Source organism: Bradyrhizobium sp. WBOS07 (assembly GCF_024585165.1).
Lineage (GTDB): Bacteria > Pseudomonadota > Alphaproteobacteria > Rhizobiales > Xanthobacteraceae > Bradyrhizobium > Bradyrhizobium japonicum_B.
This window is the reverse complement of sequence record NZ_CP029008.1, coordinates 5,456,206-5,510,646: the sequence shown is the minus strand read 5'-3', so window position 1 is coordinate 5,510,646 and position 54,441 is coordinate 5,456,206. Positions and strand designations below refer to the sequence as shown.

Genomic DNA, 54,441 nt, shown 5'->3' with positions numbered 1-54,441 from the left:
CCCGACGTCGTTGGCCTGGTCGAAGCCGCCGGCATCCTGATCAAGGACGGCTTTGAAGTGTTCCCCTATTGCACCGAGGATCTCTCGGTCGCCAATCGCCTGGTCGATGCCGGCTGCAAGGTGGTGATGCCGTGGGCCGCACCGATCGGCAGCGCCAAGGGCATCACCAATCGCGATGCGCTGAAGCTCTTGCGCGAGCGGCTGCCCGACATCACGCTGGTGGTCGATGCCGGCCTCGGCGCGCCGAGCCATGCGGCGCAGGCGCTCGAGCTCGGCTATGATGCCGTGCTGCTCAACACCGCCATCGCCAAGGCCGCCGACCCCGTCGCCATGGCGAACGCCTTCCGCCTCGGTATCGAGGCCGGCCGCACCGCCTTCGAGGCCGGGCTGATGAACGCCCGCGACTTCGCTTCCCCCTCCACTCCTGTCGTTGGGACCCCGTTCTGGCATGCCGTATCCTGATCGCCACGCGTATCCTGATCGCTTCTATCCCGTCGTCGACAGCCTGGCGTGGGTCGAGCGCCTGACCAAGCTCGGCGTCGGCACCATCCAGCTGCGCGCCAAGGAGCTCGACGACGGCCAGGCCTTGCAGATGGTCACCGACGCGCTGGCGATCACGAAAGGCACGCAGGCCAGGCTGGTCGTGAACGATTATTGGCGCGCCGCGATCGTCGCCGACGCAAAATATCTGCATCTCGGCCAGGAAGATCTCGCCGAGGCCGACCTCAAGGCGATCCGCGAGGCGGGCCTGTCACTCGGTATCTCCACCCATGACGATGCCGAGCTCGAAACCGCGCTCGAGGCAAAGCCCGACTATGTCGCGCTCGGCCCGATCTTCTTCACCACGCTGAAATCGATGCGCTTCGAGCCGCAGGGCATTCCGAAAATCACCGAGTGGAAGAAGCGCATCGGCGATATCCCGCTGGTCGCGATCGGCGGCATCAAGTTCGAGCACGCCGCGGAGATTTTTGCGGCAGGCGCGGATTCCATCGCTGTCGTCAGCGACGTCACGCAGAACCCCGACCCCGACGCGCGGGTACGGCAATGGCTTGGCTTATCCAAGGAGCCGGCGTGATGCGCACGCTCTCACCCTACACTCCACTGTCATCGCCCGGCTTGACCGGGCGATCCAGTACGCCGCGGCTTCTCGGTTTTAGGCGCACTGCCGCGGAGTACTGGATCCCCGCCTTCGCGGGGATGACACCGAAATTTGCCTCTCGCGCCGCGACCTCAACGAATTAAACCGGAGGATCCCATGAACATCCGCTCCAATCCCGAGAAAACCGTGCCCGCCGTCACCACCGGTCCCCTTCCCTCCTCGCGCAAGATCTTCGCGAGCCCCGACGCCGCGCCCGATCTGCGCGTGCCGCTGCGCGAGATCATCCTGTCCGAAGGCGCCGGCGAGCCGAACCTGCCGGTGTACGACACCTCGGGCCCCTACACCGATCCCTCCGTCACCATCGACGTCAACGCTGGCCTCGCGCGCAACCGCAAGCAATGGGTGCTGGAGCGCGGCGGCGTCGAGGAATATGAGGGCCGCCAGGTCAAGCCGGAGGACAACGGCAGCGTCTCCACCGACAAGGCCGCGCGCGCCTTCTCGGCCTATCACAAGCCGCTGCGCGGCCTCGACGGCCACAAGATCACCCAGCTCGAATTCGCCCGCGCCGGCATCGTCACCAAGGAGATGATCTACGTCGCCGCGCGCGAGAACCTCGGCCGCAAGCAGCAGCTCGAGCGCGCGGAAGCCGCCCTCGCCGACGGCGAAAGCTTCGGCGCCTCGGTGCCCGCCTTCATCACGCCGGAGTTCGTGCGCGACGAGATCGCGCGCGGCCGCGCGATCATCCCCTGCAACATCAACCACTCCGAGCTCGAGCCGATGATCATCGGCCGCAACTTCCTGACCAAGATCAACGCCAATATCGGCAACTCCGCCGTGACCTCGTCGGTCGAGGAGGAGGTCGAGAAGATGGTGTGGGCGATCCGCTGGGGCGCCGACACCGTGATGGACCTCTCGACGGGCCGCAACATCCACACCACGCGCGAATGGATTTTGCGCAACTCGCCGGTGCCGATCGGCACCGTGCCGATCTATCAGGCCCTGGAGAAGTGCAACGGCGATCCGGTCAAGCTGACCTGGGAGCTTTACAAGGACACGCTGATCGAGCAGTGCGAGCAGGGCGTCGACTATTTCACCATCCACGCCGGCGTGCGCCTGCAATACATCCACCTCACCGCCAGCCGCGTCACGGGCATCGTCAGCCGCGGCGGCTCGATCATGGCGAAGTGGTGCCTGGCGCACCACAAGGAGAGCTTCCTCTACACGCATTTCGACGAGATCTGCGACCTCATGCGCAAGTACGACGTCTCGTTCTCGCTCGGCGACGGCCTGCGCCCGGGCTCGATCGCCGACGCCAACGACCGCGCGCAGTTCGCCGAGCTGGAGACGCTCGGCGAGCTCACCAAGATCGCGTGGGACCGGGGTTGCCAGGTCATGATCGAAGGCCCCGGCCACGTGCCGATGCACAAGATCAAGATCAACATGGACAAGCAGCTCAAGGAATGCGGCGAGGCGCCGTTCTACACGCTGGGGCCGCTGACCACCGACATCGCGCCGGGCTATGACCACATCACCTCGGGCATCGGCGCGGCCATGATCGGCTGGTTCGGCTGCGCCATGCTCTGCTACGTCACGCCGAAGGAGCATCTCGGCCTACCCGACCGCAACGACGTCAAGACCGGCGTCATCACCTACAAGATCGCCGCCCACGCCGCCGACCTCGCCAAGGGCCACCCCGCCGCGCAGCTGCGCGACGACGCCCTCTCCCGCGCCCGGTTCGAATTCCGCTGGACCGACCAGTTCAACCTCGGCCTCGACCCCGAGACCGCCAAAAACTTCCACGACGAGACCCTGCCGAAGGAAGCTCACAAGGTCGCCCATTTCTGCTCGATGTGCGGCCCGAAATTCTGCTCGATGAAGATCACGCAGGACGTGCGGGATTACGCGGCGACGCTGAACGATCCGAACAGCGTGGGGATGTCGATGGCCGGCACCGCCGAGGACGGCATGAAGCAGATGAGCGCGAAGTTCAAGGAGATGGGCGAGAGCTTGTATCTGGATGCGGAGAAGGTGAAGGAGAGCAATCGGGTGTTGTGAGAGGGCGCAATGCTCCGCAAAGAGATGAAGCATGGATTCTCAGGAAAGGACTGGGAATCAGCGAAGCAGGAAGCTCGCTCGATCATGGTCGAGCGAGCAAAGCTACGGGGAATGATCGCATACTCGGATCTCGTGAGGCAGATTCAAAGCATCCGCCTCGAACCGCACGATCCCCGTCTTTTTCATCTCTTGGGTGAGGTATCATCCGAAGAGGACGCAGCGGGACGAGGGATGCTTACTGTGGTTGTCGTCCACAAGCTCGGTGACATGCAACCCGGACCAGGCTTTTTCGAACTTGCAAAACTGCTCGGGAGAGACACCAAGAACATCGAAAAGTGCTGGGTAGCTGAACTCCATCGCGTCCATGCAGTATGGTCGCTTCCGAAGAAATGATACCCAAACATAGCCCAGGTTACGATATTGGAAGCAGCGAGAAGTGGAGCACTCGGGTGTTGAAATAGAGTTCACACTTCCAAATTTGCGGCGTAACCGCTTGCACCTTTGACTGCAGTAGAGGGTGACGGATCATAGTCCCCCGTCCGCTCTAACTCCTTTCTGCAAGGAGGTATCCAAATCAGCCTAGGTGCGCCCATGACGTCTTCCCTTCGCCAGACGAACCAGGCGTAGCCCGTTGCGGTGGACGCCTTCTGGTCTAACCGGCCCTTGACCATTGGGACACGCTCGACGAATTGCGCAAAAGCACTAGGCGGCCTGTCTCGGAATACCGAGCGGTATCTCCCAACACTTTCAAGAAATACGCTACGAGCCAAAATCGCCACGCCACTCTTGGCGACTTCTAGGGCGTTCAACACAAACGCTTGGGCATGCTTAAATGGTGGGTTGGTTATGACCCAGTCACAAGTGTGGTCCTGAGGTCGCATTTTCACAAAATCAAAGGTGCTTCCGTATCCGTACTGGTACGCATCTGAGGAACGAACCACTCCGAAATAATCTACTAGGACCTTAGACATGTGACCTGCTCCACAGGCGGGCTCCCAGCATGTCAGGCGTTTCAACGCGGTCTTCTCCCGCAAGACGTGCTCGATCAACGCCCGGGTTGCCCAAGGCGGAGTAGGAAAATCGTCGGCACTAGTTTTGGACTCCGTCCGCTGAGACATGACGGCGTGCGACGTGTTTTGCATGAATCACCAAGAATCGAGAATGATGCTTTCATCATTCTCGACTTTGAGAACAACGACCACAAGCCAAAGGCTTTGTTTTATTGGGTTTTATTGGCCGTTTTGACCGAGCAGCGTTAGGCTCGTTTACCTCGAATGGCCTCGCTGACGCGACCATGATTGACGTTGAATGCCTCTGCAATTGCTTGCTGTGACAGCCCGGGGTTAGCCTTCGCGTAGTCCCGAATATCCTGCGCGAGTTCGGGCGTCATCGGCGTACTGGTTGCCGCCGCTCGAGTACCGATTGACGACCTACGCCGCAATTCATCGGCTAACTCAACTAGTTCGTTGGCTTCACTTGGGCGCGAGAGCTTCAATTTAGTGGCGATAGCACGCAGTCGACTAGCTACTTCAGGCACTTTCACGTGTTCCTCCAATGGTTTACATTATTCATGCCCTAAACTTTGACTAGATATGGGATACTTCGTCCAATTGCCAGAGCTCGTTAGGAAAAAACTCAGTCGGCGCCGAACCTTGGACTCTAAAACGTTCGATCCGCGTCCCGTATCCGAAGGTTGAGCTCGTTCGGAATTGCCTTATTCCAGTATTGAGCGAACCATCGAACCTTCTCAAAATGCCGGGGAGAGTCCATCGACTCCTCATAGCGCTGCTGAATTCGTTCACGGATACCAAGATACTTGCGATGCCTCACCTTCTCTTCCGGAGTAAGCTTCTGGAATGGATGCTCGTTCTTCTTCAGCAGGGAGACAACTGGTCCCAAGATATCGAGGTACATTGGACCATCTAAAGACTGCAGCAAGCACTTCGCGTCAGGAGAATTCACGCGAAGCTTGGAATCGGCTGAGAAACGAATGATATCGTCGCGGACATTTCGCGCGACCATGATGCGAGGAAATTTAACGACTTCTGATTCGAGGCTGTAGGCTTGTACAAGCGCCCTGCCGAATACCATCTTGTCGTCGTGATAAAGCGGCGCCCGTACAACTGCACCACGAATAAAATATCCTTCTACTAGCAGATCAACGGCCAACAATTCCAGAGCATTGAAGATATCAGCTAGGCCGCTAGGCGTAGGCAAAGTCGAGATCGCAACAGCATCGGAGATGCTCTGCGCGCGAAAGTCGGACTGTTGCTCGCTTGCACCGCCGGACTTAGCTCCATGCACTCTTGCGAGCAGCGTTCGCAGCGCTTCGAACTGACTTGACTCAGTGCTTAGGCGGTCGATCAGTTGCCGGAAGCCAAGGATATCGACGAACGCGCAATACCGATCCCCATATACCCCAACCTCTTCTTCAGGTGCCTGATCCAGCATCGAACGGTGCACTCCTCAAAGCGCAATGAGATCGAGAGAACGACAGAGGTAGAAGATCGATCGGAGAACGTAACAGGAACAATTGTGATTGGAAAGCTCTCAACGGAAGCTATCCACATGCTCGGTCAACTCTTAGGATCAACCACGAAATGACGACGAGCATACTGCGCTCTAATGATCCCACGGACCGCTATTTGCCTAAGGCTGCCTTCCCCCACCTCCCCGACCTCCTCCGCCCCAACCTCCGCCTCGTTTTCGTCGGCACCGCCGCCTCGACGCGCTCGGCCGAGCTCGGGCACTACTACGCCCATCCCGGCAACCGTTTCTGGCGCGCGATCCATGAGGCCGGGATCACGCCGCGGCGCTATCAGCCGAGCGAATTCGCATCGCTGATCGTGCTCGGGATCGGCTTCACCGATCTCTGCAAGACGGGCGCCGGGATGGATCACCAGATCGCGGCGGAGGCGATCGACGTGGCGGGCTTTCGGGCGAAGATGGACAAGTATCGGCCGCGGACGATTGCGTTCACGAGCAAGAAGGCGGCGAGCTTGTTTTACGGACGGCCGTCGCGCGGGATCGCGCTGGGGCGGCAGGTGCGCGAGGCGAGCCTGCCGGAGATTTTTGTGCTGCCGTCGCCGTCGGGCGCGGCGTCGGGGAGTTGGACCATCAGGCCCTGGCGCGAGCTTTCGGCGTGGATTTCTTCGTAGGGTGGGTTAGCTGCGCGGCGGCGCGAAGCGCGGTCGCGCGGCGTAACCCACCGCTTCGGTCGCCGCAAGTGGTGGGTTACGCCTTGCGCCGTTCCGTGTTGACGGACCGCGCTCGTGAGCGGCTAACCCACCCTACGCAACGCATCATTCCTCGAACAATTCCTTGAACAGCGTCTTCGCGCGTTCGAGGCCTTCGTCCGTGAACACCACCGACTTCACCTTGCCGACGGGATCGTCGATATGCCCTTGTCATGCAGGCGGCCGAGCACGCCCCAATCAAAACCCTTCCACGCCCGATAGCCGTCGTGCAGGGTCAGATAGAGCAGAGCGAGCGCCGCGTCGTCGATCTTGTCCGTGTTGATGGCCATATCGACCTCCTCGCGAACCGTGTTGCGGCCATCCTATTCGGCAATCGACAATCTGCAACGGCGCTAGCCAAGCGGCTTGTCCGCCGGAGCTCGAAGAGCGAAGGCGTGCCCACCACTTGTCGCGATCGTGAAGAGATCGTGGGCACGGCGCTTTGCGCCTTTGCCCACCCTACGCGACCTGCGCCCTACCGCATCGTGATCGCGAGGCCGCTGAGATCGGCGTTCGCCATCAGGCCGACCTGGTGACCGGTCAGCTCCAGCACCGCGCCCTTCTGGTTGGTCAGCACGATGGCGCGGGCGCCGCGGCCGACGGCAAGGCCGGCACCGGCGGCGCCGTAGACGCCGGCGACGTCGGAGGGACGGTTGATGTTGCTGACGCGGCCGCGCAGCACTGTCTTGGAGCCGCCGAAGACGAGGCCGTAGTCGAGGCCGCCGGTGGAGAGCCCATAGGTGCGGCCGCGGAAGTTGAGCACGCCGCTCCCGCCGGAGCCGCCGATGATCCAGCCCGCCTTGTAGATCGTCAGCGTCACGAAACCGCTGTCGGCCTGCGCCGCGGTCGAGAGGCCGGCAAATGCGGCGATGGCGACCAGCGCGGCGCGGACGGTGGATGCGAGCTTCATGGGGGTCTCCGGGGCTGTTTCTGAGGGGGATTCGAATCAGACGCGCGAATGTATCTGATCGATCGGGGCGGCAACATGATGGGGGACGGCGTCAATCGGGACATGACAGCGGAGCTTGGGGCCGAGCCCAGTCCACCATGCCATCCTGCTCCTGTTTTGCCCGACGGAGCAATGCTAATTTCGACATTTCAGCATTCCAAAAAAGCCGATGATTTCCGCTGGACTCCTACTGTGCATGGGGTTGTTTTTTGCATTTTTTGGTTTGAGGCCCCCTCGCCTGCCGCTACGCTTGTGGCATCAGCGACTATCCTTCGAGGTGATCCCATGCCGATCCAGCATTTCGCTGCCCCGCCGCACGTCAAGGCGCCGCCGCTGTCCTTTGCGACGCGGGTCGGCGATCTCCTTTTCGTCTCGGGCATTCCGGGCTTCGATGCCAACGGCGCGCTGCCTGATGGCTTCGAGGCGCAGTTCGCCAATGTCGTCGTCAACATCAAGCGCGTGCTGGACGAGGCCGGCGCCGGCATCCGCGACCTCGCCAAGGTCAACGTGCTCCTGACCCGCGCCTCCGACGTCGCCGCCATGAATGCGCTCTATGCCGGCGCCTTCGGCCCGCCGCCCTACCCGGCGCGGACGACCTGCGTGGTGCAGGCGCTGCCGAGACCGGAGATGCTGATCGAGATCGAGGCGGTGGCCTCGCTGGCGAAGTGAGCTTCAAATAAGGGCCATGTCAGGCTCACGTCAGCTGGCTGTGGCCCGCAGGGCACGCGGCCGAACCGAATGCGCAAGGCAGGGCTGACATGTCCGTGAGTGGCGGCTCACTCGCTTGCAAAGGACCTGCTTTTACCGCACGAGTTTTTCCGGTCCATATCCCACAGGAGTTATTTCATGCGTCGCCTTCTCGCGCTCAGTGCCGTTGCCGGCATCGCCAGTTCCGTGTTCGCCGTGCCCGCCTCCGCGAAGGTCGGCTATTACGTGATCCGCTGGGACAACACCGGCATCTGCCAGGTCTGGAACGAGGACCTGCAGATGAAGCCGCTCCAGATCGGGACCTCGACCTACAAGGTCGTCAGCAAGCCGTTCCCGACCTTCCAGCAGGCCTCCGATCTCCAGATCAAGATGCGCGGCGAGCGCCGCTGCACGCTTTAGAAGCACCGCAACAGACGCGGATTTCAGGGGCGGATCGCGCAGGCGGTCCGCCCCTTATCTTTGGCAGGACCGCGTATTTTTCCGTCCCCGATCGGCCATCTCCCGCGCGCGTTCGTTGAACCTGACCGGCAGGCGGAACTACTCACATCTTGTCCGGGGCGCATCGACCAAGAGCGTCCGGCACCCGCCCTCCCCGTCATTGCCGGGAGGCGCATCACATCATTCATTTGAGGAGCAGATCATGCGTCGTATTTCCCTGCTGTGCGCCGCCACCGGCCTTGCCGTCACCGCCTTCGTCGCGGCGAGCCCCGCCGAGGCCGGCTACCACCTGATCCGCTGGCAGGACAGCGGCTTCTGCCAGATCTGGGACGAGAGCATCCCGACCACGCCGTGGCCGGCCGGCTATCACCGCGCCAGCCCGAGCGTCGCGACCTTCATCGACGCACTCGCGGTGAAGGACGCCGCGCTCAAGAGCGGCAGCTGCAAGTGGTAAGGTAATCGATCGGCGGACGAAGAACCGGGCAAGGACGCGGGCGTCCTTGCCCGGTTTGCTTTTCGAAGACCCGAGACGCTCACGCGTCCTTGTGCGCGCCGGGATGGATCAGGACGTCGCGTGCGGCGGCGAGGTCGATGAAGGCTTGCGCGCTGCCGCCATGGTCGGGATGCATGCCCTTGGCCGCGCGGCGATAGGCCTGGTTGATGTCCTCGCAGGTCAGCTGCACCGCGAGCGGCAGGCCGAGCATCTGGCGGGCGTGATCCTCGCGGGAGAGCTTCTTCGGCATGGCGTTGCGGCGGCCGAAGCGCGGCGCGGTCAGATCATGGACGACCTCGAGCACCACGCCGAGGCGGCGCTGCGCCGCCAGCGTCACGCCGTGATCGTCGTTGCCTGCTGCCTGGCGCAGCACCGGAAGCGCCTGCTCCGCCGCCTGGCGCAGCGTGACATCGACGCTCGACCGCGCGATCTCGGCCACGAGCCGGCCCGCCTCGGCGAAGTCGGCGGATGGCGCCGACCGCAGCCGTTCGAGGGCGAGTTTCCAAGAGTCCAGCCGTTCCATCATGCGCGCAACGTTTAGCAATCACGATCAGTATGCCAAGGCTGCCGTTTCCGGCCCCTTAATTTCGAGTTAGCGTTTCGTGAAACTTCGAAACGAAATCGGGAGGAAAATGTCATGGCCTTGCTCGCAAACCACATCGCCGTCGTCACGGGCGCCGGTTCCGGCATCGGTCGCGCCATCGCCGCCGGCTATGCGCGCGAGGGCGCGCAGGTGGTGCTGCTCGACGTCAATTCCGACACCGTCGCGGAGGCCGCGCAGGAGATCCGAAATTCGGGCGGCAAGGCCGAGAGCTTTGCGCTTGATGTCACCCGGCGCGAGGATTGCTTCGCGCTGGCTAGCCAGGTCGCCGACAAGGTCGGGCAGGTCTCGATCCTCGTCAACAATGCCGGCATCACCCGCCGCAACGCCTTCACCGCCGAGACCGAGACGGTGGCGAAGGACTGGAACGACATCATCTCGCTCAACCTCAACGGCGTCTTCAACATGACGCAGGCCTTCCTCGCTCCCTTGCGCGCCAGCAAGGGCCGCATCGTCAACATCGGCTCGATCCAGTCCTTCGTGCATCTGCGCACGCCGAGCTCGGCGGCCTACACCACCTCGAAGCACGGCGTGCTCGGCTTCACCAAGGCGCTCGCGGTCGAGCTCGGCAAGGAGGGGGTGCGCGTCAACGCGATCGGGCCGGGCTTCATCGAGACCAACATCAACGCCAACGTGCGCGCGACCAATCCGGCGCTGGTGCAGGCCTTCGTCGACCACACCCCGCTGGCGCGCACCGGCAAGCCCGAGGATATCGTCGGGCCCGCGCTCTTCCTCGCCTCGGACCTGTCAGCCTATGTCACCGGAACGATCGTGATGGTGGACGGCGGCTATCGGACGGTATGACCGGATTCATCACGAAGCCGCCGCCAATCGCGGCGGCTTCGCGGCATTCCTGAGGTCATCTGGTGCGGCGCCCCGCAATTAACCTTTCATTAACCAAACCGGATCACCGTAGATCTACGGCTTGGGGGTCGTTTGTTCTCGATCCGCTTCCAACGATGGAAGCGGGCGTTGATCGGGGAGTGTATCGATGACCACTGTTCACGTCGCTGCGTCCGAGCCGGGCGCCCAATTTCTTGCCCCTAACCAGATCGTTCCACTTCTGATCGGCGCCACCGTCGACGAGGTCGAACGCGAGCTCGTGCTGCAGACGCTGGCGCGCTGCGACGGCAACCGCACCCGCGCCTCGCGCGTGCTCGGCCTGTCGGTGCGCACGCTGCGCAACAAGATCAAGCTCTATGCCGCATCCGGCATCGAGGTGCCTGCGTATCAGGACTAGCGCGCGGGCCGCGCGCATCGACGTTGACCCGCGTCGCGCGAGGCGCGGGCGCGGAATTGCTGCTGTCGTCAAACGCCGCTAAGTAGCTTGCTTCGGGTTAAGGGAGCAGTGGCGTGGCAGACGATCAAGGACGACGGCCGGGACCTCAGGGCCCGCGCGGACGGCAGGGCGAGCCGGGACGGCCTGGGCCGCAGGGTCATCCGGGACGGCGTGGGCCCGACGGTGCGCGCGGCAAGCCGGGGCCGCAGGGCAAGCCGGGGCCGATCGGAAGGGCCGGCCCGCCTGGCAAGCCCGGTCCGCAAGGCAAGCAGGGCGAAGCCGGCCCGCGCGGGCCAGTCGGCGCGCAGGGACCTGCCGGACCGCAGGGGCCGACGGGGCCGCAAGGCCCGCGCGGCGAACCTGGTCCGCCCGGCCAATTGCCCTCGATCGAGCAGGTGCTGCCGTGGCTCGATCAGCTGTTCGATGCCTGGGACGAACGCCGCCGCCAGCGCGAGCGCGAGGCCGCCGAGCGCGAAGCGCTGGCGGCCGCCGTTCAGGAGCCCGATGAAGCCATTGTTGACGAGAGCGACGACGGCGGCGGGCACAAGAAAAAGAAGAAAAAGAAAAAGCACGTCGACGAGGACTAGCAGCATGGCGGTGCCCCGGACGTAGCGCGGCATGCAATGCTGCGCTGCTGAGCCGGGGCCCATATCACCGAGATCTGCGCCGACGATGAATGGGTCCCGGCTCTGCAGAGCGGCACTTCGCGCCGCACCGCGTCCGGGACACGAGAAAGATCAGGACGCGCCGGACGCATCGTCCTTGTGCGGCAGCAAGCCCATGCGCTCGAACTGCCAGCGCATGGCGCGATACCAGAGATAGCCGACCGCCGCGCCGCACAGGGCAAGGATGATCACCTGGGCGCTCGAGAACGAGCCGCTCCACCACATCATCCACGCCGTCCATAGCAGCGTGAGAACGATGGCACCTGCTTTCAGAGGAAGAAGGGGGCGGCTCATGATCGTGCTCCCGGGCTGTCAAAAACCCCGGCGGACATCATGGCAAGGCCGGGCCGCCCATACCGTGAGCCAGATCACGGAAGGAGTGGTCGGCGCTGCTAAAGCGCGATGAGACTTGGACGAATTGTCATCGCTTGAGAGTGTCGTTTGCGCATGATCTTCCTTTAGCCGAACCGCAGCCGCGAGCGCTCCCTGGCCCGCTCCGCCTCGACCTCGCGGTCGCGCGCCGGCGCATGGGTGTGCAGCGAGCTCAGCAATCTTCGCGCGGCCTCCGAGACTTCCGCCACCGCACGGTCGAACGCCGCCTCATTGGCCTGCGACGGCTTGTTGAAGCCGGACAATTTTCGCACGAATTGCAGCGCGCTGGCATGGATCTCGTCCTCCGTCGCCGGCGGCTCGAAGTTGAACAGCGTCTTGATGTTGCGGCACATGCAGGCCTCTCTCCGGATGTTTCCATGAAGACGATCGGCGCAGCCGAAATCCTACATCCTTCCCCGCATTTCTGCTAAGTTCCATCGCAACGCGGCCGCTGACGACGAGCCGCAACGGGGAGAGAGACATGAGAGACATGAAGGCGCTTTGCGCCGCGCTATCGACCGTCCTGTTGTCCTTTTCGATGTCGGCGACGGCCGCCGACTATCCCGCCCCCAGGCAGGGCGACTGGATCGCCAAGGATTTCAAGTTCCACACCGGCGAGGTCATGCCTGAGCTGAAGCTGCATTACACCACGGTCGGCGAGCCCTCGGGCCAGCCGGTGCTGGTGCTGCATGGCACGGGCGGCTCGGGCACCGGCATGCTGGGACCCTCCTTCGGCGGCGAGCTGTTCGGCCCTGGGCAACCGCTCGACGCCGCCAAGTACTACATCATCCTTCCCGACAACATCGGCCACGGCAAATCGTCGAAGCCGTCCGACGGCATGAAGACGAGCTTTCCGAAATACAATTACGACGACATGGTCGAGGCGCAGTACCGGCTGGTGACGGAGGGCCTCGGCGTCAAGCATTTGCGGCTCGTCATCGGCAATTCGATGGGCGGCATGCACACCTGGCTGTGGGGCGAGAAATATCCGAAGGCGATGGACGCGCTGATTCCGATGGCCTCGCAGCCGACCGAGATGGCCTCGCGCAACTGGATGATGCGGCGGATCATGCTCGACACCATCCGCAATGATCCGGACTACAATGGCGGCAACTACACCAGCCAGCCGCGCATGATGAAGTACGCCGTCACGGCCTACGGCATCGCCAGCATCGGCGGCACGCTCGCCTATCAAGCGCAGGCGCCGACCGCGGCCAAGGCCGACAAGATGGTCGATGACCGGCTCGCGACGCCGATCACGGCGGACGCCAACGACTTCGTCTACCAGTGGGAGTCCTCACACGACTACAATGCGGGCGAGAAGCTGGAGGCCATCGAAGCGTCGCTGCTCCTGATCAATTCCGCCGACGACGAGCGCAATCCGCCCGAGACCGGCATCACCGACGCGGCGATGAAGCGGGTCAAGAACGGCAAGCTGTACCTGATCCCCGCCAGCGCCGAGACTCGCGGCCACGGCACCACCGGCAATGCGAAGTTCTACAGCGAGCAGATCAGGCAATGGCTGGAGAGCACGCCCCAGCAAACCATGGAATCGGCGCGCCGCTGATTTTGCAACGCATCATGTGCGAGGCGTCGGCGCCGCATATTATTTGAGCATGCAATGCGCTGAGAGCTCGGGCTTAATCGCGCCAACGATGCGAATCGACGCGCGAGACCATTGCGCGCCGATCGCACGACACGCGACGAGGAGGACCGCATGCGCAGCCTCGCATTGTGCGTTTGGCTGGCCGCGATGACGGCGCTGACGAGCGCCGCGTTCGCGCGCGACAATGGTCAATACGACCATGTTCCGCCCGACATCCGCGCCTGGTTCAAGAGCGTCATCGCGCCGAACGGCGTGCCCTGCTGCGACATCTCCGACGGCCATCGTACCGAGTACGACGTGCGCGGCGGCGCCTATTGGGTGCCGATCGAAGGACAATGGATGGAGGTGCCCGGGCGCGCGGTGATCCGCGACCAGGGCAATCCGGTCGGCCAAGCCGTCGTGTGGTACGTCCACCACCGCGGCGCCATCATCATCAGCTGCTTCGTGCCGGCGGATGCGGTTTAGCGCGCCTTGATGGATTCCATTGGCTGGCAACGGCCCGATCGGGTAAGTTGCCGCCAATCCGATGCGGAGGCACGCGGTTGACCGATCTTTGCGCCAAAGACCTCGCCACCATCTATGCCAAGCCGAGCCCGCGCGTGATTGCGAAAGCGCGTCCCGCGATCGACGCGCATGCGAAGAAGTTCATCGAGATGTCGCCGTTCTGCGTGCTCGCGACATCGGGAGCGGACGGCAGCGTCGATGCCTCGCCGCGCGGCGGCGGGATCGGCTTCGTCCACGTCGCCGGTCCCAACCAGCTGTTGATGCCCGACCGCTCCGGCAACAACCGGATCGACAGTTTTCGCAACGTCGTCGAGGGCTCGGGCTTCGTGCAGCTGTTGTTCTTCGTTCCCGGCATCGACGAGACGCTGCGCGTCGGTGGACGCGGCACGCTCTCGGCCGATCCGGACCTGCTCGCATCCATGATCGAGTTCGGCAAGCCGCCGCGCGCGGTGCTGAACGTCGCCGTCAGCGAAGTCTATTTCCACTGCGGCAAGGCGCTGATGCGCTCGAAGCTATGGTCGTCGGACAAGGTGCAGCGCTCGGTGATGCCGAGCATCGTCACGGTCATTCACGACCAGACCGGCCTCGGCGAACCGGCCAGCCAGGAGAGCGTGGAAGAGCTCTACAAGACGCAGTTGTAGTTGGGCGTGGTTCCACAAACGAACCGTCATGCCCGGGCTTGTCCCGGGCATCCACGTCTGCGTCGCGCGGCAACACGTGGATGGCCGGGTCAAGCCCGGCCATGACGAATGGATGGGCCGGAGCCAGGGCCTAATGCCCCTCGCCCTCGAGCCCGCCGACGTGCTTCTGGGTGTAGAGTTCGAGGCCGATGCGGCCGATCAGGTCGAGCTGGGTTTCGAGGAAGTCGATGTGGTGTTCCTCGTCGCTCATCAACTTCTCGAACAGGTCGCGCGTGACGTAGTCCTTGGCGCCGTGGCAGTAGGTCGCCGCTTCCTGGTAGAGTGCCCGCGCGCTCATTTCGGCGGCGAGGTCGCACTCGATGATCTCCTTGACGTTCTGGCCGATGCGCAGCGGATCGAGCACCTGCATGTTCGGGAAACCGTCGAGGAACAGAATGCGCGCGGTGAGCTTGTCGGCATGCTCCATCTCCTCGATGGACTCCTTGCGCCAGACCTTGGCCATGTCGAGCAGGCCCCAATTGTCGAGGAAGCGGTAGTGCAGCCAGTACTGGTTGATCGCAGTCAGTTCGTGACGCAGCGCCTTGTTGAGATAGTCGATGACTTTTGCGTCGCCCTGCATGGTTCACTCCAGCTCTTGCATTCCAAATCGGCCCTAAACCGAATTTAGAACGTTTCTAAGTCAATTTGCGGATGAGGGCAACTGGCTACCGAGACGCAGCCGGGGAAAAGCTCTGCGGATCCGGCGGGAGACGTCAGCAAGCCGCGAGGGCGAACTGGGCGGGCGCGGCCGTCTCGTCGTTGGCGGCCACCGTGTGGCTGTGCGGGCAGCCGGCACAGCAGGACTGGGCGCAGGGGCCAAGGGCTTCGTCGATGATGGTCTTGATGGTCCGCGCGCAGCGGCCGCATTCGGCGCTGCAGCCGAGGCACCCATAGACCTGCTTGGCATGGCGCACGGCGTCGTCGGACTCGGCGACGGCGGCGCGGATATCGTCATCGCTCAGCACGTTACAGGAACAAACGATCATGGAAGCGGCAGGCCCTTCGGTGATGCGTCATCATCGATATTTAACGGGCCGGCCGGATGCAAAAGGAAAAACCGGTATTTTAAGCTATTCCAAACTGGCCCACGGACAGCCTAGATGGGCTTCGAAACCCGGCGTTGCGGTGGATCAAGATTAGAGCGGATCTAGTCGCCGCCGCCCCCACCGCCGTCGCCGCCACCTCCACAATCCCCACAATCCCCGCCACCACCGCCGCTGTCGCTGCTGGAACAACTGCCGCTAGCGGTCGAACTCCCCGTGCTGTCGCCGGAAAACCAGCTTCCCAGTGAGAAGCCGTCATTTGTCCCGCTGTAGGAGGTCTCGCTGCTGCTCCCGCCGTCGCCACCGGCCCCGGCACGCGAGCGTCGGCGGCGATTCTGGAGATGGACCAGCCAGCCGTAGCCGATCGCAGAGACCACCCCCGCTGCGATCAGTGCATTCATCATCGTGTTCATCGTCGCTTCCTGGCAGACCCGGTTCCCATGAATTGGTCGCGCCCGGCAAAGGGGCCGTTCATTGATCATTCAAGCGAAGTATGGAACTCTGCCCCAAAGGTTCCAGCGTGTTTGTACGAAAGGTCAAGCCCATGAAGAAATTGCTCCTGGCGGTCGCAGCCGTCGCGACCCTGGCCGTGGCGGCCGGAACTCCGGCGCACGCCCAGCGCGGTGTCGCCGCGGGCGTAGCCGCGGGCATCATCGGCGGCGCCATCGTCGGCGGCGCGCTGGCCTCTCCGTATTATTACGGACCCGGTCCGGGCTATTACGAACCCGGCTACTATCCGCCCCGCTATTATGCGCCGGGTCCCGGCTATGTCTCCGACGGTTATTATGGCCGCGGATATTATGGCGGCGGCTGCGTCTGGCAGAAGCAGCGTTTCTGGGACGGCTATGCCTGGCGCATCCGCCGCGTCAGGGTCTGTGGCTGAGCCGCCTCGGACTGGCTCACTGCGACGGCTTCGGCTGCACCGGTTCACTACGGATGCGCTGTTCATCTCGGGGCCTGAAAAACACCGCTTTTTCTCGTCACAGCTCCGTGTGCGTTTACCGTGGATTGACCATTTGCGCGCTTCCTAGCCCGACGGCCAATTCCATCAGCGTGTGCGTGAACCTTTGAAACCCGGGTGCCTCTAACCAGAGGAACCCATCTCCCAGGAGAGCCCTGAGCATGAAGAAGACTTTTGTTGCCGCCCTCACGGTCGCGACGGTCGCCGGTTCGCTGGTGACCGCCACGCCGGCCGCGAAGGCCCATGACGGTGTCGGCGCCGGCATCGCGGCCGGCCTGATCGGCGGCGCCATCGTCGGCGGCGCCATCGCCTCGAGCCGCCCCGCCTATGGCGGTCCCGTCTACGTCGCCGAGCCGCCGCCGCCCGCGCCCTGCTACTGGCGTCGTGAGCGCTATTGGGATGGTTACGGCTGGGTCAGCCGTCCGGTTCGCGTCTGCTACTGATCTGATTGCCGGCGCATGCGCGCCGCAATCGGGAAGCCCGGCCGAGCGCATCGGCCGGGCTTTTTCTTTTGCCGCTTCGCTAGCGCGCCGCCTGGATCGAGCGGAGGACCTCCTCGCTCGGCCAGCAATCGACCTTGAGGCCTGCCGACTTCTGATAGGCGCCCAGCGCGGCGCGCGTCTGCATGCCGGCCTTGCCGTCGATCTTGTCCTTGTAGAGCCCGATCCGCGTCAGCCCGCGCTGCATGGTCTCGACGTCCTTGGTGCGCAACTGCTTCGAGGCGGACCAGGGCGTTGCGAACGGCAGCGGGCTGGTCATGCGGTCGCTGAGATGGCCGACGAACAGCACATAGAGGTCGGAGAAATTGTATTCCTTGATGACGAAGTAGTTCTTGGTGGTCAGGAATGACGGGCCGTAGATGCCCTCGGGCTGCAGCAGTGAGGCCGGCTGGGCCTGCTCCGCCGCGCTCAGGCGCTGGCCACGCACCGGCACGAAGCCTTCGCGCAGCCACTGGCCGATCGGCTTCGTCACCTCGGGTACGCCAGCGGTGCAATCGACCTTCGCGGGCGCCTGCACTTCATAGGCCCAGCGCACGCCGCTCTGCCAGCCCTTGTTGGCGAGCTGCTGCGCGGCCGAGGCCAGCGCATCCGGCACCGAGTGCCAGATGTCGATGCGGCCGTCGCCGTCGAAATCGACGCCGTGCTTGTAATATTCGGACGGCAGGAACTGCGTGAGCCCGGTGGCGCCCGCCCAGGACGAGCGCATGTCCTTGCGCGTCACCACGCCCTCGCCGAGCAGCTTCAGCGCCAGGATGAACTCGGTGCGGTATTGATCCTTGCGCCGCCCCACATAGGCCTGGGTCGCCAGCACGCGGACCAGATCGTAGGGCAGCGTGTAGCGGCCATAATCGGTCTCGCGGCCCCAGATCGCGAGCATCACGGTGGCCGGCACGCCGGACTTGTTTTCGATCTCGCTGAGCACGGCGCGATGTTTTTGCAGCAACCGCTGCCCCTCGCCGGCCAGCCGCGCGATCGAGGATTCCCTGACATAATCCGCCGGCACCTGCACGAACTCGGCTTGCGACGGCGCGCCCGTCGCGGGGCGCCCGGGCAGGATCAGGTCGGGCAGCTTGTAGTCCGGCTCGAGCCCGCGCGTCTGCTCGTCGAATGTCTTGCGCGAGACGCCTTCGGCCTGCGCCTCCGGCCAGAGCGAAGCGATGAACTGGGTGAAGGCTGCGTCGGCGGCGCGGGCGGTCGACCAGCCGCAGGTGACCGCGATCACCGCAGCGATGAGCGCCCGCCGCATCATGCCGCCGTCACCGCGTCAGCTTCTTGTACTTCATGCGGTGCGGGATGATGCTGTCCTGGCCGAGCCGGCGCATCTTGTCCTTCTCGTAATCCTGGAAGTTGCCCTCGAACCATTCGACGTGGCTGTCGCCTTCGAAGGCCAGGATGTGGGTCGCGATGCGGTCGAGGAACCAGCGATCATGGCTGATGATGACGGCGCAGCCGGCAAAATCCTCGAGCGCTTCTTCGAGCGCGCGCAGCGTGTCGACGTCGAGGTCGTTGGTCGGTTCGTCTAGCAGCAGCACGTTGGCGCCGGACTTCAGCATCTTGGCCAGATGCACGCGGTTGCGTTCACCGCCGGAGAGCGCACCGACCTTCTTCTGCTGGTCCGCGCCCTTGAAGTTGAACGACGAGCAATAGCCGCGCGAATTCACTTCCTTCTTGCCGAGCAGGATCAGCTCGTTGCCGCCGGAGATTTCCTCCCACACGGTCTTCTTGCCGTCGAGCGCATCGCGCGACTGGTCGACATAGCCGAGATGCACGGTCTCGCCGACCGTGATGGTCCCAGCGTCCGGCTTCTCCTGACCCGTGATCATCCTGAACAACGTGGTCTTGCCGGCGCCGTTCGGACCGATCACGCCGACGATGCCGCCGGGCGGCAGCTTGAAGGTGAGATTGTCGATCAGGAGCCGATCGCCGAAGCCTTTGCTGAGCCCATCGAAATCGACCACGTTGGCGCCGAGCCGCTCGGCAACGGGAATGATAATCTGCGCGGTCTGGGTCTGCTTCTCGCTCGCCTTCTTGAGCAGTTCCTCATAGCGCTGGTAGCGCGCCTTGGACTTGGCTTGGCGCGCTTTCGGCGAGGACGCGACCCATTCCTGCTCGCGGGCCAGCGTCTTCTGGTGCGCTACGTCCTCGCGTCCCTCCTGCTCCAGGCGCTTCTGCTTCTGCACCAGCCAGGACGAGTAATTGCCCTCATAGGGAATGCCGCGGCCGCGGTCGAGCTCGAGGATCCAGCCCGTGACGTTGTCGAGGAAGTAGCGGTCGTGGGTGACGATCAGGATCGCGCCGGGATAGTTGCGCAGATGCCCTTCCAGCCACGACACCGACTCGGCGTCGAGATGGTTGGTGGGCTCGTCCAGCAACAGGAGCTCGGGCTGGTCGAGCAGCAGCCGGCACAGCGCGACGCGGCGGCGCTCACCGCCCGAGAGCTTGGTGACGTCGGCATCGTCGGGCGGGCAGCGCAGCGCGTCCATGGCCTGGTCGACCTTGCTGTCGAGATCCCAGAGGCCCTGGGCCTCGATCTCGTCCTGCAGCTTGGTCATCTCGTCGGCGGTCTCCTCCGAGTAGTTGACCGCGAGCTCGTTGTAGCGGTCGAGGATCGCCTTCTTCTTGGCGACGCCCAGCATGACGTTCTCGCGCACCGAGAGCGCAGGGTCGAGCTGCGGCTCCTGCTCGAGATAGCCGACGCGGGCGCCCTCGGCGACCCAGGCCTCGCCGGTATATTCCTTGTCGAGGCCCGCCATGATCCTGAGCAGGGTCGACTTGCCCGAGCCGTTGACGCCGAGCACGCCGATCTTGGCGTCCGGGTAGAACGACAGATGGATGTTATCGAGCACCTTGCGGGTCGGGTAGCTCTTGGTCAGGCCCTGCATGAAGTAGATGAACTGGCGCGCCATCGGTCCCGAAAACCTTCGATTTGAGGAAATTTGCTTTGCCAGCGATGTAGCGACCCCGTCCCAAAAGGGCAACGTTTTCCGTCCGTTCACCACGGGTGATTACGGACCGGACACCATCCGGCCACCGATCCGGACAATTGAAACCATCTTTTAATAAATCAGGCCGAAAGCTCGGTTTCGCGCGCGGAAACAGCGCCACCGCTCAGAACGAACGGGAGCACAGCGAGGCCGCATCATGGCTCTGATCGAGACCCATTCTCTTCCTGTTCCGGCAGAAGCCGGCCACGTCTCCGACTTCGCCTCGGAGATCAAGGGATTCTGGAAGCGCTTCTTCGCCACCGCCTTCAATCCCTACCGGCCCGAGCTGCACTACATGCGCGGCCCTGGACCCGCCTGGCGCGCCAAGCACGGCATGGATGCGCCGTTCCGCCTGAAGCCCCGCGACCTCTAAAGCCCGCTCTGCTGTCGGATTCTTGAAGACGCAGGCGGCTTGCGCGTTGCTGCGATTGCGCGCAACCATGGCCCGGTCCGACGATGGCGCTCGTCCAGCGCCCTCACCCCTCGCCATGGATGAACGCTGATGAGCCGGCTGCGCTGTGCAATTCTCGACGATTATTTCAACCTCGCGCTCGACGTCGCCGACTGGCAGAGACTGTCCGACCGCATCGACGTCACCGTGTTCAGCCACCCCTTCGCTTCGGAGCAGGCGGCGGCCAGCGCGCTGGCCGACTTCGAGATCATCTGCGCGATGCGCGAGCGCACCGCTTTCCCCAAGAGCCTGTTCGAGAGCCTGCCGAAGCTGAAGCTGCTCTTGACCTCCGGCATGCGCAACGCCGCGATCGACATGGAGGCTGCCAAGGCGCGCGGCGTCGCCGTCGGCGGCACGCAATATTCCCGCGATCCCACCGCGCCGCTGGCCATGGGGCTGATCCTGGAGCTGACCCGCGGCATTGGCCGCGAGAATGCGCGCATGCATGCCGGCGAGCCCTGGCAGACCTTTGCCGGCGTCGAGATCGAGGGCATGACGCTCGGCATCGTCGGGCTCGGCAAGCTCGGCAGCAAGATGGCCGGGATCGCCAAGGCGTTCGGGATGAACGTGATCGCCTGGAGCCCGAACCTGACGCCGGAGAAATGCGCGGGCGCCGGCGTCGGCTACGCCACCAAGGAGGAGCTGTTCGCCAGGGCCGACATCGTCACCATCCATGTCGTGCTGAGCGAGCGCTCGCGCGGTCTCGTCGGCCGCGAGGACCTGGCCCGCATGAAGCCGACGGCGTTCCTCGTCAACACCGCGCGCGGGCCGATCGTGGACGAGCAGGCGCTGCTCGAAGCGTTGCAGCAGCGGAGGATCGCAGGCGCCGGCCTCGACGTGTTCTCGGTCGAGCCGCTGCCGGTCGAGCATCCCTTCCGCAAGCTCGACAACCTCGTGCTGACGCCGCACCTCGGCTACGCCACCAAGGATGGTCTTGGCATCCATTACGGCCAGATGGTCGAGGCGGTCGATGCCTTCACCAAAGGCAGCGAGCTGCCGCGCAGGCTGGCCTGAAACGATGAAGGGCGTGCCGATGGCACGCCCTTCGCTCTATCAGATTTCGCGCAGCGCTTAGCGCACGGTCACCGGCGCGGGCAGCGGCGGCACCACCGTCGGCTGCGTGCCCGGGACCGGACCGGCCTGGGCGGACATCGGAGCCGGACCGGCGGCGCCCTGCGTCGGTGCAGCGGACGCGGTCGCCGTTCCCGGCGGCGGGCCGCCCGGCATCACAACCACGCGGGTGCCGACCTTGACGCGATCGAACAGGTCGGAGACGTCCTCGTTCAGCATGCCGATACAGCCCGACGAGACGAACTTGCCGATGGTCGAGGGCTGGTTGGTGCCGTGGATGCGGTACACGGTCGAGCCGAGATACATCGCGCGGGCGCCGAGCGGATTGCCGGGGCCGCCGGCCATGAAGCGCGGCAGATAGGGCTGTCGCTCGATCATCTCGGTCGGCGGATGCCAATCCGGCCATTCGGCCTTGCGGGTGATCTTCTGCACGCCGGTCCAGGTGAAGCCGTCGCGGCCGACGCGCACCCCGTAGCGGATCGCGCGGCCATTGCCGAGCACGTAATAGAGATAGGTGTTGGGCGTATCGACCACGAGCGTGCCGGCCGGCTCCTTGGTCTGGAACGAAACCTCCTGGCGGCGCAGGTTCGGCGGCAGCTGCACCGGCGCAGCATCGGGCTGCTCCTCGGGCGGCAGCGCAGCCAAGGTCACGGGGCGGCCATCGGTGCCGACGGGCGGCTGCCCTGCCTGAACCGTTCCGGTCGCGGCGGGACCGCCGACAGCTTCCGGCGGACGGAGGCCATCATTGGCAGGAGCCTGCTGGGGAGGACGATCGGCGTAGATCACCGCGGGCGGGCCAGCGGGGCGGCCGTAGCGGGGATCGTCGGGCGACATCACCGGCCCTTGCGGCGGGGCGGCCGAATAGACCGGAGCGCCCGCCGGGCGGCCATAACGCGGATCGTCCGGCGACATCACCGGGCCCTGCGGCGGAGCGGCCGAGTAGACCGGGGGCGAGCCAAGGGGGCGGCCATAGCGCGGATCGTCAGCGGGGCCGGGCGGCGGCAACGAGGCGTGCGGCAGCCCGTCGTCGTCATCGTCCAGCGCATCGAAATTCGGCGTGCGATCGCCGGGGCGATACTCCGACGGTGCGCCGTAGGCCGGCACCTGCTGGACCGGATAGCTCTGAGCCTGCGCGAGCGAGGTTCCGGCCGCAGCGACCGTTGCGGCAGCGCATATCGTCAGAAAATGTTTGATCATCATCGCTCTTGTATAGTCCCCAAGCCCGATCGGACCGTTAACGGCCAGATGACGGAAGATAGCGGCACATTCAAGACATATCAGGCTTATTTGAGCCGGATTTGCCGTTTTGTGATCCGCAAGACTACCGTTGCCCCGTTGCATCACGGGTCGGAAATCGCATCGCGCCGCGGATTGCCCGTCACGTCGGCTCCGAATTTAACGGAACGGCTCGGAATCGTTACGGTATGTTCGAATCAGCCTGATTCGCCGCCGATTTGAGCTCCGATTTCCGCGCGGCGAACGCGGCAAACAGTACCGTCACCGCGTTCAGATGGCTCTTGGGCCCTGGCACCCCACGCTGCCGGGGCGGAAATCCGCAATCCTTCGATGCTTCCCGGCTTTCGCTTCCTGTTTGCCGCGATCCTGCTGTCAACCTCCATCCTGGTGTTCGGCCTGGGCGCGGCCGCGCTGCTGCGCGCGAGCCACGAGCAGTATGTCAGCAACCCCTCCTGGCGGAACGGCCCGCAGGAGCAGATGTTCGCGCGGGCTTCCGAGCCCGCCCAGCCGGTGCTCGCGATCCTCCGCGCCGAGCCGGAGGTCGCGGCCGCCGCCGAGCCGTCGTTGCGCGACCGGGTGCCGACCATTGGGCTGCCGGCAACCGAGCCCGAGCCGGAGCGGATCGCCGCGCTGACCGAGGCTGACGTCCCGGCCCAGGTCGCTGCGCCCGAGGCGGAAGCTGCGGCCATCGAGCCGGCCGAGTCCGAGACGACGACGGAAGCCGCTGCGCCGGCTCCCGCCGACACGCTCACTCCAGCGGACGCCACGGCGTCGATTCCCGACGCCAAGCTGGACGCCAAGCCTGACGTCCAGCCTGCCGCTGTCGCGACCTCGCGCGAGCCGGCACCGGTCGATGCCCATGCCGCCCCCGCCGCCTCGGCGCCCGACGTCGCTTCCGGGAAGCTGGCCGCACTGAACGACCCGGCGACGACGACCGTGAAGGATGCGCCGGCGAAGGCCAAGGCCGAAAGCAAGCCCGAGAGCAAGGCCGACGACAAGGCGACCAAGCGCAAGGCGAAGGCGAAGAAGCGGCAGCGCGTGGTGCGGCGCCCGCCACCTCAGCAATTGCAGCAGCAGCTCGATCCGTTCGGCCAGCAGCAGCAGCCGGCCTTCGCGACGACGACCGCGCGCACGCGGTGACGCTCTTGCTTCGCCTCTCCCCGCAAGCGGGGCGAGGGAGCGCACCGTCATCGCGGCGCTACGCCGGACCGGTCGCGATGGCCGGGCCGCCCTCCTGGCCCCATTCCGACCAGGAGCCGTCATAGAGCGCGGTGTCGGTGATCCCGAGGCGGTAGAGCGCGAGCGTCAGCACGCCGGCGGAGACGCCGGAGCCGCAGCTGGTGACGATCGGCGCATCGAGCCTGACGCCGGCATTGGTGAAGGCGGCGCGCAGATCCTCGAGCGGCTTCATCGTGCCGGTGGCGGCGTCGAACAACAGGTTGTACGGCACGTTGCGGGCGCCGGGGATGTGGCCGGAGCGGATGCCCGGACGCGGCTCGGGCGCGCGGCCCTCGAAACGGTCGGCGGCGCGGGCGTCGATCACCTGCTCGGCACGGCTTTCGACATTGGCGACCAGCTGCTGCATGCTGCGCACGCGCTTGCCGTCAAAGCTCGCCTTGAACGTCGCGGGCTTCGGCTTCACCTCGCCGGTCTCCACGGGCCGGCCCTCGGCGCGCCACTTCTTCAGGCCGCCGTTGAGAATGCGCACCTTGTCGTGGCCGAATGCCAGGAACATCCACCACGCGCGCGGCGCGGCGACCCAGCCGCCGGAATCGTAGAGCACGACGGTGTCGGCGTTGGAGATGCCGAGATTGCCGACGTCGCGGCCGAACTGGTCGGCGCTCGGATACATGTGCGGCAGCGGGTTGGAATGGTCCGACACTGCATCGACGTCGAAGAACGCAGCGCCCGGCAGATGCGCGGCGAGATAATCGTCCTTCGGCAGCGGCAGCACGCCCGGCAGCTTGAAGCTGGCGTCGAGGACCTTGACGTTGGCATCGCCGATATGGGCGGTAAGCCATTCGGTGGAGACGAGGGGGTCGGTGGCGGTCATGCAATTTCTTCCTTGTCATTCCGCAGCGAGCAGCGCGGGCGCGAGATCGCGCTCCGCTGTCATCGCCCGGCTTGACCGGGCGATCCAGTACTCCGAGGCGATTGTGATTGAGCCGAGAGGCCGCGGCGTACTGGATTCCCCGCTTTCGCGGGGAATGACACCGGAGGTTGGAGCGACGGCAACATCACCCTCACCCCTTCTTCTTCGGCTCCCACTTCTCCGTCGGGCCGCCGGCATCGCGCCAGGCGGCGTAGCCGCCGGCGATGTGGGCGACGGGCTTGAGGCCCATGTCCTGCGCGGTCTTGGCGGCGAGCGCGGAGCGCAGGCCGCCGGCGCAGTGGAACACGAACTTCTTGTCCTCCTGGAAGACCGGCTTGGCGTAGGGGCTCTGCGGATCGATCCAGAATTCCAGCATGCCGCGGGTGCAGGCGAAGGCGCCGGGGATGCGGCCGTCGCGCTCGATCTCGCGGGGATCGCGGATGTCGACGATGACGACGTCCCCGTTCCTGGAGATCTCGATGGCGTCTTTCGCGGAGAGCGTCTCGATCTCGGCATTGGCCTCGTCGATCAGCGTCTTGATGCCGCGGGTGATGGTCTGGGGCATATATGTCTCCCTCTTGTTGTCATTCCGGGGCGCGCGCAGCGCGAGCCCGGAATCCATTCCTCTACATGCGCTGCGGCCCGATGGATTCCGGGTTCGCGACTTCGTCGCGCCCCGGAATGACAGCAACCATCAGTGCGTCAATTCCTTCATCGCGGCTTCCAGCCCCTCGATCGTGATCGGATACATCCGACCCGCGAAGATGCGCTTGATGATGGTGGTGGATTCCGAATAATCCCAGTGCTTCTGCTGCACCGGGTTCAGCCACACCGCATGCGGATAGGTGCGGATGATGCGGTCGAGCCAGACCGAGCCGGGCTCCTCGTTGACGTGCTCGACCGAGCCGCCGGGCACCATGATCTCGTAAGGGCTCATCGAGGCGTCGCCGACGAACACGATCTTGTAGTCGTGCGGGTATTTGTGCAGCACGTCCCAGGTCGGCGTGCGGTCGGTGAAACGGCGCTTGTTCTGCTTCCACACGCCTTCATAGAGGCAGTTGTGGAAGTAGAAATATTCCATGTGCTTGAACTCGCTCTTCGCCGCCGAGAACAGCTCCTCGACCTGCTCAATATGCATGTCCATGGAGCCGCCGATGTCGAAGAACACCAGCAGCTTCACCGCATTGCGCCGCTCGGGGCGCATGTGGACGTCGAGATAGCCGTGATTGGCGGTCTCGCGGATCGTGGTGTCAAGATCGAGCTCGTCCGGCGCGCCGGTGCGGGCGAATTTGCGCAGGCGGCGCAGCGCCACCTTGATGTTGCGGATGCCGAGCTCGACATTGCCGTCCAGATCCTTGAACTCGCGCTTGTCCCACACCTTCACGGCGCGGTTGTTGCGGTTCTTCTCCTGGCCGATGCGCACGCCTTCGGGATTGTAGCCATGGGCGCCGAACGGCGAGGTGCCGGCGGTGCCGATCCATTTCGAGCCGCCCTGATGCCGGCCCTTCTGCTCCTCGAGCCGCTTCTTCAAGGTCTCCATGAGCTTGTCCCAGCCCATGGCCTCGATCTGCTTCTTCTCTTCTTCCGTCAGGTATTTCTCGGCGAGCTTCTTCAGCCATTCCTCGGGGATCTCGGCCTTCTCCATGGCGTCGAGGAGGTTTTCCAGCCCCTTGAACACCGTGCCGAAGACGCGGTCGAACTTGTCGAGATTGCGCTCGTCCTTCACCAGCGAGGCGCGCGACAGGTAATAGAAGTTCTCGACCGAATAGTCCGCAAGGTCGGCGTCGAGCGCCTCCACCAGCGTGAGGTATTCGCGCAGCGTCACAGGGACCTGCGCGTCGCGCAGAGAGGTGAAGAATTGCAGGAACATGGGTGACAGATTGCCCGTCGGGGGGCGAACGTCAAGGGGCGGAGGCTGCCGCTGGGCGCTGGACCCGGATGCTTTTTGCTCTAGAATTGGCGCCCTCACGGGGTGTCTTGGGGACGTATGCAATGGGAATTCTCGCAGCGCTCATCATCGGCGCGATCGCAGGCTGGCTCGCGGGCAAGATTGTCCACGGGGCGGGATTTGGGCTGATCGGCAACATCGTCGTCGGCATCATCGGCGCGCTGGTTGCGAGCTGGGTGCTGCCCCAGCTGCACATCCAGCTCGCGACCGGCACGGTCGGCGCGATCGTGGACGCCACCATCGGCGCGGTGATTGTGCTCGTCATCCTTTCGCTGATAAAACGGGTCTGAAAGCCTGACCGAACCAGGAACGGCCGCCATGTGCGGCCGTTCGCGTGTCGTGACCAAGGCAGCGACATGGGCATTGCCTCACGACGACGACCAACAAGGACGCGCGATGAAATTTACCGGCACCAAGGACTATGTTGCGACCGACGATCTCAAGGTCGCCGTCAATGCCTCGATCGTGCTGGAGCGCCCGCTCCTCATCAAGGGCGAGCCCGGCACCGGCAAGACGGTGCTGGCGGAGGAAGTGGCGAAAGCGCTGAACGCGCCGCTGCTGACCTGGCACATCAAGTCCACCACCAAGGCGCAGCAGGGCCTCTACGAATACGACGCGGTGTCGCGTCTGCGCGACAGCCAGCTCGGCGATGCGCGCGTGTCCGACATCAGGAACTACATCAAGCGCGGCAAGCTGTGGGAGGCGTTCAGCGCCGAGCAGCGCCCGGTGCTCCTGATCGACGAGATCGACAAGGCCGACATCGAATTCCCGAACGATTTGCTGCTCGAGCTCGACCGCATGGAATTCCATGTCTACGAGACCGGCGAGACGATCAAGGCCAAGCAGCGCCCGATCATGATGATCACCTCCAACAACGAGAAGGAGCTGCCGGACGCCTTCCTGCGCCGCTGCTTCTTCCACTACATCAAGTTCCCCGACGCCGACACGATGGGCCGCATCGTCGACGTCCACTTCCCCGGCATCAAGAAGCGCCTGGTGGAAGAGGCGCTGCGCATCTTCTTCGAGGTGCGCGAGGTGCCCGGCCTGAAGAAGAAGCCGTCGACCTCGGAGTTGCTGGACTGGCTCAAGCTGCTGCTCAACGAGGACATGAGCGTCGAGCAGCTGCGCGAGCGCGATCCGCGCAAGCTGATCCCGCCGCTGCACGGCGCACTGCTGAAGAACGAGCAGGACGTGCACCTGTTCGAGCGGCTGGCGTTTTTGAGCCGACGGGAAGTGTAGCGCGCGTTCGCTTGCGATAGCGCTCCGCTGTCACTCCAATCAGCACTGTCATTCCCCGCGAAGGCGGGGAATCCAGTACGCCGCAGCCTGTCGGCTCAATCACAACGGCCTCTGGAATACTGGATCGCCCGCCTTCGCGGGCGATGACAGCGATTGTGTAGATACAGACACGGCTTCGCGGCCTCGCGGCTTAATTCGCCCGAGCTTTGCTCTCATTCCTCGCCCCAAAATGAAGAGGGCGCAGGGAAGGCCGGGTGCTGACAACGCACCCGCGGTCTGCTGCGCGAAACGCACGCGCAGAAAAACCGCACAGCAGCATACAGGTGGTGCCGATCACTCGGCCTTCCCTGCGCGGTGGTCGGACGGCTTATGCCGTGATCTCCCGGGAGCCGAACTTTCCCTCTGGCCTCCCTCGCCCCGCGAATTGGATGATGCAGTCTGCCCGGTTGGGCTCGCTCGCACCTTCGCAAGAGCTTGACCGTAGCAACGACGGCCAGGACCACACGGTTTTGCCGTACGCAGCTCATCCGGCTTCGCCAAGAGGCTTCGCCGGACTTCGGCGCCGTTCGTCTCACGCGGCCGCGGGCTCACAGGGGACTACCCCGCCCTGCCCGCACCTCTCGTGCCGACGCTGCCGCGTCCACCGCAACCCGGCCCGCGTTTCGAACGACTCGCGAACCGCCCCTCTTCGTCGGGCCGGGCTGTTTCGATCTATGCCGCAATTCCGAATTTCGGTAAAGTGGAATATTTTTGCAGGAAGGACTTGACTGCCGAGCGACACAGCAAGCCTGCAGGGTGGGCAAAGGCGCACTTGCGCCGTGCCAACCACCTCGACAACATCGCAACAGAAACGTGGGCACGCTTCGCTTTGCCCACCCTACATTACTCGCAAGACTTGCGAGCGAGCGCGTGTCCCGGACGCGCTGCAGCGTGCAACGCTGCTGCGCAGAGCCGGGACCCAGACGTCACGTGGAGATCGTGGATAGATGGGCCCCGGCTCTGCAGCGCATCGCCGAAGAGGCGCTGCGCTGCGTCCGGGGCACGGCAACCTCCTACGCCACCGCTGCGTCCGGGATGCGTGCGGCTTCCATCGGCTGCTTGCCGCGGATCAGGTCCGAGGCGCGGTCGGCGATCATCATGGTCGACGCATTCAAGTTCGCCGAGATCATGCGCGGCATGACCGAGGCGTCGATGACGCGGAGGCCTTCGAGGCCGTGAACGCGGAGCTGGTCGTCGACCACCGCCCAGGTGGAATCCGCCGGGCCCATGCGGCAGGTGCAGCCGGGGTGGAAGGTGGTGGTGCCGCGCTCAGTGGCGGCGTGCAGGAATTCGTCGTCGGTGTTGACGTTGGGGCCGGGGAAATCCTCGTAGGCGTAATAGGGCGACAGCGGCGCGGACTTCAAAAGGCGGCGCGCGAGCTTCATGCCGCCGACGATGACGCGGCGGTCGAGCTCGGCGTCGAGATAATTGGTCTGGATGATCGGCGGTGCGAACGGATCGGAGGAGCGAATGCGGACATAGCCGCGGCTCTCCGGGCGCTGCTGCCAGGAGGCCACGGTCATGCCGGGCTCGTCCTCGAGCTGGCCCTGCACGCCTTCCTTGTAGGACGCCGGCGTGAAGGTGAGCTGAAGATCCGAGCTCTCCGCGCTCTCGCCAGAGTGCCAGAAGCAATAGACCATGGTCGGCGACAGCGAGAGCAGGCCGCGGCGCGCGGTCGCCCATTTCAGCGCCTCGATCCAGAGCGAGAGGCCGCGGCGGAGCTCGTTGATGGTCTTGATGTCCTTGACGCGCGCCACCGTGCGCGGCGCGTAATGGTCCTGCAGGCCCTCGCCGACCGGCAGCGCGTGACGCACGGCGATGCCGTGCTGCTGCAGCAGGTCGGGCGAGCCGATGCCGGAAAGTTGCAACAGCTGCGGCGAATTATAGGTGCCGCCGGACAGGATCACCTCCTTGTTGGCGCGCACCTCCACCGGCGTGCCGCCGCGACCGCCCTTCATGTAGCGGACGCCGACGGCGCGCTTGCCCTCGAAGATGATCTCCGTCGCATGCGCATGGGTGTGCACATGCACGTTCGGCCGCTTCATCGCCGGCTTCAGGAACGCGGTCGCGCCGGAGACGCGCAGGCCCCTCTCGATGGTGCGCTGGCAGTAGGAGACGCCTTCCTGGCTCTTGCCGTTGTAATCGGGATTGCGGGGAATGCCGAGCGACACCGCGCCTTCCATGAAGGCTTCGCAGAGCGGATCGCGCCAGTCCATGGTGGTGACGGTGAGGCTGCCCTCGCGGCCGCGATAGGTGTCCTCGCCCTCGCCGACGCGCTTCTCCAGCCGACGGAAGTAGGGCAGCACGTCGGCATAGCCCCAGCCGCGATTGCCCATCTGCGCCCAGGTGTCGAAATCCATGCGCTGGCCGCGATTGTAGATATGGCCGTTGATCGAGGACGAGCCGCCGAGCGTCTTGCCGCGCGGCGCATAGATGCTGCGCCCGCCGGTCCAGGGCCCCGGCTCCTGCTGGTAGGCCCAGTTGATGCTCTTCATATGGAAGGTCTTGATGAAGCCGGCCGGCAGATGGATGTAGGGATGCCAGTCGGACGGACCTGCCTCGAGCACGCAGACGCTGACGTTCGGGTCTTCGCTGAGCCTATTGGTGAGCACGCAACCGGCGGAGCCCGCGCCGATGATCACATAATCAAATCTGTCCATGGTGGCGTCCTTAGCGCGCAATGAGTCCTGAATAAATGGTGCCGGCCACGAGCTCGCTCCAACCTCTCCCGCTTGCGGGGGAGGGAGCGCAGCGCGACCGCAGATGCACCAAACCGATCACGCTCATTGCTAGCGCGGCTTGTCGTTGAGTTGAAATTCCAGATGCGCCTGCACCGTCGGCCATTCGGCGGCGGTGATGCTGTAGACCACGGTGTCGCGCAGCGTGCCGTTCGGCGCGATCTGGTGGCTGCGCAAAATGCCGTCCTGCTTGGCGCCGAGACGCTCGATGGCGCGGCGGCTCTGGTGGTTGAAGAAATGCGTGCGGAACTCGACCGCGATGCAGTTCAGCGCCTCGAAGGCGTGCCGCAGCAGCAGCAATTTGCATTGCGTGTTGAGCGGGCCGCGCTGCGCGCTCTTGCCGTACCAGGTCGAGCCGATCTCGACGCGGCGGTTGGCGGCATCGATGTTCATGTAGGTGGTCATGCCGACGATGTTGCCGGCGGCATCGAACACCGTGAAGGGCAGCATCGAGCCCGCGGCCTGCAAGCCCAGGCGGCGGTCGATCTCCTTCGCCATGCCCTCGGGCGTCGGGATCGCCGTGTACCAGAGCTTCGAGAGCTCGCCGTCCTTGACGGCCTCGACCAGACCCTCGCGATGCTGATGCGACAGCGGCTCCAGACGGGCGTGCTGTCCGCGCAGGGTGACGGGATCGGGCCAGGGCATTTCTCACTCCACAATGACTGCGGTCTTTCCGGGGCGCGACGAAGTCGCGAGCTATGATGCGCAATTGCGCATCTGAGAATCCATAACCACGATTCGGGGTTATGGATTCCGGGCCTACGTGCTCACGCACGCATCCCGGAACGACGACCTATGTATTGGCACATTTCGTCCAGATACATTCACTTGTTCAAGAAATTCAACGGCAAACCACCGCGCGGCCAGTCCATGGCGATCAGCTCGCCCTTGCCTGACAGGGTGATGTAGGCGGTCTTCAGCTCGGGGCCGCCGAAGGCGATGTTGGTGGTGACGCGGTCGCCGGTCGGGACCTGCTCCACCAGCGTGCCGTCGGGCGCGATCACCGAGATGCAGCCGGACACGAGAGTGGCGACGCAGACATTGCCGCCGGCCTCCACCGCGAGCGAGTCGAACATCTGGTAGCCGCCGAGGCCGCAGATCGGCTTGCCGCGCTCGCCGCGATAGATCACGTCGCGCGGCTTCAGCGTGCCGGGCGCGGAGAGCTCGTAGGCCCAGAGACGGCCGGTCGGCGTCTCCGCGATATAGACGGTATTCTCATCCGGCGACAGCCCGATGCCGTTCGCCGGCAGGATGCCGTGCACGATCTCGACGAGCTCGGTCATGCCGGGCTTGAGATAATACATGCCGCCGACGTCCATGTCGCGCGCGCGGCGCTTGCCGAGATCGGAGAACCACAGGCCGCCCTGCTTGTCGAACACCAGATCGTTCGGCCCGCGCAGATCGTGCGCGCCGCATTTGGTCACGACGGTCTCGATCTTGCCCGTGTGCAAATCGACCCGCTGGATCGAGCCGCCGAGATAGTCGTCCGGCTGCGGGCCCGGCATGATCATGTTGCGGGTCGGGATCCAGGAGAAACCGCCATTGTTGCAGATGTAGATCTTGCCGTCAGGACCGAGCGCGGCGCCGTTCGGGCCGCCGGGAATCTTCGCGACGATCTCCTTACGGCCGTCGGGGTACACGCGGGTCAGGCGCTGGCCGCGGATTTCCACCAGCACCACCGAGCCGTCCGGCATCACGACCGGCCCTTCGGGAAATTCGAGGTCGGTGGCGAGAACGCGGACGTCAGGCATTGTGAGACCCTCCCGGCTTGTTATGACTTGCACGGGCACGGCTCCACACGCAAGCTTTGCCTGCGGTTATGACAAAGTCGCCGCGGCTTGCCAAGCAACCGGAAGGGTATGCCAGCGTTGCGGAAGCTCTATTCCCTCACCGGCACCCAGATCTCGAAGCCGCCATTGCCGGTTACGGGATCGAAGGCCGCGCCGTAGCGCTCGAAATTCGGCGCATCGGCGGCCTCGAGACCCGATGCCGGCAGCCACTGATTCCAGATCGTGTTGACGGTGCGGCGGACCGAGGCGATATGATCGGCATGGGTGAACACCGCATAACGCTGCCCGGGAATGCGGATGCGGGCGAAGCGGCGCGGCAGGTCGGAGAAATCGGCGACCTCGACGCCGGCGATGTAGTCGAAATTACCGGCATCGTCGCCATTGCAGCAGACGCCGTAGGCGACTTGATCTCTCCCTTGATCTCTCCCTTGGCCGACACGTGCGGGAATGTCGGCGACCTCCTGATGGAAGCGCCGCCACAGGCCCGGGATCATGGCGCCGTTGTCGCAGGAGATGCGCTCGGCGGGACCGGCGACGAGGAAGGCCTTTGCGGTTTCGAAACGCGGCGGGGCGAGATGGTCGAGCATGGTGGAATCCATCAGGATCGGCTCCTGAAGCTTGAGGTGGCTGACGCACGTCGCCGCCCTCACCGCTTCGGGCGTGACGCCGAACTGGTCGCGGAACGCGCGGGTGAATGCTTCGTGCGAGCCGTAATCCGCCTCCAGCGCCAGCGACAGGATGTCAAGTGCGCCGTTCGCAAGGCTGCGTGCGGCCTCCGTCAACCGGCGGGCGCGCACGTAGCGGATCACCGGAAGACCCGTCGCTGCGGCAAACGCACGCACGATGTGGAACCGCGACACGCCCGAGACCGCAGCGATGTCATCCAGCGTCATCGGCTCGGCCAGATGGCTCTCGATATACCAGAGCGCGCGCTGCGCTGGATTCATGGCGGCTAACCCTCGTTCGAAGCGCGGCGATGATGCGCAGGCCATCGGCCGCTTCGCTTGATCGGCGTTGCTGTCCCGGCATGAGGATAGACCGGGAATGGCCACTGGCAACGCCCGGCGGTTCACGGCTACATTGCCGAAAGAACCGCTCAGCAGAAAGCACGGAGGAACCGCGTCATGGACATCACCGATGTGCGGGCACACCATATCCGCATTCCCTATGACGCGGGTGTCGCGAGCTTCCGCCAGGGCGCCTCGGCGATCACCGCCCTCGACATGGTGCTGGTCGAGGTCTCGACCGATGCCGGGCTGACCGGCTGGGGCGACGCCTTCGCCTATGTCTGTCCCCGCACCACGCGCAGCTCGGTCGAGGAGATGATCGCACCGCAGGCCCGCGGGCTGAAGGTGCCCGATGCCGCCGGCATCCCCGCCGTCATGGAGCAGATCCAGCGCAATCTGCATCTGTTCGGCCGCTACGGCATCACCATGTTCGCGATCTCCGGCCTCGACATCGCGCTGTGGGACCTTGCGGCCAAGATCGAGGGCGTCCCGCTGCATCGCCTGCTCGGCGAGACCAGGCGCACGGCGATTCCGGCTTACGCGAGCCTGCTGCGGATCGGTACGCCCGACAACATCGCCGCCGAATGCCGCAAGGCGCTCGCGCTCGGCTATGGCGCGATCAAGCTGCACGAGACCACGGCGCCTGCGGTGTTCGCCGCCCGCGAGGCGATCGGGCCCGGCATTCCGCTGATGGTCGACATGAACTGCCCGCTCACGACCGCGCAGGCGATCGGCTTCGCGAAAGACTGCCGGGACGCGCAGCCGATGTTCCTGGAGGAGCCGGTCTGGCCGCCGGAGGATTTTGCCGCGCTGGCCGAGGTCCGCCGCAAAGGCGGGCTCGACATCGCCGCCGGCGAGAATGCCTGCACGGAGTATCAATTCCGCCAGATGATGGAGGCGGGCGCGGTGAGTCACGCCCAGCCGTCGGTGACCAAGGTCGGCGGCATCACGGAATTCGTGAAGGTCGCCGCGCTCGCCGATCGGCTCGGGGTGAAGATCGTGCCGCACTCGCCTTATTTCGGCCCCGGCCTGCTCGCGACGCTGCATCTGCTGGCGACGCGCGACGACGGGCTGGTCGAGATGTTTCATCTCAAGCGCGAGGCCTGCCTCTGGGGCGGCCGCATCGATGCCGATGCCACCGGCCATGTCGCAGTGCCTTCCGGCCCCGGGCTCGGCTACGAGCCCGATCGCGGCGTGATGGAGCGCTACCGCGTAGCGTGAACGGCGCGCTATTTCGCGTCCTTGGCCGGCGGCGCGTCCTGCTTCTTCTTCAGGTCCTCGGCCGTCTTCGCCTGGGCGGCCTGGAGGTCGAGAAGCGTCTTCTGCAGGCCGGCGATGCCTGTCTTCAGCGCGTCGATCTGGCGGTTGGCGGCATCGAGCTTCTGCTGATGATCGAGATTGAGCTTGGTGATCGTCTTCTGCAGGAAGTCGACATTGCTCTGCAGGCAGGAGGTGCGCCGCTCCATGGTCTTCTCGACCGTACAGATCTCGATGCCGGGCACGTCCTGCGCGTGCACCGGCGCATGCGCCAGCGTTGCGAGCAGAAATATCGCGAAACAAAAGCCAGCGCTTCGAAGCAGCATGAAGGGTTCCTCGTCCGATCGATCACGGCAATGTGCGCTGTTTGCGCAAAGCCGGGAAAGGCTACCACACTCGTACCGCATTCTCGCGTTGAGCTTGCGCCGTTCCCTCGGACGGGGAACGATGATCCGCACGCGGAGGAAGTGGGCGCTCGTTCCGCGGCTTTGTTTAGGGGAGATTTTCGGAATGGCAACGCGCGATAGACGACTGGCGGAATTCGACGGCGCCGGAGAACCGCCGCCGGGCCTGGCGCTTGAAGTGCTGTGCGAGGACCACAGCGGAACGTATCAATTGCCGTTCGCCTGCCGCTATGTCGAGGGACGCTGGCAGAACCACGAAGCCGGCATCGCGGTCGAAGCCACCGTGATCGGCTGGCGCCTGCCGCGCGTGAAGCATCGCGGGGCCGCCTGAAGCCCCATATCTGTTCCAAAATGCAACGGCGCCACGCTTCGCTTTAACGAACGGAACGCGGCCCGAACGAATCGCGCCCGAATCAGCCGAAAGGCCGTGTACGCACCTGTTCACGGCTAGATGTCGATGCGGTGAGGGCAGTGCGTACAATATCTGTACGGCGCAGCGCGCGGCCTCGGCCGCGCGGAAGCGCCAAAGGTTAATGCTGGCAAGGATATAGACCGCTCAGGCCGCCGCGGTCGGCGCCGCCCCCGAAACAGGCAAGGCCGCACCAGCGCTGCCTAATATTCGACCTCGAGCTCCTCGATCTCGGCGGGCTCCTCCCGCGCCGCTGCGATCCATTCGGCCATCTCGGGCATCGCCATGATGGTGTCGGCATAGGCCTGCAGCTGCGGCTCCAGCTTGACGTCGTAGGTGACGAAGCGCGTCACCACCGGCGCGTACATCGCATCCGCCATGGTGCGCTGGGCGCCGAACAGGAAGGGGCCGCCCGACCGCTCCAGACAGTCGCGCCAGATCGACCAGACGCGGTCGATATCGGCCTGGGCCCGCGACCAGACCTTGAAGCCGGGAAAACGTCCCTTCAGATTCACCGGCAGCGAGGCGCGCAGCGTGGTGAAGCCGGAATGGATTTCGCCGCAGATCGAGCGGCAATGGGCGCGCTGGATGCGGTCATCGGGCAACAGGCCGGCCGCCGGCATCACCTCGTTGAGATATTCGGCGATCGCCAGCGTATCCCAGACCACGGCGCCCTCGTGCCGCAGGCACGGCACCAGGATCGACGAGGACAGCAACAGGATCTCCGCGCGCGCCGACGGATCGTCCGGCGCGGTGACGATCTCCTCGAAATCGAGCCCGGAGAATTTCGCCAGCAGCCAGCCGCGCAGCGACCAGGACGAATAATTCTTGCTGCTGATGGTCAGTGTCGCCTTCGCCATATGGCCCTTCCCTGATCCCGCCTCTCCGCCGGCTCGCGGATGTGCCCGTGCCTGCCGTGACGTGAGCAGCAAGCGACGTGCCAATTTTGCGGGCGGTCCGGCCGCCCGGTTTGGCGTCGTTATTGCATAGCAATGCGGGACGGGTGGGCGTTCCAGTTATGATGTCGATGAATTATCAGGCCTTTCAGAACCACATGGACCTGACGGCGCCGTGGCGCGCGGGGGCTTCGTCCGCGCTCAAGTTTCTCAATCTGGTGCCGCAGGGCATGTCGGATCAGCTCATTGGCCGGCTCGCGGCCGCGCTGGAGCTGATCTCACGCTCGACCCTGACCTATCACCGCCCCGCCTACGGCATCGAGCGCGTGACGGTGGGAAATCGCGAAGTGGCCGTCACCGAGGAGATCGCCTACGCGACGCCGTTCGGCTCGCTGCTGCACTTCAAGAAAGACGGGGTCGGCGAGCAGCCGCGCATGCTGCTGGTGGCGCCGATGTCCGGCCATTTCGCGACGCTGTTGCGCGGCACCGTGCAGACGCTGCTGCAGGACCACGACGTCTACATCACCGACTGGCACAATCCGCGCGACATTCCGCGCAGCGAAGGCCGCTTCGGGCTCGACGACTACACCGAGCACCTGATCGACTTCCTGGGCCAGCTCGGGCCGCGCCCGCACATGGTCGCGATCTGCCAGCCCTCCGTCTCGGCGCTCGCGGCCGCCGCGATCATGTGCGAGGACAACCACCCCTCGCGCCCGGCGACGCTGACGCTGATGGCAGGTCCCATCGACACCCGTATTCAGCCGACCCGGGTCAACGAGTTCGCCAAGAGCAAGCCGATCGAATGGTTCGAGCAGAACCTGATCAACTACGTGCCGGTGCAATGCCGCGGCGCGCTGCGCAAGGTCTATCCCGGCTTCGTGCAGCTCACCGCGTTCGTCTCGATGAATCTCGAGCGTCACATCAAGCAGCATCTCGACCTCGCCAACCACATCGCCAAGGGCGAGAAGGACAAGGCCGCGACCATCAAGACCTTCTACGACGAATATTTCGCGGTGATGGACCTGCCGGCCGAGTTCTACATCGAGACCGTGCGCGACGTGTTCCAGGAGCACCTCCTGCCGCAGGGCAAGTTGATGCATCGCGGCCGCCCCGTGAACACCAAGGCCGTCAGCCGCATGGGGCTGATGACGGTCGAGGGCGAGAAGGACGACATCTGCTCGATCGGCCAGACGCTGGCGGCGCAGGACCTCTGCACCGGCGTGCGCGCCTATCGGCGCGTCCACCACATGCAGGCCGGCGTCGGCCATTACGGCGTGTTCTCAGGCAAGCGCTGGAACAACGAGATCTATCCGTTGCTACGGGATTTCGTGCACGTCAATTCGTGACCGTCATCCCCTGCCTCCAAACGCCCGGCCAGGGGAAACGTAACGTGCCTCATGCGCTTGCGCGAGCAGCTCCCTGGCTTCAACGAACTCCGGAAGGTTTTGCTCCGCCTCGAATTCAGCGAGCACGGGAGCAAGCACCTCGGATATCTCATTCCCTCGGCCATTTGTCTCGTGCAGCCGGGCAAGTTCAAGCGCGCTGCGCAGCTCGAAGGTCCGGGTCTGCTGGAGTCGCGCAATTTCCAGCGCTCGCTTCAGGGCATCTTCGGCACTGGATCCGTCATGGCGCGACAAGAGTTTACCGCGGACACGATGCAGCTCGGCATCGAGCCAATGCTGGCCGGACTGTGCCGTCCCGGCGATCAATTCGTCCAGGATGGCCAGCCCGGTCTCGACTTCGCCCAGGTCCGCATTCGCCATGGCGACATGCATCCCCCAAAACGGTTCGCAGAGGCAGCAATCGTTCTCGCGCAGCGAGGTCCAGCCGTGACGCATGTCCGCCAGTCCGGCCATTCGGTCGCCGGCACGCCACTTGGCCAGGCCATTCAGGTAGGTGCCCGCGGCCACGTATAGCGGCATCGTGTGCTCGCGCGCGAGACCGAGCGCGAGGATCGTCTCTGTTTGCTGCAACATGCCCCCGCAGACCCCATCGAACACTGCGCGATGAACCAGCGCATTGGCCTGGGACAGCGCTCGTTTTTCTGCCGGAGCACCCACCGCTTCCGCAGCAAGCTTGCGCGCACGAGCGGTGCTGCCGAGCGGCCAGAGCACCAGGGCAAGAAATCTCATGATCACGAACGGCAAATCCAGCGCCGAAGCCCTGAAGATCGCGGGATCCGGCTCGGCACCATAGATCGCCAGCGCCCGCTCGAGATGCGTTCTCGCATTGAGGTAATCGCCCGCGAACCAGCAGGTGACGCCGCCCGTCCAATGGGCAACGACGGCGGCCACCGGCGAGTCCGGTCGTCGGTCGGCCGCGCTCCTGATGGCGTCCGCCAACTCCCGCATCGGAGCGAGCTCGCCGTGCGTCAGGCAGGCATTGAAGAGTCCCGAATGCACCGGCGCCAGCTCAACGGGATCATCGATGTCGGCTGCGAACTGGCGCGCCCGCGTCCATGCCGCGACCGTTTCGGGAGCACTATGGCCGAGGCTGCCCCTGAGTGCACGGCCATATGCGATTTGAAGATGCAGCCTGCTCATCATCCCGCGCGGCTCGTCAGATAACTGATCGGTGATCGCGATGGCCTTGCCGAGATGCGCGATCGCCTCGGAATAGGCCGAGCGTTTCAGCGCCTGATGGCCCGCCTTGCGCCACCATTCGAGGGCCGCCTCGCTCAGCCCCGCCTCAGTGAAGTGGTGTGCCAGGATTTCCGGCTCGGTCTCGGCGACGGCTGGAAAGTTCTCGCGCAGGACCTCGCCAATTCGCGTGTGAAGCACCTGCCGTTTGCTCTTGAGCAGGCTCTCGTAGGCCGCCTCCTGAACGAGGGCGTGCTTGAAACTATAATCTGCTTCGGGCGGCGCCCCACGGCGCATCAGCAATTCGGCCTCTTCAAGTTGTGCCAAGGCAGCGCTCAGGGTCAGATCATCGCGTCCCGCCACGTATTTCAGCAGCGCATATGAGAAGTCTCGGCCGATGGCAGCGCCTATCTGCGCCACTTCCTTGACCGGAGCGAGCCGGTCGAGCCGCGCCATCAGCGAATCCTGCAGCGTCGCGGGGATGGCAAGCGGCGGCAGCGGACTGTTCAGGCGGTAGCGTCCGGCATCTTCGACGAGCAAGCCGGACTCCAGCACCATCTTGGTCAATTCCTCGACGAACAGCGGGATGCCATCGGTCTTGTCAATGATCTGCTTCATCATCTCGCGTGGTAGCTGGCGGCCGACGACCACCTGCTCCACCAGCGCGCGCGTGTCCTGCCGGTCGAGCCGGTCGAGCCGCAACAGACTGACGTTGGCAAGGCCCGACCAGGAGGGCTCGAACTCCGGCCGGGATGTCATGAGCACAAGTATCGGAAGGGCCCTGATCCGATCGACCGCGAGATCGAACAGTTCGAGCGTCGTGGCATCTGCCCAATGCATATCCTCGCAGATGAGCAGCAGAGGCTGGCCTCGCGCCGATCCCTCCAGCTGATCGAGAAGGGCGGCAAACGTCTGTCTCCGCTGCTGCGCCGGGCTCAAGCCGAGGGGCGGGTAACGGTCGCCAATGGGAATCGAAAGCAGAGCCGCGATCAGCGGGGTTACTCGGGCGACCTGCTGGGTTCCCAGTGCCAGCATGGCCTCGAGCTTGTCGAGCTTTTGTTCCGGCGTGTCATGCAAGCAGATTCCGGCGGCGCGATCGAGCTGCGCGACAAAGGGATGAAGTGCGCTGTTGGTGTGATATGGCGAACACTGATACCGCACCCGACGGTGTGTCCCCAGCGAGGGGCTTTCGGACAATGTTGCCACGATGCGCGACTTGCCGATGCCTGCTTCGCCCGAAATCAATACGATCTGGCCCAAGCCCTGCCATGCCTCCCGCTGGCGCGAGAGAATGAATTCGATCTCGTCCTTGCGGCCGACAAAGCCGATCGAGCGCGCGGCGCGGACCGCCTCGAAGCGGCTCTCCGATGGGCTCGCTCCTTCCACCGCCCAGACCGCAATGGGCTCGCTTATCCCCTTGACTTCGCGACGGCCGAGATTGCGAAAGGTGAAAAGGTCGCCAAGCAGCCGGCGCGTCGAGGAAGCAACGACGACCGCCCCCGGCTCCGCCAGGCTCTGCAGCCGGGCAGCGAGGTTCGGCGTATCGCCGATGGTTGCGTGTTCCTCTGACGCGTCTCCGCTGATGAGGTCGCCGACCACCACGAGCCCGGTCGCAATTGCGATCCGAAGTTCAACACGTTCGCCGGCGCCTGTCTTGAGCTGATCAATCGCAGCAATGATATCGAGGCCCGCTCGCACTGCGCGCTCCGCATCATCTTCGTGTGCGCGCGGATAGCCGAAGTAGACGAGGATTCCGTCGCCGACGAACCTGGCTATCCTGCCGTCATAAGCGGCGATGACGCGCCCGCATGCGACGCGGTAGGCCCGGATCACTTCCCATAGATCCTCGGGATCGAGACGCGATGAGAGTGCAGTCGATCCGACCAGATCGCAAAACATAACGGTGAGGTGGCGCCGCTCGGCGTCGTGAGGAGGGGACGGCGACGCGATCAACGCGGCTGGATCGAGCTCGGCAATGGCACGCAGCATCTTGCGGCGATGACCGAGCAGGACTCCGAGCTTGTCGAAATCCTCGTCCATCAGTTCGGGGAGGATGCCCACGTCGATGCCATTCTGGGCAAAACGCTCCGCGTATTGCCCAAGCCCCAGCTTCTCGAGCCACTCCGCAATCTGCATGGCTCCACCGATCTTGTGACTGGCAGTTAGCAGAACTTTGGACCACGGCCGCGCGGGGAGAATATCCCAACGCCGCCATGATGGCACGTCTTGTTTGTTGTGCGAGAATTTAGGTTACTCAGTACCGGTACGGTTTCGATCGGGACACTGCTCGATGCGAACGGCTGCGCTACCAAACATCGCTGGCGCGCAGCGTTGGACAGCAGAGGTTGCGATGAGTCGTCGTTGATCACTCCAGACCTGAAGCCGAACCAACACTGCGGCTTGTGCCGACGTACGATGTCAAGCGGAGGTTTTTCCGTGAGCCAGGTCCTTCATTGCTCTTTGATGGGCGCTTCGGAGTTGCGAGCCATCGTGCCCGCCGCAACCTGAAGCGAAGAACCAACCACCCAACAGCCGGCTACAAAGGCTATCAGCCCGTCAGGCAGACTTTGATCAAGGACAAGGATGCTGACGGACAGAGTTGCGGCGATCGCTGCGCTGAACGTTCCGGCTGCACTCATGATCTCGGCCGGCTCGGAACCGTTCCATTCTTCCGAGATGCTCGATGTCGGTTTCCGCGCGACATTGCGGGCCAAGTCGATGCCGACATAATAACTGAGAGCTCCGTAGAGCATTGTTATCAGCACGATCCAGCCGCTTTCGAACAGTCCGACGTTCTGACGCAACAGGGTCGCACCCACATAGAGGCCGCAAGAGGCTCCAACGGCTGCCAGTCCAATTCTTTCAAGGATGTGGGCCGACTTGATCAGACTGGACCGGGGGATCCGAAGACTGCCGAGATGCCTTGTGAGGGAAAATGCGTTTGAAAATGCGCCGCTTATCTTCATTGGGGGGCTCCTTCTGAGTAAGTAGCAGCCTACGGGCCGACCCGAATAGAAGCTGCCAGAAAGCGTTTCTCGATGCCCTTGATTCCAATTTCTGAAAAATCTGTGCTGAGTGATGGAGCTGGCTTGCTCGTGAGCAAGACGAGGAGCCAATCCAAGCTGCGAGCACGCGGCTGCGCAGGCATTGCATCTCACCCGCGTTCGTCAATTAGGTCCGGGTGCTGCAATTTCTTGCGGGAGTGGTAGTTCAGAAAGAGACTGATGCAGTATGAAGCGGTTCACATACCGCTGCTCCCTGTCGCTCCATCCGCTCACGATTTCCGGAGGACTTGTGCAGCTCGCAGTCAGCCCGACCATTCCTCGTTCCAGGCCTGGACGACGTGGCCGGGCGAGACTTCGCGATAGTGCCGCACCGGGGGCTGGTAGTCCGGCGCGCGCACGGGGCTTCTGATCTCGTCGTTCGAGACGTCACGCCGGGTGCCGCGACGGGAGGGATCGGGCACCGGCACGGCGGCCATCAGCTTCTTCGTGTAGGGATGCTGCGGATTGCCGAACAATGCGGCGCGCGGGCCGATCTCGACGATCTCGCCGAGATACATCACCGCGACGCGGTGGCTCATGCGCTCGACCACCGCGATGTCGTGGGAAATGAAGAGATAGGCAAGGCCCATGCTGGCCTGCAGGTCGAGCATCAGATTGACGACCTGCGCCTTGACCGAGACGTCGAGCGCGGAGACCGCCTCATCGGCGACGATCAGCTTGGGCCCGAGCGCGAGCGCGCGCGCGATGCAGATGCGCTGGCGCTGGCCGCCGGAGAATTCGTGCGGAAACCGCGCGGCCATGTCGGCGGAAAGACCCACGCGCTCGAGGAGGTCGGCGGCCTTGTCGCGCGCCTGAGATGCGGTGGCGAGGCCGTTGGCGAGCAAGGGCGCGGCAATCGCCGTCCCCACCGACATGCGCGGATTGAGGCTCGCGAACGGATCCTGAAAGACGATCTGCATGTGCTTTCGAACGTCGCGCAAGGCGCGGCCCTTCATGGCGAGGACGTCCTCGCCGTCGATCAGCACGGTGCCGCCGTCCGGCTCGGTCAGCTTGAGGATGGAGCGTCCCGTGGTCGACTTGCCGCAGCCGGATTCGCCGACCAGCGCCAGCGTCTCGCCGGCCCGCAAGGTGAAGGAGACGTTCTCGACCGCATGGACGCGGCCGGAGACCTTACCGAACAATCCGGAACGGATCGGAAAGCGCGTGGTGAGGCCAGCGACCTCGAGCAGCGGCCGCTGCGCCGTCGAGACGGTGTCGGGCGTCTCCGCCGGCTCGTCCGAGGTCCCCGTCACCTTGTCGACGATCGGAAACCGCATCGGCCGCGCGCGGCCGTCCATCGAGCCGAGCCGCGGCACCGCGGCGAGCAGCGCGCGGGTGTAGGGGTGCGAGGGCGTCTCGAAGATGCGCGTCGTCGTATCGGTCTCCACCGCCTGGCCGCCATACATCACCACGGTCCGGTCTGCGATCTCGGCGACCACGCCCATGTCGTGGGTGATGAAGAGGATCGACATCCCCTCCTCCTGCTGGAGCTGCTTCAGGAGCTCGAGGATCTGGGCCTGGATCGTGACGTCGAGCGCGGTGGTGGGCTCGTCCGCGATCAGGAGCTTTGGCTTGCAGGCCAGCGCCATCGCGATCATCACGCGCTGGCGCATGCCGCCGGAGAAGCGATGCGGATGCTCGTGGAATCGCGACCTCGCGGCAGGAATGCGGACGCGATCGAGCAGGCGCACGGTCTCGGCTTCCGCCGCCGCGCGCGACAGGCCGCGATGCTGGATCAGCGCCTCCGCGATCTGGAAGCCGATGGTGAGCACCGGATTGAGGCTCGTCATCGGCTCCTGGAAGATCATGGCGACGTCGTTGCCGCGGATGTCCTTCATGCGCGCTTGCGGCAGCGGCAGCAGCTCGCGGCCGGCCAGCGTGACACGCCCCTCGACGCGGCCGATCTCCTGCGGGATCAGCCGCATGATCGACAGCGCGGTGACGCTCTTGCCCGAGCCGGACTCGCCGACGATCGCCACGGTCTCGCGCGGCGCCACGTCGAACGAGACGTTGCGGACGACGGGAATCCATCGTCGCTCGAGCATGAAGGAGGTGGTGAGGCCGGCGACCGACAGCACGGGCGCTTCGGCAACGACCTGCTCGGGTGCACTCGCGCCGATGCTCATACTTGGGCCTCGAAGCCTGCCGCAGACAAGGTGCGCTCCCTCCCCCGCCTGCGGGGGAGGGTTGGGGAGAGGGTGTCTCCGCAGGCGAGAACCTCCAAGAGGGGACACCCCCCTCCCGGCGCTACGCGCCGACCTCTCCCGCATCCGCCTTCGCCAAGGCTTCGGCGGACAAGCGCGGGGGAGGTAAGAGGAGCCAACGTTTTCACCATCATCGCACCCTCAGTAACCGCGGCTACGATCAACCAGCCCCGGCAGCTCTTCGCCGCGGCGGTGGCGCGCAATCACGTCGAGCACGAAATCGACCGCCGTATCGGGCATCGTCATGCTGGCATTGTGCGGCGTCAGCAGAATGCGGGGGTGGCTCCAGAACGGATGGCCTGGGGGCAGCGGCTCGGGATCGGCGACGTCGAGCACCGCAGCCGACAAGGCGCCGCTGTCGAGCGCCGCGAGAAAATCAGCCTCGACCAGATGCGGGCCACGGCCGACATTGACGAGCCCCGCACCGCGCGGCAAGCGCGCGAACAGGTCTGCGTTCAGGATGCCGCGGGTCTCGTCGGTCAGAGGCAACAGGCAGATGAGAATGTCGGCCTGCGCAAGGAAATTTGGCAGCACATCCGCGCCGGCGTAGCAGGTGACGCCTTCGATCTCGCGCGGCGAGCGGTTCCAGCCCGATAGCGGAAAGCCGAATGCCTTGAGGCGTTCGAGCACGGCCTGGCCGAGCTGGCCGAGCCCCATCACGCCGACGCGCCGGCGCCTCGCCGGCGTGATCCGAATCTCACGCCAAACCTGCTCCTTCTGCTGGCCGATGAAATGCAGGAGGTCGCGATGCAGGGCCAGCACGGCCATGGTGACATATTCGACCATGGTCTCGGCAATGCCGGGCTCCAGCATGCGGACCAACGGAATGTGAGCCGGAATTTTCGTGGCATCGAACTGGTCGACGCCGGCACCGACCGAGAAGACGAGCTCCAGGTTCGGAAAGGCCGTCGCGAGATCGTCCGGCGGCACCCAGGCCACGAGATAACGCACCGCGCCGGGATCGCCGATGTCGGGCCAGAGCCGGAACGGCACGTCAGGCGCGCGCTCAGCGAAGAAGCGCGCCCATTCGGCGCCGCGCTCCATGTTGGCCTTGTAGAGAACCGTCATGCGGTCCTCAGAACGGACTGACCGGCGCCAGGCGCCGGCCGTCGATCATGCGCTTGTGGCTGTAGGCGGCGGGATCGACCAGCGGCGTCGCACCGGTGACGATGTCGGCGGCGAGCTTGCCGGCCGCAGGGCCGATGCCAAAGCCGTGGCCGGAGAAGCCGGTGGCGAGGAAGAAGCCGGGCAGCGCATCGACCGGCGAGATCACGGGGATCGTGTCCGGCGTGCAGTCGATGGTGCCGCCCCAGGCTTCCGCGATCTCGATGTCCTTCAACTCCGGATTTGCCTTGATCAACGAGGCCAGCGCGGCATTGACCAGCGACATGTCGGGCGCGGGATCGCGCACGCGCTCGGTCTCGAATGGCGACGGCTTGTCGAAGCTCCAGCTGGTGCCGCGCACGATCTGCTCGAAGAAGGACGTGCCGATCGAGAGCTTCAGCCCGTTCTTGCGATGCAAATAGGTCGGCCAGAACGTGCGGGCGTAGCGGAACAGGTCGGGCGACAGCTCGACCGTGCCGCGGTTGCGCAGCGCCAGCGTGAAACCGCCGTCGAGGCGGCGACGAATGCAATAGAAATCCGTGCCGAGCGCGCCGGAGGTGATCTCCGGTCCCGGCGTGGTCCGGCAAGCGGTGGCGTTGACGAGGCCGATCGGCAGCTCGATGCCGTGACGCCGGCAGAACAGCGACGACCAGGCGCCGCCTGACAGCAGCACGGCTTGCGTCCGGATGGTGCCCTTCTCGGTGACGACGGCGCTGACGCGCCCGCCGGTCGTCTCCAGCCCGCGCGCGGCGCAGCCCTGGTGGATGGTGACGCCGTGTTTTCGCGCGGCGGCCGCGAGCGCCGGCACGGCCATCGACGGCTCGGCGCGGCCGTCGCTCGGCGTATGCAGGCCGCCGACCCATGTGTCGGTATTCCCAGGCATGCGCTCGGCAATTTCGGCCGGCGTCAGGACGGTGGAGTGAACTTGCATCTCGCGCGCGACCGCGGCCCAGCGCTCCCAGCTCGCGAGCTCGTCCTTGCTCTTGGTCAGGAACAGTACGCCGGTGCGGCGAAAGCCGGCATCGACGCCGGCGTCGTTCTGCATGTCCTCCCAGAGCCGCAGCGCCTCGCGCGCCAGCGGAATCTCCTCGCGCGCGCGGCCCTGCTGCCGGCACCAACCCCAATTGCGGCTCGACTGCTCGCCACCGACATGGCCCTTTTCGACCAGCGCGACCGAATGCCCCTTCTTCGCCAGATGGTAGGCCGCGGAGACGCCGATCACGCCGCCGCCGATGACGACGACGTCCACCTGCGCCGGCAGGCGTTCATCGCTGTTGATACGATTGAGCGGCGGGGACATGGGGTACTCCTGGAATCGGTTCGATCGAGATCTGGTTCGTCAAGGGATGTTCATGCGCGGGTCGAGCGCGTCGCGCAGCCCGTCACCGAGGAAGTTGAAGCTGGTCACCGCCAGCGTGATGGCAACGCCCGGCGCAATCGCGAGCCACGGCGCGCTGGTGAGATAGATCTGCGCATTGTTGAGCATGTTGCCCCAGCTCGCCGCCGGCGGCTGGATGCCGTAGCCGAGATAGCTGACATAGGATTCCAGCAGGATCGCCTTCGCAACGTTCAACGTCGCGGCCACCACGATCGGCGCGATCGCATTGGGCACGAGCTCGCGGAACATGATGCGCAGGTTCGACGAGCCAAAGGCGAGCGCGGCGACCGCAAACTCGCGCTCGCGCAGCGACCGCACCTGGGCCTCGACCACGCGGGCGACGGCCATCCAGGCGGTCGCCGCAATCAGCACGGTGGTGGTGACGAGGCCGGGCTCGGTGAGCGCGGCCAGCGCCAGCAGGAGGAAGATGGTCGGAAAGCACAGGACGGCATCGACCAGCCGCATCAGGACCGCACCGACCGCGCCGCCATAGAAGCCGGCGAAAGCGCCGACGGCAATGCCGACCGCCATCGCGATCACCATCGCGACGATGCCGATCGAAAGCGAGACGCGGCCGCCCATCATCAGCCGCGCCAGCACGTCGCGGCCGAGCTCGTCGGTGCCGAGGATATGCGCCCCGGACAGCGGCGGCGCGAACCGCTTCATGATGTCGATATAGGTATCGTCGAACGGCAGCAGATACGGGCCGAACGCCGAGCCGAGCACGAGCACCAGGATGATGACGGCGCCGGCGAGCGCGAGCCGGTGCCGGCGGAAGCGCCGCCACGCCGCCTGGCCGGGCGCGAGCTGGACGGTGGAGAGCGCTGCGGTCGCCATCGCTTCAGCCCACCCGGATGCGGGGATCGACGACGGCATAGAGGATGTCGGCCAGCAGCGAGCCGATCAGCACCATGGTCGCCGAGAACATCAGGATGCCCATCACCACGGGATAGTCGCGGTAGCCGATGGAATCCAGGAACAGGCGGCCCATGCCGGGCCAGGTGAAAACGGTCTCGGCCACCAGCGCGCCGCCGAGCAGGGTGGGAAACTGCAGGCCCGCCACCGTGATCATCGGCAGCAGCGCGTTGCGAAGCGCGTGCACCGTGAGAATGCGCCATTCCGGCATGCCCTTGGCACGCGCGGTGCGGATATAATCCTGGTTGATCACCTCGAGCATGGAGGAGCGCATGAAGCGGCCCCACATCGCGGTCTCCACCAGCGCCAGCACCATCGCCGGCGCGATCAAATGATGCAGCAGATCGAGGAAGGAGCCGTCGCCAATGGTGTGCCGGTTGCCGGCCGGCAGCCAGCCGAGCTTGACCGAGAAGACGTAGATGGTGACGAGGCCGAACCAGAAGGTCGGGATCGACAGCGCGATCATGGCCCCGACGGTGGCGAGCGTATCGAACAGCGAATAGCGGCGCAGTGCGCCGAGGATGCCGATCCAGCAGCCGAGCAGCACCGCGATGATGGTCGCCGTCGCCATCAGCTCCAGCGTGGCGCCGAGATGCGAGGAGATCACCGACAGCACCGCCTCGCCGTCGCGATAGGAGCGGCCCCAATCGCCTTTGAGCATGCGACCGAACCAGTCGAGATACTGCACCGGCAGCGGCCGATCGAGCCCGAGCTGCTTGGTGACGCGATCGAGATCTTCCTGCGTCATCTGCCCGGAGACGGCAAATTGCGACAACGGGCCACCGGGCGCCAGATGCAGGATGGCAAAGCCGATCGCCGAGACGATCACCAGCAGCATGATCGCCTGTGCGAGGCGGTTGACGACGTAACGGGCCATCTCAGGCTGCCCTGCGCACCTGATCCGTCAGGCCCAGTACCATTCGCGGATGTTCCAGCAATTGATCGAGGTGTTGATGTTGGGCCGGAATCCTTGCAGCCCCTCCTTCACGCCCTCGGCGATGAAGCCCTGGAACAGCGGCAGGATCGCAAGGTCGTTGCGGATCAGCTTCTGCAGCTCGCCATAGGTGGTCTTGCGCTGCGCCAGATCGAATTGCTTGGCGCCTTGGGCCAGCAGCCGATCGGCCTCCGCGCTCTGATATTGATAAGTGTTGTAGCCGCGGCCGCCCTTGGCGGGAATGGCGCCGGAGCCGAAGCGCGGCGTCACGTCGGGGTCGCTGCCGAGCATGAAGTTCACGCCGACGATCACCGAATTGAACTTGGATTGCTGCCAGAACTCGCCCCAGATCACGGCCGCCGGCATGTTGTTGACGCGCATCGCGGCGCCGATCGCGCGCCAATCCTGGATCAGGAGCTGCTGGGTCTGCTCGCGCGCCGCATTGCCCGACGTGGTCGAGTTGGTGAATTCGAGCTTGACGCCGCCCTTCTCGCGCACGCCGCCGGCGCCGCGCACCCATCCCGCCGCATCGAGCAGCGCATTGGCCTTGGCAGGATCGTATTTGTGCTGCGGCAATCCCTGCTGGGACGACCAGGCCTGTTGCGGCACAAAACTCTCGGTCTGCGTCGGCAGGCCGTAATAGAGCGCGTCGATGATCGCCTGCTTGTTGATGGCCAGGTACAGCGCCTCGCGCACGGCGCGGTCGGCGAAGGGACCGAACTCCAGGTTGGGCGCGATATGCTCCACCGAGGACGTCGAGGAGACGACGATCTTGCGGCCCTTCAGCGTCTTCGCCTCCTGCACGAAGTTCGGCAGGATGCCTTGCAGGCCGGTGTAGTCGACCTGTCCCGTGCGGAACTGGGTGTAGAGCACGGTCAGATCGGGAATGTACTTGAAGACCACGCGTTCGACGTAAGGCCCTTTGCCGTGATAGCCGGTGTGGGCATTGAGCAGGATGTGGTCGCCGGGCACGCGTTCGCCCCAGCGGAAAGGCCCGGTGCCGACGGGCGCATTGTGGAACGGCGAGGCGTTCGGGTCGGACACCTTCTCCAGGATGTGCTTGGGCACGATGAAGGTCAGCGACCCCAGGATCGACATGTAGGGCGAATAAGGCGCTTCCATGCGCCAGTGAATCTCATCCGCCGCGACGACCTTGATGTCCTTGACCAGGCTGTGGCCGACGCGGCTGCGCGCGCGGAAATTGGAATCGTTGATCAGCTCGAGCGAGAACTTGACGTCGTCGGCCGTGAACGGCGTGCCGTCATGCCACTTCACGTCGCTGCGCAGCTTGATCTTCCAGGTCAGGCCGTCGGCCGACAGGCCGCCATTCTCGATGGTCGGGATTTCGCGGGCGAGATCGGGAACGAAATTGCCGGCGGGATCGATGTACCAGAGCAGCGAGAACACTTGCCACCAGACGCCCTGATCGACCTCGATGCCGGGCATCAAGGGATGAAAGACGGTCGGCTCCTGCGACAGCGCCGCGATCACCTGTCCGCGCGGCTTCTCCGGCGGATTGGAGGGACGTTCGCTCTGCGCAAAAGCGTGGCCTGGAAGCGTCAAACCCGCCGCGGCGCCCGCACCGAGCTGGAACAATTGCCGGCGGCTTGGACTGCCGAAGTGGACTCCGCCAACGCCGAACCTGCCGGTGCTGTCTGCCATGACCAGTCTCCGTTCCCGCACGCGGCACCGTCTCCCGCGCCCCCGAGACCCCGGCAGGGGACAGGAGTGGGCTTTAGTGCTTCTAAATTCTTGAACCAAAATTTCATCACGACTAAATACAGCTGTCAATCGCATTGCTAGTATGCGCGACCTTTTCACTCCAACTGATGCCTCGCACCGATGCGGCCGAGGCTCATGATGATGCATGGGAGAGCGACATGGATGGTCGCGGCGACACCAACAGTCCGAAGGACGCCCCGACCAGCGAGGCGGACGATGCGGTCGACCAGCGGCTCGGCGAAACCGTGCGGCTGCTGCGTCAGCGCGCCGGTTTCTCGATCCAGGACGTCGCCAACAAGACGGGTCTCTCCACCGGCATGATCAGCCAGCTCGAACGCGCGCGCGCGATGCCGTCGATCCGGACGCTGCGCCTGCTCAGCATCGCGCTCGACGTGCCCATCTCCTATTTCTTCGAGACCAGCGATCCCGCCGAGGTGCCGCGCTACATCGTGCGCAAGAACAACCGCCGGCTGCTGCGCCTCACCGCCAGCGGCGTCGTCAAGGAAGCCCTCACGCCCGAAGGCAAGGGCCAGCTCGAGCTCTACGAGCTCACGCTCAATCCCGGCGCCTCCTCCGGCACCGACTTCCTGCAGCACACCGGCGAGAAGGCCGGCTACATCCTGTCCGGCAGCCTGCGGCTGTGGCTCGACAACCAGGCCCATGTGCTGGAGGCCGGCGACAGCTTCCGCTTTCCGAGCACCGTGCCGCACATGTTCGACAATCCGACCCAGCAGGCAGCGCGCGTGATCTGGGTGACGACGCTGCGCGAAAATCCCGCGACTGCTTGACGATCCTTCAGCTCAGCCGCCGCCGCAGCGTGGCCGACGGGGTCTCGCCGAATTTTTCGCGGTAGGCCCCGGCCATGCGGCTGAGATGGGTGAAGCCGAGCTCGAACGCGATGTCGGTGACGGAGGCATCGGGCGATCCTTGCGCGAGCCGGGCGTGCAGAGCGGCGAGGCGCATGTCGAGCAGCATCTGCGAGATCGACTGGCCGAAATGGCGGCGGAAGCCGAGCTGGAGCGCGCGGATGCCGATGCCGGAGGCGCAGGCGAGCTGTGCGAGGTCGAGCGGCTCGCCGGCATTGTCCGCAAGATGGTCCCGCGCCGCGCGGAGCGTGCGCGGCAGCCGCTCAGCGCGGCCGGAGAATGTCGTGATCGCATCCGAGAGGCCATGCGGCTGGCCATTGAGGAGATGATCGAGCAGCATTTCGCGCCAATCGGCCATGGCGATCGCCGACAGCCTGCCGGACGGACCTAGACGCTCGGCGAGCGTCATCAGCTCGGCAAGACGGGTTCGCAGCACCCGTCCGGCCGGCGTCTCCAGGTCGATCACCGGATCGAACTCGACGGCGCCCGATGCCCTGCCCGACAGCGCCGCCGCGCGCTGCTCGACGATGCGGCGGTCGAGCAGCAGGATAGCCTGCGCGCAGTCGCGCCACATCATCCGGGTCGGGATCGTCGGCGAGAGCAGCGACGCGGTCCGCTCCGGCGCGGCCTCGAGCTCGGTGATGCCAGCGCGGATCTGGGCCGTGCCCGCGAGCGGAATCTGCACCAGGAAGAAGCGATCGAGGCAACCGGGATCGATGCAGACCGATCCGCCATAGGCGACGTAATTGATGGAGAAACCGTCGAAGGCCGCGCAATTGTGCCGGGCCGAGAAGCCGGCCGCGCGCGCCCGTGCCGGCTTGAGGTCGTGCGGGCAGAAGATGCGTCCGATCTGTTCGGCCGCCTCGTCGACGTCATCGGTGGTGACGCGGGCGAAATCCGCAAGCCGTTCGGCTGCAGAGGCTGTTGCGCTCGTTTCCAGCTCGGCTGCGGACATCGTCGACCATGCTTCGCGCCCGGAATTCCTTTAAGCCTATAATAGTTCCGCAGGGGCGAAAAGGGCCGTAGCTCGCAAATTCGTCGTGCTGCATGACAATAGGTTCATCCGGATTCGTTTAGCGGATAGACAGGCCGCTCCGTGTTGACTGATGCTCCATCCCCGCCGGAATCCAATGGGAGCGCACCATGACTGCACTCGAAAAGGGCATTACCGCCAACGGCACAGGCTACGGCGGCAAGAGCTGGAACATTCTGGGCCAGGTTTATTTCCCCAAGGCCGTCACCGATTCCACCTTCGCGTTCGAAACCAACAGCGATCCCGGCCAGTTCGTGCCGGTGCACATCCATCCGACCCAGGACGAGTTCATCCTGGTGCAGGAGGGCACGCTCGACCTCAAGCTCGACGGACAATGGGTCAAGGCCCATGCCGGCGATCTGGTGCGCATGCCGCGCGGCATCCCGCATGGCTATTTCAACAAGTCCGACAAGCCCTGCCGCGCGCTGTTCTGGGTCTCGCCGATGCAGAAGCTGGAGGCGTTGTTCAACCAGCTGCACAATCTGACCGACCCCGCAGAAGTCGTGCGCATCTCGGCGCTGCACGAGGTCGATTTCCTGCCGCCCGAGGCCAACGACTAGGTTCCTCCGCCACTGCATCCGCTTGCTGGTCCGCCGGCCGCGCCTTGCGGCCGAACGTGGCCGCTTGCGCCCAAACACATGCGAGCAAATCCATGGTCAGTCCCAAGCATGTCTGCGTGATCGGCGCCGGCGTCTCCGGCCTTGCCGCCGCCAAGGCGTTCTCTGCCCGCGGCCACCGCGTCGCCATCGTCGAGCGCAGCTCGGATCTCGGCGGCGTCTGGGAGCCGGCGCGCTCCTATCCTGACGTGCAGACGCAGAGCCCGAAGGAACTCTATCGCTACACCGACCGCGCCATGCCGGAAGGCTATCCGGAATGGCCGACAGGGCCGCAGGTCCATGCCTACCTCGCCGACTACGCCAGCAGCTTCGGCCTCGATCGCATGCTGCGCCTCGACACCGAGGTCGCCGGCATGGCGCGGCGTGCCGACGGCAGACCGGGCTGGACGCTCGCGCTGAAGAGCAAGGATGGCGCGACGACGAGCGAAGATTTCGACTTCGTCGCGGTCTGCACCGGACAATTCAACGAGCCGCGTGAGCTGCACTGCCCCGGCGAGGACGCGTTCCTCGCACAGGGCGGCCAGATCCTGCATTCCTCGAAATACGGAGATCCCTCGCTGGCGAAGGGCCGCCGCATCGTCGTGCTCGGCGGCTCGAAATCGGCGACCGACATCGCGGTCAACGCGGTGAAGTCGGGCGCCCGCGAGGTCACCATCGTGATGCGCGAGCCGGTCTGGCGTATCCCCTATTTCATCGGCGGGCTCGTGAACTTCAAGCGCATCCTCTACATCCGCGCGCAGGAGGAGATGTTTCCGGGCTGGGGCATGAGCGCGATGGGGCGGCTTGCGCATCGCATCGCCGCGCCGCTGGTCTGGGCCAACTGGCGCGGGCTGGAAAGCCTGTTGAAGGCGCAGCTCAAGCTCGGCCGCTGCAACATGGTGCCGAAGGAGCGGATCGAGGATGGCGTCAATTGCTCGGTGCCGATCGCAACACCTGGCTTCTATCCGATGGTCGCCGACGGCCGCATCAAGGCGGTGTTCGGCACCTTCGACCATTACGACGGCGACAGCATCGTGATGAGCGGCGGCGAGCGGGTGGGCGCCGACGTCGCGGTGCTCGCGATCGGCTACAAGCTCGGCGTGCCGTTCCTGCCCGAGGCCTACAGGCAGAAGCTGGTCGATGCCGACGGGCAGTACCGGCTCTACCGCCTGATCGCCAACCCCGACCTGCCCGAGCTCGGCTTCGTCGGCTTCAACTCCTCGTTCTGCACCGTGCTCTGCGCCGACCTCGCCGCCAACTGGCTGGTGCGCTATGCCGACGGCCAGCTCGCCAACCAGCCGACGGCGCAAGCGATG

56 protein-coding genes and 1 pseudogene (2 of these 57 cut by a window edge) are annotated in these 54,441 nt (G+C 64.9%); 27 read left to right on the top strand and 30 right to left on the bottom strand.

What is annotated here, in order from left to right:
- The 4 genes from DCM79_RS26235 to DCM79_RS26220 all read left to right on the top strand — a co-directional run.
- A protein-coding gene (locus DCM79_RS26235; protein WP_257176998.1) for a thiazole synthase crosses the window boundary here: on the top strand, positions 1-462 show its 3' portion. 321 nt of this gene lie to the left of the window's left edge; only the last 462 of its 783 coding nucleotides appear in the window; the start codon falls outside the window, past its left edge; its stop codon occupies positions 460-462.
- A complete protein-coding gene (locus DCM79_RS26230) occupies positions 449-1,075 on the top strand; it encodes a thiamine phosphate synthase (RefSeq protein WP_257176997.1) in 627 nt (208 codons plus the stop codon). The genes DCM79_RS26235 and DCM79_RS26230 overlap by 14 nt, the downstream gene beginning before the upstream one ends.
- A 180-nt stretch (positions 1,076-1,255) precedes the next feature.
- A complete protein-coding gene (thiC, locus tag DCM79_RS26225; RefSeq protein ID WP_257176996.1) occupies positions 1,256-3,154 on the top strand; it encodes a phosphomethylpyrimidine synthase ThiC in 1,899 nt (632 codons plus the stop codon).
- 9 nt (positions 3,155-3,163) lie between these two features.
- Positions 3,164-3,547, top strand: coding sequence for a hypothetical protein (locus DCM79_RS26220; protein WP_257176995.1), 384 nt, complete (start codon positions 3,164-3,166; stop codon positions 3,545-3,547).
- An 862-nt stretch (positions 3,548-4,409) separates the two neighbouring features.
- Here the strand turns inward: DCM79_RS26220 and DCM79_RS26215 are convergent.
- A complete protein-coding gene (locus tag DCM79_RS26215) occupies positions 4,410-4,697 on the bottom strand; it encodes a hypothetical protein (RefSeq protein WP_257176994.1) in 288 nt (95 codons plus the stop codon).
- Positions 4,698-4,813: 116 nt separating this feature from the next.
- A complete protein-coding gene (locus tag DCM79_RS26210; RefSeq protein ID WP_257176993.1) occupies positions 4,814-5,605 on the bottom strand; it encodes a hypothetical protein in 792 nt (263 codons plus the stop codon).
- A gap of 194 nt (positions 5,606-5,799) precedes the next feature.
- On the opposite strand from DCM79_RS26210, the gene DCM79_RS26205 reads away from it, so the two are divergent.
- A complete protein-coding gene (locus DCM79_RS26205; RefSeq protein ID WP_257176992.1) occupies positions 5,800-6,312 on the top strand; it encodes a mismatch-specific DNA-glycosylase in 513 nt (170 codons plus the stop codon).
- A 144-nt stretch (positions 6,313-6,456) separates the two neighbouring features.
- Here DCM79_RS26205 and DCM79_RS26200 read toward each other — a convergent pair.
- Positions 6,457-6,680 (bottom strand): annotated as a pseudogene (locus DCM79_RS26200) (DUF6429 family protein).
- A gap of 185 nt (positions 6,681-6,865) precedes the next feature.
- Positions 6,866-7,300, bottom strand: a complete 435-nt coding sequence (locus tag DCM79_RS26195; protein ID WP_257176991.1) for a hypothetical protein — start codon at positions 7,298-7,300, stop codon at positions 6,866-6,868.
- 324 nt (positions 7,301-7,624) lie between these two features.
- On the opposite strand from DCM79_RS26195, the gene DCM79_RS26190 reads away from it, so the two are divergent.
- From DCM79_RS26190 to DCM79_RS26180, 3 genes are all read left to right on the top strand, one after another.
- Positions 7,625-8,008, top strand: coding sequence for a RidA family protein (locus DCM79_RS26190; RefSeq protein WP_257176990.1), 384 nt, complete (start codon positions 7,625-7,627; stop codon positions 8,006-8,008).
- Between the two features lie 177 nt (positions 8,009-8,185).
- Positions 8,186-8,446, top strand: coding sequence for a hypothetical protein (locus DCM79_RS26185; protein ID WP_257176989.1), 261 nt, complete (start codon positions 8,186-8,188; stop codon positions 8,444-8,446).
- 241 nt (positions 8,447-8,687) lie between these two features.
- Positions 8,688-8,939: a hypothetical protein gene (locus DCM79_RS26180; protein WP_257176988.1), complete on the top strand. Its 252-nt coding sequence runs from the start codon at positions 8,688-8,690 to the stop codon at positions 8,937-8,939.
- 79 nt (positions 8,940-9,018) lie between these two features.
- Here DCM79_RS26180 and DCM79_RS26175 read toward each other — a convergent pair whose 3' ends face one another.
- Positions 9,019-9,504 (bottom strand): J domain-containing protein, encoded by a 486-nt coding sequence (locus DCM79_RS26175; protein WP_257176987.1) that lies wholly within the window; start codon positions 9,502-9,504, stop codon positions 9,019-9,021.
- Between the two features lie 111 nt (positions 9,505-9,615).
- On the opposite strand from DCM79_RS26175, the gene DCM79_RS26170 reads away from it, so the two are divergent.
- The 3 genes from DCM79_RS26170 (at position 9,616) to DCM79_RS26160 (ending at position 11,445) form a co-directional block, all read left to right on the top strand.
- Complete coding sequence (locus tag DCM79_RS26170) at positions 9,616-10,383, top strand: SDR family NAD(P)-dependent oxidoreductase (RefSeq protein WP_028138132.1); 768 nt, start codon at positions 9,616-9,618, stop codon at positions 10,381-10,383.
- 187 nt (positions 10,384-10,570) lie between these two features.
- A complete protein-coding gene (locus tag DCM79_RS26165; RefSeq protein WP_028138133.1) occupies positions 10,571-10,819 on the top strand; it encodes a helix-turn-helix domain-containing protein in 249 nt (82 codons plus the stop codon).
- A gap of 113 nt (positions 10,820-10,932) precedes the next feature.
- Positions 10,933-11,445 carry a collagen-like protein gene (locus DCM79_RS26160; RefSeq protein ID WP_257176986.1) on the top strand — a complete coding sequence of 171 codons (513 nt, stop codon included), beginning with the start codon at positions 10,933-10,935 and terminating at the stop codon, positions 11,443-11,445.
- Positions 11,446-11,595: 150 nt separating this feature from the next.
- On the opposite strand, the gene DCM79_RS26155 is transcribed toward DCM79_RS26160, so the two are convergent.
- Both DCM79_RS26155 and DCM79_RS26150 read right to left on the bottom strand, forming a co-directional pair.
- Positions 11,596-11,817, bottom strand: a complete 222-nt coding sequence (locus DCM79_RS26155) for a hypothetical protein (RefSeq protein ID WP_028138135.1) — start codon at positions 11,815-11,817, stop codon at positions 11,596-11,598.
- Positions 11,818-11,981: 164 nt separating this feature from the next.
- Complete coding sequence (locus tag DCM79_RS26150; protein ID WP_028138136.1) at positions 11,982-12,248, bottom strand: DUF2277 domain-containing protein; 267 nt, start codon at positions 12,246-12,248, stop codon at positions 11,982-11,984.
- Between the two features lie 137 nt (positions 12,249-12,385).
- On the opposite strand from DCM79_RS26150, the gene DCM79_RS26145 reads away from it, so the two are divergent.
- The 3 genes from DCM79_RS26145 (at position 12,386) to DCM79_RS26135 (ending at position 14,646) form a co-directional block, all read left to right on the top strand.
- Positions 12,386-13,462 (top strand): alpha/beta fold hydrolase, encoded by a 1,077-nt coding sequence (locus DCM79_RS26145; RefSeq protein WP_257180850.1) that lies wholly within the window; start codon positions 12,386-12,388, stop codon positions 13,460-13,462.
- 150 nt (positions 13,463-13,612) lie between these two features.
- The gene (locus DCM79_RS26140) at positions 13,613-13,966 is read left to right on the top strand and encodes a hypothetical protein (RefSeq protein ID WP_257176985.1); all 354 of its coding nucleotides are present in this window, start codon (positions 13,613-13,615) and stop codon (positions 13,964-13,966) included.
- A 77-nt stretch (positions 13,967-14,043) separates the two neighbouring features.
- Positions 14,044-14,646, top strand: coding sequence for an MSMEG_1061 family FMN-dependent PPOX-type flavoprotein (locus DCM79_RS26135; RefSeq protein ID WP_257176984.1), 603 nt, complete (start codon positions 14,044-14,046; stop codon positions 14,644-14,646).
- A 130-nt stretch (positions 14,647-14,776) separates the two neighbouring features.
- Here the strand turns inward: DCM79_RS26135 and bfr are convergent, their stop codons facing one another.
- Positions 14,777-15,265, bottom strand: coding sequence for a bacterioferritin (bfr, locus tag DCM79_RS26130; protein ID WP_024339472.1), 489 nt, complete (start codon positions 15,263-15,265; stop codon positions 14,777-14,779).
- A gap of 133 nt (positions 15,266-15,398) precedes the next feature.
- Positions 15,399-15,671 carry a bacterioferritin-associated ferredoxin gene (locus DCM79_RS26125; RefSeq protein WP_257176983.1) on the bottom strand — a complete coding sequence of 91 codons (273 nt, stop codon included), beginning with the start codon at positions 15,669-15,671 and terminating at the stop codon, positions 15,399-15,401.
- Positions 15,672-16,272: 601 nt separating this feature from the next.
- On the opposite strand from DCM79_RS26125, the gene DCM79_RS26115 reads away from it, so the two are divergent.
- The gene (locus tag DCM79_RS26115) at positions 16,273-16,611 is read left to right on the top strand and encodes a hypothetical protein (RefSeq protein WP_257176981.1); all 339 of its coding nucleotides are present in this window, start codon (positions 16,273-16,275) and stop codon (positions 16,609-16,611) included.
- 239 nt (positions 16,612-16,850) lie between these two features.
- The gene (locus DCM79_RS26110) at positions 16,851-17,132 is read left to right on the top strand and encodes a hypothetical protein (protein ID WP_257176980.1); all 282 of its coding nucleotides are present in this window, start codon (positions 16,851-16,853) and stop codon (positions 17,130-17,132) included.
- Positions 17,133-17,211: 79 nt separating this feature from the next.
- Here DCM79_RS26110 and DCM79_RS26105 read toward each other — a convergent pair whose 3' ends face one another.
- Both DCM79_RS26105 and ettA read right to left on the bottom strand, forming a co-directional pair.
- Positions 17,212-18,438 (bottom strand): lytic murein transglycosylase, encoded by a 1,227-nt coding sequence (locus tag DCM79_RS26105; RefSeq protein WP_257176979.1) that lies wholly within the window; start codon positions 18,436-18,438, stop codon positions 17,212-17,214.
- Positions 18,439-18,445: 7 nt separating this feature from the next.
- Positions 18,446-20,095 (bottom strand): energy-dependent translational throttle protein EttA, encoded by a 1,650-nt coding sequence (gene ettA / locus DCM79_RS26100; protein ID WP_257176978.1) that lies wholly within the window; start codon positions 20,093-20,095, stop codon positions 18,446-18,448.
- Positions 20,096-20,330: 235 nt separating this feature from the next.
- Here ettA and DCM79_RS26095 point away from each other — a divergent pair, with 235 nt between their 5' ends.
- A complete protein-coding gene (locus tag DCM79_RS26095) occupies positions 20,331-20,546 on the top strand; it encodes a hypothetical protein (RefSeq protein WP_063201904.1) in 216 nt (71 codons plus the stop codon).
- A gap of 129 nt (positions 20,547-20,675) precedes the next feature.
- On the top strand, positions 20,676-21,638 hold the full coding sequence (locus DCM79_RS26090; RefSeq protein WP_257176977.1) for a D-2-hydroxyacid dehydrogenase family protein: 963 nt from the start codon (positions 20,676-20,678) through the stop codon (positions 21,636-21,638).
- Between the two features lie 57 nt (positions 21,639-21,695).
- Here DCM79_RS26090 and DCM79_RS26085 read toward each other — a convergent pair whose 3' ends face one another.
- Positions 21,696-22,892: a L,D-transpeptidase gene (locus DCM79_RS26085; RefSeq protein WP_257180849.1), complete on the bottom strand. Its 1,197-nt coding sequence runs from the start codon at positions 22,890-22,892 to the stop codon at positions 21,696-21,698.
- Positions 22,893-23,261: 369 nt separating this feature from the next.
- Here DCM79_RS26085 and DCM79_RS26080 point away from each other — a divergent pair, with 369 nt between their 5' ends.
- Complete coding sequence (locus tag DCM79_RS26080) at positions 23,262-24,071, top strand: hypothetical protein (protein WP_257176976.1); 810 nt, start codon at positions 23,262-23,264, stop codon at positions 24,069-24,071.
- Positions 24,072-24,129: 58 nt separating this feature from the next.
- On the opposite strand, the gene sseA is transcribed toward DCM79_RS26080, so the two are convergent.
- The 3 genes from sseA to DCM79_RS26065 all read right to left on the bottom strand — a co-directional run bounded on the left by sseA (position 24,130) and on the right by DCM79_RS26065 (position 26,893).
- Positions 24,130-24,984: a 3-mercaptopyruvate sulfurtransferase gene (gene sseA, locus DCM79_RS26075; protein WP_257176975.1), complete on the bottom strand. Its 855-nt coding sequence runs from the start codon at positions 24,982-24,984 to the stop codon at positions 24,130-24,132.
- A 190-nt stretch (positions 24,985-25,174) separates the two neighbouring features.
- Positions 25,175-25,588 (bottom strand): rhodanese-like domain-containing protein, encoded by a 414-nt coding sequence (locus DCM79_RS26070; protein ID WP_257176974.1) that lies wholly within the window; start codon positions 25,586-25,588, stop codon positions 25,175-25,177.
- 129 nt (positions 25,589-25,717) lie between these two features.
- Complete coding sequence (locus tag DCM79_RS26065) at positions 25,718-26,893, bottom strand: VWA domain-containing protein (RefSeq protein WP_028138152.1); 1,176 nt, start codon at positions 26,891-26,893, stop codon at positions 25,718-25,720.
- A 122-nt stretch (positions 26,894-27,015) separates the two neighbouring features.
- On the opposite strand from DCM79_RS26065, the gene DCM79_RS26060 reads away from it, so the two are divergent.
- Together DCM79_RS26060 and DCM79_RS26055 are read left to right on the top strand one after the other, a co-directional pair.
- The gene (locus tag DCM79_RS26060; protein ID WP_027519717.1) at positions 27,016-27,261 is read left to right on the top strand and encodes a GlsB/YeaQ/YmgE family stress response membrane protein; all 246 of its coding nucleotides are present in this window, start codon (positions 27,016-27,018) and stop codon (positions 27,259-27,261) included.
- A 106-nt stretch (positions 27,262-27,367) separates the two neighbouring features.
- Complete coding sequence (locus tag DCM79_RS26055; RefSeq protein WP_028138153.1) at positions 27,368-28,210, top strand: MoxR family ATPase; 843 nt, start codon at positions 27,368-27,370, stop codon at positions 28,208-28,210.
- Positions 28,211-29,262: 1,052 nt separating this feature from the next.
- Here DCM79_RS26055 and DCM79_RS26050 read toward each other — a convergent pair.
- From DCM79_RS26050 to DCM79_RS26035, 4 genes are all read right to left on the bottom strand, one after another.
- A complete protein-coding gene (locus DCM79_RS26050) occupies positions 29,263-30,909 on the bottom strand; it encodes a GMC family oxidoreductase (protein WP_257176973.1) in 1,647 nt (548 codons plus the stop codon).
- Between the two features lie 129 nt (positions 30,910-31,038).
- On the bottom strand, positions 31,039-31,632 hold the full coding sequence (locus tag DCM79_RS26045) for a GNAT family N-acetyltransferase (protein ID WP_257176972.1): 594 nt from the start codon (positions 31,630-31,632) through the stop codon (positions 31,039-31,041).
- A 179-nt stretch (positions 31,633-31,811) separates the two neighbouring features.
- Positions 31,812-32,738, bottom strand: a complete 927-nt coding sequence (locus DCM79_RS26040) for an SMP-30/gluconolactonase/LRE family protein (protein WP_257176971.1) — start codon at positions 32,736-32,738, stop codon at positions 31,812-31,814.
- Between the two features lie 128 nt (positions 32,739-32,866).
- Entirely contained in the window at positions 32,867-33,724 is an 858-nt protein-coding gene (locus tag DCM79_RS26035) for an AraC family transcriptional regulator (RefSeq protein WP_257176970.1), read from the bottom strand.
- A 177-nt stretch (positions 33,725-33,901) separates the two neighbouring features.
- On the opposite strand from DCM79_RS26035, the gene DCM79_RS26030 reads away from it, so the two are divergent.
- Positions 33,902-35,005, top strand: a complete 1,104-nt coding sequence (locus DCM79_RS26030; protein WP_257176969.1) for a mandelate racemase/muconate lactonizing enzyme family protein — start codon at positions 33,902-33,904, stop codon at positions 35,003-35,005.
- 8 nt (positions 35,006-35,013) lie between these two features.
- On the opposite strand, the gene DCM79_RS26025 is transcribed toward DCM79_RS26030, so the two are convergent.
- Positions 35,014-35,367 carry a hypothetical protein gene (locus DCM79_RS26025; RefSeq protein WP_257176968.1) on the bottom strand — a complete coding sequence of 118 codons (354 nt, stop codon included), beginning with the start codon at positions 35,365-35,367 and terminating at the stop codon, positions 35,014-35,016.
- Positions 35,368-35,551: 184 nt separating this feature from the next.
- Between DCM79_RS26025 and DCM79_RS26020 the strand changes: the two genes are divergently transcribed.
- The gene (locus DCM79_RS26020) at positions 35,552-35,776 is read left to right on the top strand and encodes a hypothetical protein (RefSeq protein ID WP_257176967.1); all 225 of its coding nucleotides are present in this window, start codon (positions 35,552-35,554) and stop codon (positions 35,774-35,776) included.
- A gap of 281 nt (positions 35,777-36,057) precedes the next feature.
- On the opposite strand, the gene DCM79_RS26015 is transcribed toward DCM79_RS26020, so the two are convergent.
- Entirely contained in the window at positions 36,058-36,714 is a 657-nt protein-coding gene (locus DCM79_RS26015) for a glutathione S-transferase family protein (RefSeq protein ID WP_257176966.1), read from the bottom strand.
- 158 nt (positions 36,715-36,872) lie between these two features.
- Between DCM79_RS26015 and DCM79_RS26010 the strand changes: the two genes are divergently transcribed.
- A complete protein-coding gene (locus tag DCM79_RS26010; protein WP_257176965.1) occupies positions 36,873-38,096 on the top strand; it encodes a polyhydroxyalkanoate depolymerase in 1,224 nt (407 codons plus the stop codon).
- A 3-nt stretch (positions 38,097-38,099) separates the two neighbouring features.
- Here DCM79_RS26010 and DCM79_RS26005 read toward each other — a convergent pair whose 3' ends face one another.
- The 8 genes from DCM79_RS26005 to DCM79_RS25970 all read right to left on the bottom strand — a co-directional run bounded on the left by DCM79_RS26005 (position 38,100) and on the right by DCM79_RS25970 (position 50,570).
- Positions 38,100-41,465, bottom strand: coding sequence for an adenylate/guanylate cyclase domain-containing protein (locus tag DCM79_RS26005; protein WP_257176964.1), 3,366 nt, complete (start codon positions 41,463-41,465; stop codon positions 38,100-38,102).
- A gap of 314 nt (positions 41,466-41,779) precedes the next feature.
- Complete coding sequence (locus DCM79_RS26000) at positions 41,780-42,295, bottom strand: hypothetical protein (protein WP_257176963.1); 516 nt, start codon at positions 42,293-42,295, stop codon at positions 41,780-41,782.
- Between the two features lie 341 nt (positions 42,296-42,636).
- Positions 42,637-44,499 carry an ABC transporter ATP-binding protein gene (locus DCM79_RS25995; protein ID WP_257176962.1) on the bottom strand — a complete coding sequence of 621 codons (1,863 nt, stop codon included), beginning with the start codon at positions 44,497-44,499 and terminating at the stop codon, positions 42,637-42,639.
- Between the two features lie 219 nt (positions 44,500-44,718).
- The gene (locus DCM79_RS25990; protein WP_257176961.1) at positions 44,719-45,645 is read right to left on the bottom strand and encodes a glyoxylate/hydroxypyruvate reductase A; all 927 of its coding nucleotides are present in this window, start codon (positions 45,643-45,645) and stop codon (positions 44,719-44,721) included.
- Between the two features lie 7 nt (positions 45,646-45,652).
- The gene (locus tag DCM79_RS25985; RefSeq protein ID WP_257176960.1) at positions 45,653-46,981 is read right to left on the bottom strand and encodes an FAD-binding oxidoreductase; all 1,329 of its coding nucleotides are present in this window, start codon (positions 46,979-46,981) and stop codon (positions 45,653-45,655) included.
- 39 nt (positions 46,982-47,020) lie between these two features.
- Positions 47,021-47,896: an ABC transporter permease gene (locus tag DCM79_RS25980; RefSeq protein ID WP_257176959.1), complete on the bottom strand. Its 876-nt coding sequence runs from the start codon at positions 47,894-47,896 to the stop codon at positions 47,021-47,023.
- 4 nt (positions 47,897-47,900) lie between these two features.
- Positions 47,901-48,851, bottom strand: a complete 951-nt coding sequence (locus tag DCM79_RS25975) for an ABC transporter permease (RefSeq protein ID WP_257176958.1) — start codon at positions 48,849-48,851, stop codon at positions 47,901-47,903.
- A 27-nt stretch (positions 48,852-48,878) separates the two neighbouring features.
- Entirely contained in the window at positions 48,879-50,570 is a 1,692-nt protein-coding gene (locus DCM79_RS25970; RefSeq protein ID WP_257176957.1) for a peptide ABC transporter substrate-binding protein, read from the bottom strand.
- 218 nt (positions 50,571-50,788) lie between these two features.
- Between DCM79_RS25970 and DCM79_RS25965 the strand changes: the two genes are divergently transcribed.
- Positions 50,789-51,418, top strand: a complete 630-nt coding sequence (locus DCM79_RS25965) for a cupin domain-containing protein (protein WP_257176956.1) — start codon at positions 50,789-50,791, stop codon at positions 51,416-51,418.
- A 7-nt stretch (positions 51,419-51,425) separates the two neighbouring features.
- Here DCM79_RS25965 and DCM79_RS25960 read toward each other — a convergent pair whose 3' ends face one another.
- A complete protein-coding gene (locus DCM79_RS25960; RefSeq protein ID WP_257176955.1) occupies positions 51,426-52,451 on the bottom strand; it encodes an AraC family transcriptional regulator in 1,026 nt (341 codons plus the stop codon).
- 188 nt (positions 52,452-52,639) lie between these two features.
- Here DCM79_RS25960 and DCM79_RS25955 point away from each other — a divergent pair, with 188 nt between their 5' ends.
- Together DCM79_RS25955 and DCM79_RS25950 are read left to right on the top strand one after the other, a co-directional pair.
- Entirely contained in the window at positions 52,640-53,089 is a 450-nt protein-coding gene (locus DCM79_RS25955) for a cupin domain-containing protein (protein WP_024339447.1), read from the top strand.
- 92 nt (positions 53,090-53,181) lie between these two features.
- Positions 53,182-54,441 carry the 5' portion of an NAD(P)/FAD-dependent oxidoreductase gene (locus tag DCM79_RS25950; RefSeq protein ID WP_257176954.1) on the top strand. It continues 231 nt past the right edge of the window, so only the first 1,260 of its 1,491 coding nucleotides appear in the window; its start codon is at positions 53,182-53,184; the stop codon falls past the right edge of the window.

Excerpts from the sequence above, each read along its gene's own strand:
- DCM79_RS26055 (WP_028138153.1), top strand. The coding sequence starts at position 27,368 with ATGAAATTTACCGGCACCAAGGACTATGTTGCGACCGACGATCTCAAG.
- DCM79_RS26020 (WP_257176967.1), top strand. The coding sequence starts at position 35,552 with ATGGCAACGCGCGATAGACGACTGGCGGAATTCGACGGCGCCGGAGAA.
- DCM79_RS26095 (WP_063201904.1), top strand. The coding sequence starts at position 20,331 with ATGGCTCTGATCGAGACCCATTCTCTTCCTGTTCCGGCAGAAGCCGGC.
- DCM79_RS26140 (WP_257176985.1), top strand. The coding sequence starts at position 13,613 with ATGCGCAGCCTCGCATTGTGCGTTTGGCTGGCCGCGATGACGGCGCTG.
- DCM79_RS26180 (WP_257176988.1), top strand. The coding sequence starts at position 8,688 with ATGCGTCGTATTTCCCTGCTGTGCGCCGCCACCGGCCTTGCCGTCACC.
- DCM79_RS26010 (WP_257176965.1), top strand. The coding sequence starts at position 36,873 with ATGATGTCGATGAATTATCAGGCCTTTCAGAACCACATGGACCTGACG.
- DCM79_RS26220 (WP_257176995.1), top strand. The coding sequence starts at position 3,164 with ATGCTCCGCAAAGAGATGAAGCATGGATTCTCAGGAAAGGACTGGGAA.
- DCM79_RS25985 (WP_257176960.1), bottom strand. The coding sequence starts at position 46,981 with ATGTCCCCGCCGCTCAATCGTATCAACAGCGATGAACGCCTGCCGGCG.
- DCM79_RS26015 (WP_257176966.1), bottom strand. The coding sequence starts at position 36,714 with ATGGCGAAGGCGACACTGACCATCAGCAGCAAGAATTATTCGTCCTGG.
- DCM79_RS25980 (WP_257176959.1), bottom strand. The coding sequence starts at position 47,896 with ATGGCGACCGCAGCGCTCTCCACCGTCCAGCTCGCGCCCGGCCAGGCG.
- DCM79_RS26080 (WP_257176976.1), top strand. The coding sequence starts at position 23,262 with ATGCTTCCCGGCTTTCGCTTCCTGTTTGCCGCGATCCTGCTGTCAACC.
- DCM79_RS25955 (WP_024339447.1), top strand. The coding sequence starts at position 52,640 with ATGACTGCACTCGAAAAGGGCATTACCGCCAACGGCACAGGCTACGGC.
- DCM79_RS26210 (WP_257176993.1), bottom strand. The coding sequence starts at position 5,605 with ATGCTGGATCAGGCACCTGAAGAAGAGGTTGGGGTATATGGGGATCGG.
- DCM79_RS26045 (WP_257176972.1), bottom strand. The coding sequence starts at position 31,632 with ATGCCCTGGCCCGATCCCGTCACCCTGCGCGGACAGCACGCCCGTCTG.
- DCM79_RS26030 (WP_257176969.1), top strand. The coding sequence starts at position 33,902 with ATGGACATCACCGATGTGCGGGCACACCATATCCGCATTCCCTATGAC.
- DCM79_RS26150 (WP_028138136.1), bottom strand. The coding sequence starts at position 12,248 with ATGTGCCGCAACATCAAGACGCTGTTCAACTTCGAGCCGCCGGCGACG.
- sseA (WP_257176975.1), bottom strand. The coding sequence starts at position 24,984 with ATGACCGCCACCGACCCCCTCGTCTCCACCGAATGGCTTACCGCCCAT.
- bfr (WP_024339472.1), bottom strand. The coding sequence starts at position 15,265 with ATGCAGGGCGACGCAAAAGTCATCGACTATCTCAACAAGGCGCTGCGT.
- DCM79_RS26110 (WP_257176980.1), top strand. The coding sequence starts at position 16,851 with ATGAAGAAGACTTTTGTTGCCGCCCTCACGGTCGCGACGGTCGCCGGT.
- DCM79_RS26040 (WP_257176971.1), bottom strand. The coding sequence starts at position 32,738 with ATGCCTGACGTCCGCGTTCTCGCCACCGACCTCGAATTTCCCGAAGGG.
- DCM79_RS26230 (WP_257176997.1), top strand. The coding sequence starts at position 449 with ATGCCGTATCCTGATCGCCACGCGTATCCTGATCGCTTCTATCCCGTC.
- DCM79_RS26005 (WP_257176964.1), bottom strand. The coding sequence starts at position 41,465 with ATGCAGATTGCGGAGTGGCTCGAGAAGCTGGGGCTTGGGCAATACGCG.
- ettA (WP_257176978.1), bottom strand. The coding sequence starts at position 20,095 with ATGGCGCGCCAGTTCATCTACTTCATGCAGGGCCTGACCAAGAGCTAC.
- DCM79_RS25970 (WP_257176957.1), bottom strand. The coding sequence starts at position 50,570 with ATGGCAGACAGCACCGGCAGGTTCGGCGTTGGCGGAGTCCACTTCGGC.
- DCM79_RS26175 (WP_257176987.1), bottom strand. The coding sequence starts at position 9,504 with ATGATGGAACGGCTGGACTCTTGGAAACTCGCCCTCGAACGGCTGCGG.
- DCM79_RS26190 (WP_257176990.1), top strand. The coding sequence starts at position 7,625 with ATGCCGATCCAGCATTTCGCTGCCCCGCCGCACGTCAAGGCGCCGCCG.
- DCM79_RS25960 (WP_257176955.1), bottom strand. The coding sequence starts at position 52,451 with ATGTCCGCAGCCGAGCTGGAAACGAGCGCAACAGCCTCTGCAGCCGAA.
- DCM79_RS26165 (WP_028138133.1), top strand. The coding sequence starts at position 10,571 with ATGACCACTGTTCACGTCGCTGCGTCCGAGCCGGGCGCCCAATTTCTT.
- DCM79_RS26105 (WP_257176979.1), bottom strand. The coding sequence starts at position 18,438 with ATGATGCGGCGGGCGCTCATCGCTGCGGTGATCGCGGTCACCTGCGGC.
- DCM79_RS26060 (WP_027519717.1), top strand. The coding sequence starts at position 27,016 with ATGGGAATTCTCGCAGCGCTCATCATCGGCGCGATCGCAGGCTGGCTC.
- DCM79_RS25975 (WP_257176958.1), bottom strand. The coding sequence starts at position 48,851 with ATGGCCCGTTACGTCGTCAACCGCCTCGCACAGGCGATCATGCTGCTG.
- DCM79_RS26195 (WP_257176991.1), bottom strand. The coding sequence starts at position 7,300 with ATGAAGCTCGCATCCACCGTCCGCGCCGCGCTGGTCGCCATCGCCGCA.
- DCM79_RS26145 (WP_257180850.1), top strand. The coding sequence starts at position 12,386 with ATGAAGGCGCTTTGCGCCGCGCTATCGACCGTCCTGTTGTCCTTTTCG.
- DCM79_RS26170 (WP_028138132.1), top strand. The coding sequence starts at position 9,616 with ATGGCCTTGCTCGCAAACCACATCGCCGTCGTCACGGGCGCCGGTTCC.
- thiC (WP_257176996.1), top strand. The coding sequence starts at position 1,256 with ATGAACATCCGCTCCAATCCCGAGAAAACCGTGCCCGCCGTCACCACC.
- DCM79_RS26025 (WP_257176968.1), bottom strand. The coding sequence starts at position 35,367 with ATGCTGCTTCGAAGCGCTGGCTTTTGTTTCGCGATATTTCTGCTCGCA.
- DCM79_RS26050 (WP_257176973.1), bottom strand. The coding sequence starts at position 30,909 with ATGGACAGATTTGATTATGTGATCATCGGCGCGGGCTCCGCCGGTTGC.
- DCM79_RS26115 (WP_257176981.1), top strand. The coding sequence starts at position 16,273 with ATGAAGAAATTGCTCCTGGCGGTCGCAGCCGTCGCGACCCTGGCCGTG.
- DCM79_RS25990 (WP_257176961.1), bottom strand. The coding sequence starts at position 45,645 with ATGACGGTTCTCTACAAGGCCAACATGGAGCGCGGCGCCGAATGGGCG.
- DCM79_RS26000 (WP_257176963.1), bottom strand. The coding sequence starts at position 42,295 with ATGAAGATAAGCGGCGCATTTTCAAACGCATTTTCCCTCACAAGGCAT.
- DCM79_RS25995 (WP_257176962.1), bottom strand. The coding sequence starts at position 44,499 with ATGAGCATCGGCGCGAGTGCACCCGAGCAGGTCGTTGCCGAAGCGCCC.
- DCM79_RS26065 (WP_028138152.1), bottom strand. The coding sequence starts at position 26,893 with ATGTTCCTGCAATTCTTCACCTCTCTGCGCGACGCGCAGGTCCCTGTG.
- DCM79_RS26090 (WP_257176977.1), top strand. The coding sequence starts at position 20,676 with ATGAGCCGGCTGCGCTGTGCAATTCTCGACGATTATTTCAACCTCGCG.
- DCM79_RS26155 (WP_028138135.1), bottom strand. The coding sequence starts at position 11,817 with ATGAGCCGCCCCCTTCTTCCTCTGAAAGCAGGTGCCATCGTTCTCACG.
- DCM79_RS26185 (WP_257176989.1), top strand. The coding sequence starts at position 8,186 with ATGCGTCGCCTTCTCGCGCTCAGTGCCGTTGCCGGCATCGCCAGTTCC.
- DCM79_RS26035 (WP_257176970.1), bottom strand. The coding sequence starts at position 33,724 with ATGAATCCAGCGCAGCGCGCGCTCTGGTATATCGAGAGCCATCTGGCC.
- DCM79_RS26070 (WP_257176974.1), bottom strand. The coding sequence starts at position 25,588 with ATGCCCCAGACCATCACCCGCGGCATCAAGACGCTGATCGACGAGGCC.
- DCM79_RS25965 (WP_257176956.1), top strand. The coding sequence starts at position 50,789 with ATGGATGGTCGCGGCGACACCAACAGTCCGAAGGACGCCCCGACCAGC.
- DCM79_RS26125 (WP_257176983.1), bottom strand. The coding sequence starts at position 15,671 with ATGATCGTTTGTTCCTGTAACGTGCTGAGCGATGACGATATCCGCGCC.
- DCM79_RS26085 (WP_257180849.1), bottom strand. The coding sequence starts at position 22,892 with ATGATCAAACATTTTCTGACGATATGCGCTGCCGCAACGGTCGCTGCG.